At 69.3% G+C, this 56,743-nt stretch carries 51 protein-coding genes, 2 pseudogenes and 1 riboswitch (2 of these 54 cut by a window edge); of the genes and pseudogenes, 29 read left to right on the top strand and 24 right to left on the bottom strand.

Features of this window, described 5'->3' with window-relative positions; genetic code table 11:
- Both BLV31_RS07880 and BLV31_RS07875 read right to left on the bottom strand, forming a co-directional pair.
- Positions 1–715 carry the 5' portion of an SDR family oxidoreductase gene (locus BLV31_RS07880; RefSeq protein ID WP_064061822.1) on the bottom strand. It extends 131 nt beyond the left edge of the window, so the window shows 715 of its 846 coding nt (coding positions 1–715); its start codon is at positions 713–715; the stop codon falls past the left edge of the window.
- Between the two features lie 30 nt (positions 716–745).
- The gene (locus tag BLV31_RS07875) at positions 746–2,080 is read right to left on the bottom strand and encodes a wax ester/triacylglycerol synthase domain-containing protein (RefSeq protein ID WP_081263517.1); all 1,335 of its coding nucleotides are present in this window, start codon (positions 2,078–2,080) and stop codon (positions 746–748) included.
- Here BLV31_RS07875 and BLV31_RS07870 point away from each other — a divergent pair.
- On the top strand, positions 2,079–4,097 hold the full coding sequence (locus BLV31_RS07870) for a prolyl oligopeptidase family serine peptidase (protein ID WP_072740478.1): 2,019 nt from the start codon (positions 2,079–2,081) through the stop codon (positions 4,095–4,097). The two genes, BLV31_RS07875 and BLV31_RS07870, sit on opposite strands and share 2 nt — an antisense overlap.
- A gap of 52 nt (positions 4,098–4,149) precedes the next feature.
- On the opposite strand, the gene BLV31_RS07865 is transcribed toward BLV31_RS07870, so the two are convergent.
- Positions 4,150–5,154 (bottom strand): LacI family DNA-binding transcriptional regulator, encoded by a 1,005-nt coding sequence (locus BLV31_RS07865; protein WP_064061550.1) that lies wholly within the window; start codon positions 5,152–5,154, stop codon positions 4,150–4,152.
- A gap of 103 nt (positions 5,155–5,257) precedes the next feature.
- Here BLV31_RS07865 and BLV31_RS07860 point away from each other — a divergent pair, with 103 nt between their 5' ends.
- Genes BLV31_RS07860 through BLV31_RS07845 form a run of 4 tightly spaced genes read left to right on the top strand, consistent with a single transcriptional unit; the run spans position 5,258 to position 9,775 of the window.
- The gene (locus BLV31_RS07860) at positions 5,258–6,616 is read left to right on the top strand and encodes an MFS transporter (protein WP_033096161.1); all 1,359 of its coding nucleotides are present in this window, start codon (positions 5,258–5,260) and stop codon (positions 6,614–6,616) included.
- On the top strand, positions 6,613–7,083 hold the full coding sequence (aroQ, locus tag BLV31_RS07855) for a type II 3-dehydroquinate dehydratase (RefSeq protein WP_064061551.1): 471 nt from the start codon (positions 6,613–6,615) through the stop codon (positions 7,081–7,083). The genes BLV31_RS07860 and aroQ overlap by 4 nt, the downstream gene beginning before the upstream one ends.
- A complete protein-coding gene (locus BLV31_RS07850) occupies positions 7,080–7,946 on the top strand; it encodes a shikimate dehydrogenase (protein WP_064061552.1) in 867 nt (288 codons plus the stop codon). Before aroQ ends, BLV31_RS07850 begins: the two co-directional genes overlap by 4 nt.
- Positions 7,946–9,775 (top strand): sugar phosphate isomerase/epimerase and 4-hydroxyphenylpyruvate domain-containing protein, encoded by a 1,830-nt coding sequence (locus BLV31_RS07845; RefSeq protein ID WP_064061553.1) that lies wholly within the window; start codon positions 7,946–7,948, stop codon positions 9,773–9,775. Before BLV31_RS07850 ends, BLV31_RS07845 begins: the two co-directional genes overlap by 1 nt.
- On the opposite strand, the gene BLV31_RS07840 is transcribed toward BLV31_RS07845, so the two are convergent.
- Positions 9,761–10,618: an alpha/beta hydrolase family protein gene (locus BLV31_RS07840; RefSeq protein WP_006553617.1), complete on the bottom strand. Its 858-nt coding sequence runs from the start codon at positions 10,616–10,618 to the stop codon at positions 9,761–9,763. The genes BLV31_RS07845 and BLV31_RS07840 overlap by 15 nt on opposite strands.
- Before the next feature lie 168 nt (positions 10,619–10,786).
- Here BLV31_RS07840 and BLV31_RS07835 point away from each other — a divergent pair, with 168 nt between their 5' ends.
- Complete coding sequence (locus tag BLV31_RS07835) at positions 10,787–11,128, top strand: hypothetical protein (RefSeq protein ID WP_064061554.1); 342 nt, start codon at positions 10,787–10,789, stop codon at positions 11,126–11,128.
- Between the two features lie 13 nt (positions 11,129–11,141).
- On the opposite strand, the gene BLV31_RS07830 is transcribed toward BLV31_RS07835, so the two are convergent.
- The gene (locus BLV31_RS07830) at positions 11,142–11,990 is read right to left on the bottom strand and encodes an NADPH-dependent oxidoreductase (RefSeq protein WP_064061555.1); all 849 of its coding nucleotides are present in this window, start codon (positions 11,988–11,990) and stop codon (positions 11,142–11,144) included.
- Positions 11,991–12,187: 197 nt separating this feature from the next.
- Between BLV31_RS07830 and BLV31_RS07825 the strand changes: the two genes are divergently transcribed.
- Entirely contained in the window at positions 12,188–12,391 is a 204-nt protein-coding gene (locus tag BLV31_RS07825; protein WP_064061556.1) for a PspC domain-containing protein, read from the top strand.
- A 614-nt stretch (positions 12,392–13,005) separates the two neighbouring features.
- Here the strand turns inward: BLV31_RS07825 and BLV31_RS07820 are convergent.
- The 5 genes from BLV31_RS07820 to htpG form a co-directional block, all read right to left on the bottom strand.
- Positions 13,006–14,025 (bottom strand): alpha/beta hydrolase, encoded by a 1,020-nt coding sequence (locus BLV31_RS07820; protein WP_064061557.1) that lies wholly within the window; start codon positions 14,023–14,025, stop codon positions 13,006–13,008.
- A gap of 289 nt (positions 14,026–14,314) precedes the next feature.
- A complete protein-coding gene (gene groL, locus BLV31_RS07815; RefSeq protein WP_024101799.1) occupies positions 14,315–15,940 on the bottom strand; it encodes a chaperonin GroEL in 1,626 nt (541 codons plus the stop codon).
- A gap of 280 nt (positions 15,941–16,220) precedes the next feature.
- Entirely contained in the window at positions 16,221–16,745 is a 525-nt protein-coding gene (locus BLV31_RS07810; protein ID WP_064061558.1) for a DUF6764 family protein, read from the bottom strand.
- Between the two features lie 141 nt (positions 16,746–16,886).
- Positions 16,887–17,663, bottom strand: coding sequence for an HAD-IIA family hydrolase (locus tag BLV31_RS07805; protein ID WP_024101800.1), 777 nt, complete (start codon positions 17,661–17,663; stop codon positions 16,887–16,889).
- A 44-nt stretch (positions 17,664–17,707) separates the two neighbouring features.
- The gene (htpG, locus tag BLV31_RS07800; protein ID WP_033096166.1) at positions 17,708–19,633 is read right to left on the bottom strand and encodes a molecular chaperone HtpG; all 1,926 of its coding nucleotides are present in this window, start codon (positions 19,631–19,633) and stop codon (positions 17,708–17,710) included.
- A gap of 122 nt (positions 19,634–19,755) precedes the next feature.
- Here htpG and BLV31_RS07795 point away from each other — a divergent pair, with 122 nt between their 5' ends.
- On the top strand, positions 19,756–21,006 hold the full coding sequence (locus BLV31_RS07795) for an NAD(P)/FAD-dependent oxidoreductase (protein ID WP_033096167.1): 1,251 nt from the start codon (positions 19,756–19,758) through the stop codon (positions 21,004–21,006).
- On the opposite strand, the pseudogene BLV31_RS07790 reads toward BLV31_RS07795, so the two are convergent.
- A pseudogene (locus BLV31_RS07790) lies at positions 20,981–21,451 on the bottom strand (PadR family transcriptional regulator); the annotation flags it as partial. The gene BLV31_RS07795 and the pseudogene BLV31_RS07790 sit on opposite strands and share 26 nt — an antisense overlap.
- On the opposite strand from BLV31_RS07790, the gene BLV31_RS07785 reads away from it, so the two are divergent.
- The 13 genes and pseudogenes from BLV31_RS07785 (at position 21,441) to mnhG (ending at position 37,792) form a co-directional block, all read left to right on the top strand.
- On the top strand, positions 21,441–21,941 hold the full coding sequence (locus tag BLV31_RS07785; protein ID WP_235367122.1) for a DUF1707 SHOCT-like domain-containing protein: 501 nt from the start codon (positions 21,441–21,443) through the stop codon (positions 21,939–21,941). The pseudogene BLV31_RS07790 and the gene BLV31_RS07785 sit on opposite strands and share 11 nt — an antisense overlap.
- Before the next feature lie 55 nt (positions 21,942–21,996).
- Positions 21,997–25,491: a TM0106 family RecB-like putative nuclease gene (locus BLV31_RS07780; RefSeq protein ID WP_064061559.1), complete on the top strand. Its 3,495-nt coding sequence runs from the start codon at positions 21,997–21,999 to the stop codon at positions 25,489–25,491.
- A 110-nt stretch (positions 25,492–25,601) separates the two neighbouring features.
- Entirely contained in the window at positions 25,602–26,066 is a 465-nt protein-coding gene (locus BLV31_RS07775; protein WP_064061560.1) for an SRPBCC family protein, read from the top strand.
- Positions 26,067–26,182: 116 nt separating this feature from the next.
- Positions 26,183–26,905, top strand: coding sequence for a phosphatidylserine decarboxylase (locus BLV31_RS07770; protein ID WP_064061561.1), 723 nt, complete (start codon positions 26,183–26,185; stop codon positions 26,903–26,905).
- Entirely contained in the window at positions 26,902–27,819 is a 918-nt protein-coding gene (locus BLV31_RS07765; RefSeq protein WP_006553633.1) for a CDP-alcohol phosphatidyltransferase family protein, read from the top strand. Before BLV31_RS07770 ends, BLV31_RS07765 begins: the two co-directional genes overlap by 4 nt.
- Positions 27,820–27,890: 71 nt before the next feature.
- On the top strand, positions 27,891–30,107 hold the full coding sequence (locus tag BLV31_RS07760) for an AAA family ATPase (protein WP_033096170.1): 2,217 nt from the start codon (positions 27,891–27,893) through the stop codon (positions 30,105–30,107).
- A gap of 1 nt (position 30,108) precedes the next feature.
- Entirely contained in the window at positions 30,109–31,302 is a 1,194-nt protein-coding gene (locus BLV31_RS07755; protein ID WP_064061562.1) for a hypothetical protein, read from the top strand.
- A gap of 201 nt (positions 31,303–31,503) precedes the next feature.
- Positions 31,504–34,341 (top strand): Na+/H+ antiporter subunit A, encoded by a 2,838-nt coding sequence (locus BLV31_RS07750; RefSeq protein WP_033096172.1) that lies wholly within the window; start codon positions 31,504–31,506, stop codon positions 34,339–34,341.
- Positions 34,338–34,880, top strand: a pseudogene (locus BLV31_RS07745) (Na(+)/H(+) antiporter subunit C); the annotation flags it as partial. The gene BLV31_RS07750 and the pseudogene BLV31_RS07745, both read left to right, overlap by 4 nt.
- A gap of 191 nt (positions 34,881–35,071) precedes the next feature.
- Positions 35,072–36,661: a Na+/H+ antiporter subunit D gene (locus tag BLV31_RS07740; RefSeq protein ID WP_006553638.1), complete on the top strand. Its 1,590-nt coding sequence runs from the start codon at positions 35,072–35,074 to the stop codon at positions 36,659–36,661.
- Positions 36,661–37,209: a Na+/H+ antiporter subunit E gene (locus BLV31_RS07735; RefSeq protein ID WP_033096175.1), complete on the top strand. Its 549-nt coding sequence runs from the start codon at positions 36,661–36,663 to the stop codon at positions 37,207–37,209. Before BLV31_RS07740 ends, BLV31_RS07735 begins: the two co-directional genes overlap by 1 nt.
- The gene (locus tag BLV31_RS07730) at positions 37,206–37,466 is read left to right on the top strand and encodes a monovalent cation/H+ antiporter complex subunit F (protein WP_006553640.1); all 261 of its coding nucleotides are present in this window, start codon (positions 37,206–37,208) and stop codon (positions 37,464–37,466) included. Before BLV31_RS07735 ends, BLV31_RS07730 begins: the two co-directional genes overlap by 4 nt.
- Entirely contained in the window at positions 37,463–37,792 is a 330-nt protein-coding gene (mnhG, locus tag BLV31_RS07725; protein WP_006553641.1) for a monovalent cation/H(+) antiporter subunit G, read from the top strand. Before BLV31_RS07730 ends, mnhG begins: the two co-directional genes overlap by 4 nt.
- Before the next feature lie 40 nt (positions 37,793–37,832).
- On the opposite strand, the gene BLV31_RS07720 is transcribed toward mnhG, so the two are convergent.
- From BLV31_RS07720 to napA, 4 genes are all read right to left on the bottom strand, one after another.
- Positions 37,833–38,954 (bottom strand): glutamate--cysteine ligase, encoded by a 1,122-nt coding sequence (locus BLV31_RS07720; RefSeq protein ID WP_024101811.1) that lies wholly within the window; start codon positions 38,952–38,954, stop codon positions 37,833–37,835.
- A 99-nt stretch (positions 38,955–39,053) separates the two neighbouring features.
- Positions 39,054–39,695: a superoxide dismutase family protein gene (locus BLV31_RS07715; protein ID WP_019291110.1), complete on the bottom strand. Its 642-nt coding sequence runs from the start codon at positions 39,693–39,695 to the stop codon at positions 39,054–39,056.
- Between the two features lie 91 nt (positions 39,696–39,786).
- Complete coding sequence (locus BLV31_RS07710) at positions 39,787–40,431, bottom strand: LytR C-terminal domain-containing protein (protein ID WP_059384343.1); 645 nt, start codon at positions 40,429–40,431, stop codon at positions 39,787–39,789.
- Between the two features lie 77 nt (positions 40,432–40,508).
- A complete protein-coding gene (gene napA / locus BLV31_RS07705) occupies positions 40,509–40,859 on the bottom strand; it encodes a nucleoid-associated protein NapA (RefSeq protein ID WP_006553645.1) in 351 nt (116 codons plus the stop codon).
- Between the two features lie 132 nt (positions 40,860–40,991).
- Between napA and BLV31_RS07700 the strand changes: the two genes are divergently transcribed.
- From BLV31_RS07700 to BLV31_RS07690, 3 genes are read left to right on the top strand one after another with little or no spacing between them, the layout of a single operon-like run.
- Positions 40,992–41,588 carry a peptide deformylase gene (locus BLV31_RS07700; RefSeq protein ID WP_064061565.1) on the top strand — a complete coding sequence of 199 codons (597 nt, stop codon included), beginning with the start codon at positions 40,992–40,994 and terminating at the stop codon, positions 41,586–41,588.
- A gap of 22 nt (positions 41,589–41,610) precedes the next feature.
- Complete coding sequence (locus tag BLV31_RS07695) at positions 41,611–42,576, top strand: N-acetylglutamate synthase, CG3035 family (RefSeq protein WP_064061566.1); 966 nt, start codon at positions 41,611–41,613, stop codon at positions 42,574–42,576.
- Between the two features lie 18 nt (positions 42,577–42,594).
- Entirely contained in the window at positions 42,595–43,398 is an 804-nt protein-coding gene (locus BLV31_RS07690) for an exodeoxyribonuclease III (protein ID WP_039585481.1), read from the top strand.
- 36 nt (positions 43,399–43,434) lie between these two features.
- Here the strand turns inward: BLV31_RS07690 and BLV31_RS07685 are convergent, their stop codons facing one another.
- On the bottom strand, positions 43,435–43,833 hold the full coding sequence (locus BLV31_RS07685) for a GNAT family N-acetyltransferase (RefSeq protein WP_019291107.1): 399 nt from the start codon (positions 43,831–43,833) through the stop codon (positions 43,435–43,437).
- A 158-nt stretch (positions 43,834–43,991) separates the two neighbouring features.
- On the opposite strand from BLV31_RS07685, the gene thiD reads away from it, so the two are divergent.
- Entirely contained in the window at positions 43,992–44,837 is an 846-nt protein-coding gene (gene thiD, locus BLV31_RS07680; RefSeq protein WP_006553650.1) for a bifunctional hydroxymethylpyrimidine kinase/phosphomethylpyrimidine kinase, read from the top strand.
- A gap of 12 nt (positions 44,838–44,849) precedes the next feature.
- On the opposite strand, the gene BLV31_RS07675 is transcribed toward thiD, so the two are convergent.
- The 7 genes from BLV31_RS07675 to thiO form a co-directional block, all read right to left on the bottom strand.
- Complete coding sequence (locus BLV31_RS07675; RefSeq protein ID WP_232333372.1) at positions 44,850–46,316, bottom strand: M20/M25/M40 family metallo-hydrolase; 1,467 nt, start codon at positions 46,314–46,316, stop codon at positions 44,850–44,852.
- 92 nt (positions 46,317–46,408) lie between these two features.
- Positions 46,409–47,188, bottom strand: coding sequence for an ABC transporter permease (locus BLV31_RS07670; protein WP_033096179.1), 780 nt, complete (start codon positions 47,186–47,188; stop codon positions 46,409–46,411).
- Positions 47,188–48,117 carry an ATP-binding cassette domain-containing protein gene (locus BLV31_RS07665; RefSeq protein ID WP_064061569.1) on the bottom strand — a complete coding sequence of 310 codons (930 nt, stop codon included), beginning with the start codon at positions 48,115–48,117 and terminating at the stop codon, positions 47,188–47,190. The genes BLV31_RS07670 and BLV31_RS07665 overlap by 1 nt, the downstream gene beginning before the upstream one ends.
- Positions 48,118–48,185: 68 nt before the next feature.
- Positions 48,186–48,719: a hypothetical protein gene (locus tag BLV31_RS07660; protein WP_231413283.1), complete on the bottom strand. Its 534-nt coding sequence runs from the start codon at positions 48,717–48,719 to the stop codon at positions 48,186–48,188.
- 90 nt (positions 48,720–48,809) lie between these two features.
- Complete coding sequence (locus BLV31_RS07655) at positions 48,810–49,595, bottom strand: thiazole synthase (protein ID WP_064061567.1); 786 nt, start codon at positions 49,593–49,595, stop codon at positions 48,810–48,812.
- Complete coding sequence (gene thiS / locus BLV31_RS07650) at positions 49,588–49,800, bottom strand: sulfur carrier protein ThiS (RefSeq protein ID WP_006553656.1); 213 nt, start codon at positions 49,798–49,800, stop codon at positions 49,588–49,590. Before thiS ends, BLV31_RS07655 begins: the two co-directional genes overlap by 8 nt.
- Positions 49,797–50,861 (bottom strand): glycine oxidase ThiO, encoded by a 1,065-nt coding sequence (gene thiO, locus BLV31_RS07645; RefSeq protein WP_064061568.1) that lies wholly within the window; start codon positions 50,859–50,861, stop codon positions 49,797–49,799. Before thiO ends, thiS begins: the two co-directional genes overlap by 4 nt.
- A riboswitch (TPP riboswitch) is annotated at positions 50,858–50,970 on the bottom strand. It overlaps the preceding gene by 4 nt.
- A gap of 26 nt (positions 50,971–50,996) precedes the next feature.
- On the opposite strand from thiO, the gene thiE reads away from it, so the two are divergent.
- On the top strand, positions 50,997–51,686 hold the full coding sequence (thiE, locus tag BLV31_RS07640; protein ID WP_033096181.1) for a thiamine phosphate synthase: 690 nt from the start codon (positions 50,997–50,999) through the stop codon (positions 51,684–51,686).
- A 4-nt stretch (positions 51,687–51,690) separates the two neighbouring features.
- Here thiE and BLV31_RS07635 read toward each other — a convergent pair whose 3' ends face one another.
- The gene (locus BLV31_RS07635; protein WP_072740479.1) at positions 51,691–52,545 is read right to left on the bottom strand and encodes an NUDIX hydrolase; all 855 of its coding nucleotides are present in this window, start codon (positions 52,543–52,545) and stop codon (positions 51,691–51,693) included.
- Between the two features lie 137 nt (positions 52,546–52,682).
- Between BLV31_RS07635 and BLV31_RS07630 the strand changes: the two genes are divergently transcribed.
- The 3 genes in view from BLV31_RS07630 to BLV31_RS07620 are tightly spaced (at most 5 nt apart) and all read left to right on the top strand, a layout consistent with a single transcriptional unit that may run on beyond the window.
- Positions 52,683–54,035 (top strand): GlnX family signal transduction membrane protein, encoded by a 1,353-nt coding sequence (locus BLV31_RS07630; RefSeq protein WP_024101821.1) that lies wholly within the window; start codon positions 52,683–52,685, stop codon positions 54,033–54,035.
- Positions 54,032–54,994 (top strand): glutamate ABC transporter substrate-binding protein, encoded by a 963-nt coding sequence (locus BLV31_RS07625; RefSeq protein ID WP_019291099.1) that lies wholly within the window; start codon positions 54,032–54,034, stop codon positions 54,992–54,994. The genes BLV31_RS07630 and BLV31_RS07625 overlap by 4 nt, the downstream gene beginning before the upstream one ends.
- 5 nt (positions 54,995–54,999) lie before the next feature.
- Positions 55,000–56,743, top strand: the 5' portion of a protein-coding gene (locus BLV31_RS07620; protein ID WP_248846323.1) for a serine/threonine-protein kinase. Its footprint extends 737 nt past the window's final position; only the first 1,744 of its 2,481 coding nucleotides appear in the window; the start codon lies at positions 55,000–55,002; the stop codon falls past the right edge of the window.

The following is a 56,743-nucleotide window of genomic DNA, read 5'->3' as shown; positions in this document are numbered from 1 at the left end:
TCATGAAGTCCGCCGCCGGGGACAGCATGAATTCGACCCACCGCGCGATCTCGTCGGGCTTCCCGAAGCCCCCGAGCGGAACGGGGAAGCTCTCCACCACCTTCCCGAGGGGGCTCTCGAGTTGCGCGTCGAGCAGCGGGGTGGAGATCGCTCCGGGCGCGAGGATGTTGAGGCGGATGCCGGCACCCGCCCACTCGGGGGTGACCGCGGCGCGTCGCGCCCATCGGGTCACGGCGATCTTCGACGCCGCATAGGTGAACGGCGGGCCCGCCTGCGAGATGCGGGTGGTGCGCACGACGCCCTTGTCCATGTCGCCGGCGAGGAAGGCCTTCACCGCCGAGTTCGGCACGCCGGGAGTCGTGGTCGTCGAATTGGATCCGAACACCACGACCTTGCTGTTCGCGGAGGCGGCCAGAGCTGCTCGCCATCCGACAAGCAGGTCGATCACGCCGCGCACGTTGACCTGCGCGATGATCTCCTCCTTGCCGGGGGTGGGGCCCAGGCCCGCGGCGAGCACGGCACCGTCGAGACGGCTGCCCGCCAGCTCGAGCGTGGCCCGGACGGCGTGGGAACGACCCTCCGGAGTGGATAGGTCCGCCGTGACCTCGGTGTCCTTCAGGTCGATGCCGATCACCGTGTGCCCGGCGGCCCGCAGCCGCTCCGCGCTCGCCCGGCCCATTCCCGAGGCGGCACCCGTCACCGCATAAGCCGCCATGTGCCCCTCCATCGTTGGATTCGGGGCACGTTACAGCGAGGCGACCGCCTCGTGCAGCAGGGCGACGTACCGAGCGAGACCTGCCGCGTCGAGGACATCCGGGGAGGTCGTCACCGACAGGGTCACGGTGTCGCCGATCCCGTGCACGCCGTGGGTGAGCGCCTGCACGGGCGACAGGCCCGGGAAGCCCGAGGTGAACCGCACCCGCCCGCCACCGAGTTCCAGGTCGGCCGGACCTCGGTAGACGCTCGACACGACGGTGTTGCCCGTGACGGTGGGTGGGACGACGGACAGGTCGAGTCGGTCGGTACCGAACCGCAGCAACGGTGCGGGGACGTGGTCGTCGGTGCGGACCCGGATCGCCATGGCGGGGTGCCGCGCACGGATCCGTTGCAACGCCAGGTCGGCGGCGATCGCCGCGGCACGTTCGTGCGGTTCGCGGAGCGCGCAGTGCAGGTCGACGCCGACGTTGCGGTAGCTGTTGCGGGCCGTGCCCGGCGCCACCGCGACCGGCACCTCGGCGGACAGTTCGTCGACGCCGAGGAGCTGCGACAGGGCGGCGCCGATGGCCGTGAGCGCGCCGATGGTGACCGTGCCGACGCCGCGCAGGGCGGCGGAGTCGAACACGAGTGTGCGGACCGTCCGCCGCGGCCCGGGTGCGGTGTTCACAGCGACCAGCGGCCTCCCCGGGGTGGGTGGCGGCACCGAGGGGTCGGCGAGCTGTCGCGCCGCATCCACCGACCGCCGCCCGTCGGCGATCACCCGTGGAATCGAGAACGGCAGCCGCAGGACGGCACGCGTAAGCATCCCGGCGGGCGAGAGGGCGCGCGGCGGTGTCGTGGGTGTCGCGGTGCCCGCCAGCAGATCGCGGGCGAGCGCGGAGGTGCGCACCCCGTCGGCGAAGGCGTGCGACATCTGCAGGACGACCACGAGGGCGGGACCGTTCCCGCGCGGAGCACCCGTGACATGTGGGAAGACGTGCAGTCGCCACGGCGAGACGGTGACGTCGACGCGGGTCGCGACGAGCCCGGACAGCGCGACGAGCATCTGTTCGTAGCTGCCGGATTCGTGGACGACGAACCGGTCTTCTGCTGGGGTGTGCGCTGCCCAGTAGGGATAGTCGAGACCCGCGGGTACCTCGACCATCCGTACCTGCAGTTCCCCCATCACCGCCGCCCGCGACCGCAGTTCGTCGAGCACGTCGGCGACCGGAGTCGCGGGGGCGTCGAAACAGTAGAGGGCGAACAGGTCGCCCGGGATGCGGTCGCCGAGCCATTCCCGGCGCGCGTCCGACGGATGCATCTGCACAAGGTCACAGTCTGCCTGCCGCCGGAGGCACGTGCGGGGCGGGTATGAATGGATCATGAGCGACGACACGACCGATCCGTACCTATGGCTCGAGGACGTCACCGGCGAGGAACAACTCGACTGGGTGCGTGCCCGGAACGACCGAACGGTCGAGGAGTACACCCGCACCGAGAGCTTCACCGACCTCGAATCCCGCATCCGCGAGATCCTCGACACCGACGCCCGCATCCCCTATGCGCGTCGGCGGGGCGAGTACCTCTACAACTACTGGCGGGACGCCGAGCACGTACGCGGCCTGTGGCGTCGCACGACGATGGAGCAGTACCTGCGCGACGAACCCGAATGGGACGTCCTCGTCGACCTCGACGCCGTCGCCGAGGAAGAGGGCGAGAACTGGGTGTGGTCGGGTGCCCAGGTGCTGCGGCCCGATCAGACCCGCGCGCTCATCAGCTTGTCGCGCGGTGGTGCCGACGCGAGTGTGATCCGCGAGTTCGATCTCGTCGAGCGACGATTCGTCTCGGGCCCGGACAGTTTCGAACTACCCGAGGCGAAGACGGACATCGGGTGGATCGACTCCGACACCGTCTATGTGGGAAGCGATTTCGGCGACGGGTCGCTCACCGACTCGGGTTATCCGCGACTCGCGAAGCGTTGGCGGCGCGGCACTCCGATCGATGAGGCCGAGACGGTCTTCGAAGGTGAGCGCACCGATGTCGCTGTCTCCGCCTGGTACGACAACACTCCCGGATACGAGCGCAGCTTCGTCGACCGCGCGATCGACTTCTACCGGGCGCAGCGTTTCGAACTCACCGCGGACGGCGAGCTCGTCGAACTGGATGTTCCCGACGACGCGCGGGTGAGCGTGTACCGCGACCACCTGCTCGTGCGCACCCGCTCCGAATGGCTCGGCCATCCCGCCGGCACGCTGCTCGCCGCGAACTATCCGGCCTTCCTCGCCGGCTCGCGTGAGGTGACGGTGCTGTTCGCCCCGGACGAGCACACCTCGCTCGAGCAGTACGCGTGGACGCAGAATCACCTGCTCGTCGTCACACTGCGCGACGTGCAGACCCGCGTGCGGGTGCTCACACCGGGTGAGGACGGTTGGTCGGACGAGGAACTGCCCGACGTCCCCGATGCCACGTCGACTTCGATCATCGACGTCGATCCGCTCAACAGCGACGACTTCTTCCTCAACTCCAGCGGTTTCACGATCCCTGCGACCCTGCTGTCGGGGACGGTCGGCGGCCCGGTGGAGGCGATCAAGCAGGCCCCGTCGTTCTTCGACGCCGAGGGCATCACCGTCGAGCAGTTCTTCGCGACGTCCGACGACGGCACGCAGGTGCCCTACTTCGTGGTCGGCAGCAACACCGGAACCCCTTCGCCCACACTGTTGTACGGGTACGGCGGGTTCGAGAACTCGATGGTGCCGGCCTACAGCGGCGGCGTCGGGCGGGCGTGGCTCGAGAAGGGCTACACCTACGTCATCGCGAACATCCGCGGTGGCGGCGAGTACGGACCCAGCTGGCACACGCAGGCCCTGAAGGAAAACCGGCACAAGGTCTTCGAGGACTTCGCCGCGGTCGCGAAGGATCTCGTCGCGCGCGGGATCACGACGGCCGAGCAGCTCGGCACCCAGGGCGGCAGCAACGGCGGTCTGCTCATGGGCGTGATGCTCACCCGCTATCCCGAACTGTTCGGGGCGATCGTGTGCCAGGTGCCGCTGCTCGACATGAAGCGCTACCACCTGCTGCTCGCCGGTGCGTCGTGGATGGCCGAGTACGGCGACCCCGACAACCCCGCGGAGTGGGAGTTCCTGTCGAAGTACTCGCCGTACCAGAACACCGACCCGGATGCCGACTACCCGCCGATCCTCATCACCACGTCGACGCGCGACGACCGGGTGCATCCCGGCCATGCGCGGAAGATGGTGGCGCGGCTCGAAGAGCAGGGTCACGAGGTCCGGTACTACGAGAACATCGAGGGCGGCCACGGCGGCGCTGCCGACAACGCCCAGGCGGCGTTCAAGTCGGCGCTGACGTTCACCTTCCTGGCGGACAAGCTCGCGAACCGGTGAACTTCGGGGAGGCTGTGTGCGTTCTCGTCGAGAAAGACGCACACAACCTCCCTCATCTCGCCGGTCCGGTGGACTCGCGGACGACGAGCTGCGTCGGGAGCACGAGTTCGTCGGCCACCGCGACCCGCTCGTAGGCCTGCCGGGCGAGCATCTCGATGGCGCGCGCCCCGGCGTCCTCGGTGCGTTCGGCGAGCGTGGTGAGCGACGGCCGGCACAGGTCGGAGCCGAAGATGTTGTCGAATCCGACCACGCTCACGTGCTCCGGGACGGACACCCCGCGTTCCCGCATCCGGCGCAGCACCCCGATGGCGAGCATGTCGTTGTGGCACACCACCGCGGTGGCACCGGCCGCCACGGCGGCGTCGGCCGCGGCGGCACCGCCACCGAGCGTCGGCGAGTAGGGGCCGAAGCGACGCATCGCGATGCCGTGAGCCTGCGCCGCGGCCTGCAGACCGGCCCAGCGCCGCGCTCCCGACCACGACTCGGGCGGACCGCCGAGGAACAGCAACGAGCGGTGCCCGAGCGACGCGAGGTGGTCGACGATCTGCCGCGTGCCCGTCTCGTAATCGGCGACAACGCAGGAGATTCCGCGGATCGCCCGGTTCACCAGGGTCACGGCGTCGAATTCGGCGACGCGCCGCAGCTCGTCGTCCGGCATACGGGCGGCCGCCAGGACGAAACCGTCGACGGCCGGCCCCAGCCGCCGGATGATGTGCGCTTCGGTGGTCGCGCTCTCCTGGGTGTCGGCGAGGACGAGGGTCCGGCCGGAGGCGACGGCGGCGCGTTCGGCCCCCTTGATCACGCCCGAGAAGAAGGGGTTCGTGATGTCGGGGACCAGCAGCGCCAGGGTGTTGGTGCGTCCCGATTCGAGGGCGCGGGCCGCGGGGTTGGGTGCGTAGCCGAGCCGGTCGGCGACCTCGAGGATGTGGTCGCGAGTGGCGGCGTTGACGCGACCGGGCTTGGTGAACGTGCGCGAGACCGTCGACGCCGCGACCCCTGCCTCGCGGGCCACATCGGTGATGGTGGCGCGTTTCCGTGAACGTGGAGAGGCCGACATACGGACAGTATGGCAAAAAAAATGGCAAACGATTGTCGTGGGCTGCGCCACACCCATAACGTCCGTGTATCCGATACTGAAGACCCACCCCCCGAGGCATCCGATGACTGAAAACACCACGGTGCAGCGCACGCCCCGCAAGGCGGCCCTCGCCGCGTGGAGCGGCAGCGCACTGGAGTACTACGACCTGGCGATCTACGGCACCGCCGCTGCGCTCGTCTTCCCCAAGATCTTCTTCCCCGAAGGGAACCAGGCGGTCGCGACCGTCGCGTCGCTCGCCACCTTCGGCGTCGCCTACGTCGCGCGCCCGTTCGGGTCCATCCTGATGGGCCACATCGGCGACCGCTTCGGCCGCAAGCTGATCCTCGTCGGCACGCTGCTGCTGATGGGTGTCTCGACATTCCTCATCGGTTGCCTGCCGACCTACGGACAGATCGGCATGCTCGCACCGATCCTGCTGGTCGTGCTGCGACTGCTCCAGGGACTGTCCGCCGCGGGTGAGCAGGCCGGCGCGAACTCCATGTCGTTCGAACATGCCCCCGACGACAGGCGTGGTTTCTTCACCAGCTGGACGCTGAGCGGCACGCAGGGCGGCCAGGTGCTCGCACCGCTGATGTTCCTGCCGGTGATCGCCCTGCTGTCCGAGGAGCAGTTGCAGTCGTGGGGCTGGCGAGTGCCCTTCTGGATCAGCGCCGTGATCGTGCTGATCGGTTTCCTCATCCGCCGCAGCCTCGACGAGACCCCCGAGTTCCACGCCGAGAAGGCGCACGCCGAGGCACCCAAGGCGCCGCTGGCCGTGCTCTTCCGCCACCACTGGACCGGCGTCCTGCGGGTCTTCTTCGCGGCTTTCATCGCCATGGTCAACACGGCCTTCCAGGTGTTCGCCCTCAACTTCGCCACAGCCGACGAGTACGGCATCGGCATCAGCGACACCACGATGCTGTGGCTGGCAATCGTCGCCAACATCATCGCCGTCGGCACCATCCCACTGTGGGCCATGCTGTCCGACCGCATCGGCCGCAAACCGGTCTTCGTCTCCGGCCTGATCGGCAGCGCCGTGATGGTGACGGCCTTCCTGTGGTCGATCTCGCGGGGCGACGTGCCGCTCGTCCTCGTCACCGGCATCCTTCTCGCCGGCGTGATCTACAGCATGCCGAACGCGGTGTGGCCCGCGACCTATGCCGAGTACTTCCCCACCAGCGTCCGACTGTCGGGCATGGCGATCGGCACCCAGTTCGGCTTCGCGCTCGCCGGCTTCACCCCGGCCATCGCAGGGTCGCTCATGGACGGCAACGCCGACAACTGGTACCGCGTGGCCCTGTTCTGTGTCGGCGCCGTCGTCATCTCGTTGATCGCGGTGGCCACCGGACCGTCCGGAACCCACAAGGTCCCCACCCGTGAGATCGGCCTGCTCCCCCACGACCGCAACACCACGCCGGTCCCCGCCGGAGCCGCATCGTGAGTGCGCGTCCCATCATCGCCGTGCTCAACGGGCCCAATCTGAACCTGCTCGGCACGCGCGAACCCCGTCTCTACGGCACCGCAACACTGGCGGACATCGAGAAGTCGTGCCGCCGCACCGCCGACGACCTGGGCTTCGACATCGACTTCCGGCAGAGCAACCACGAGGGCGCACTCATCGACGCCGTCCACGAACTCCGCGAATCGGCAGCCGGTTTCGTCGTCAACGCCGCAGCCTACACGCACACCTCGGTCGCACTGCACGACGCGCTCGTGACCGTCGCGGCACCGATCGTGGAAGTGCACCTGACCAACGTCCACGCCCGCGAGGAGTTCCGGCACCGTTCGTTCGTCGCTCCCGTCGCGAAGGCCGTGATCGCCGGATGCGGCCCCGACGGATACGAGTTCGCCGTCCGTCACCTGGCCGCACTCGCACTCGATACCGAGAAGAAGGAAAGCTCCCGATGACCACCGCAGCGCCCGCACGTACGTCCTTCCTGCTGGGCCTGTTCGGCGCCGGGATCAACGGTTCGCTCACCCCGGCCATGCAGGAACGGGAGGGCTTCGCCTCGGGACTGAACCTGACCTACCGCCTCGTCGACGCCGAGCGCCTCGGCTACGGCGCCGAGAACCTGGCCGAGATGCTCGACTGGGCACAGCGTTTCGGCTTCGACGGGCTCAACATCACGCACCCCTTCAAGCAGGTCGTCATCCCCCTGCTCGATGAGTTGTCCGACGACGCCCACGATCTCGGCGCGGTCAACACGGTGGTGTTCCGGGACGGTCGCGCACTCGGCCGCAATACCGACTGGTCCGGCTGGGGGCGCGCGTTCCGCCGCCGGCTGCCCGAGGCCGTCTCCGACCGCGCCGTGCTGGTCGGGGCCGGCGGTGCCGGTTCGGCCGTCGGGTACGCGCTGCTCGAACAGGGCTCCGCGCACGTGTCCATCGTCGACGTCGACGTCGAGAAGGCGCAGGCCTGCGCGACCCGCCTGGCCAAACGCTTCGGCGACGACCGGGTCCGCGCGACCACCGATCTCGCCGGCGCTCTGGCCTCGGCGCAGGGTCTGGTCAACGCGACCCCCACAGGCATGACCGGCCACCCCGGCCTGCCCGTCCCCGCCGAGCTCGTCCGCGAGGACCTGTGGGTCTCCGACGTCGTGTACTTCCCGCTCGAGACCGAACTGATCCACCTCGCCCGCTCCCGCGGATGCCGCGTGGTGCCCGGTGGCGGCATGGCCGTCTTCCAGGCCGTGGGTGCCTTCGAGTACTTCACGGGCGTCGAACCCGACGCCGAACGAATGGTCCGACACTTCGAGGAGCTGACCAGCTGATGCGCCGCGGAATCGCCACCGTCTCGCTCTCCGGTGTTCTCGCCGACAAACTCGACGCGATCGCCGCTGCAGGATTCGACGGGATCGAAATCTTCGACAACGACCTCATCGCGTCGCCGCTGTCACCCGCCGAGGTAGCGCGGCGCTGCGCCGATCTCGGTCTGTCGATCGACCTGTTCCAGCCGATCCGCGACATCGAGGGCGTCGACCCGCGGCGATTCCCCCACGTCCTGCACCGCGTCCGCCGCAAGCTCGAGGTGATGAACGAGCTCGGCGCAACGACCTTCCTGGCGTGCTCGAACGCGCTGCCGACCGCGATCGACGATCCAGAACTGTCCGCCGAACAGCTGCGCGCCGTCGGCGATCTCGCCGCCTCGCACGGGGTCACCTTCGCCTACGAGGCCCTCGCCTGGGGACGCCACGTCAACCGGGTCGGGCAGGCGTGGAATCTCGTCGAACGCGCCGACCACCCGGCCGTGACGCTGGCCGTGGACACCTTCCACATGCTCGCACGCGGCGACGACGGACGCGCCCTGGCCGGCATCCCCGGCGAACGCATCGGCTTCCTGCAGGTCGCCGACGCCCCGGTGCTCGACATGAACGTCCTCGAATGGAGCCGCCACTTCCGGTGCTTCCCGGGGCAGGGCATGCTCGACGTCTCCGGGGTGGTCGCGGCCGTGCTCGACGCCGGTTACGACGGTCCGCTCTCGCTCGAGGTCTTCAGCGACGTGGTGCGCGAAGCGGATCCGCATGTGACCGCGCGCGACGCGATGCGGTCGCTGCTGTTCCTCGAGGACCGGCTCGGTGCGCGGGTCACCGGGCCCGCACGCGAGAAGGTGACGGTCGCACCGCCGCTTCCGGCGCACACCGACGCGGCGTTCGTCGAACTCGCCGACCCCGACCGCACCGACTACCCGGCGCTGCTCACCGGACTCGGATTCCATGTCGCCGGCCGGCACCGCAGCAAGCCCGTCGTGTGGTGGCGCAACGGCGGCGCGAACGTCGTCCTGAACGAGGAGCCCGCGCCGGGCCCCGCCGCGACCGCGCTGGGTCTCGTCGCCCCCGACGTCGCCGCGGTGGCCGAACGCGCCGCGAACCTGCTGTGGCCCGCGGTCGACCGCACCCGAGGGGAGGGTGAAGCAGGCCTGCCGGGCATCACCTCGCCCTCCGGTCTGCACATCTTCGTCAGTGCCGAGCCGGGGCAGACCGACGACTGGCACAACGACTTCGTGTCCGACGACGCGGCAGCCACTCCCCCGGCCGACGAGGGATGGCTCGGTCTCGACCATGTCGACGTGACGGTCGCGGCGGACGACCTGAACCAGGAGCTGTCGTTCTTCCGCACCCTGTTCGGACTGCGGCCGGAAGACCCCGAGGAGTACATCCAGCCGCAGGGCCGCCTGCGCATCCGTGCACTGCGCGCGGAGAAGGGTGACCTGCGGGTCGCGCTGAACGTCTCCGAGACCGGTGCTGCGCCCCAGCTGCACGGTGTGACCCAGCTGGCCTTCGCCACGGCCGACGTCGTCGACTCGGTACGCCACGCACGTGCGCGCGGCGTGGAGTTCCTCCGGCCGCCCGCGAACTACTACGCGGATCTCGACGCGCGGTTCGTGCTCGACCCCGCCCTGCTCGCCGTCCTGCAGGACAACGGCCTGCTCTACGATCGCAACGACGACGGTGGCGAATTCCTGCACGCCTACACGCTCCCGGTGCAGGGCAATTTCCAGGTCGAACTCCTCGAACGGCGCGGCGGCTACACCGGATACGGCTCCCCCAACGCGCACGTCCGGCTCGCCGCTGCTGCCCGCGCGGGATCAGCGGTCGCGTAGCCAGGCCACGATCTTCGCTACGGTGTCGTTGTTGTCGCGGATCCATCCGTTGTGGCCCAGTGCCCGCGGGTTGTGCCACCGGGCGACGTCGGCGGAGGGCAGCTTCTCGAGCAGGTGCTGCGCCGACGCGACCGGGGTGAGGTCGTCGTCTTCGATCGTGATCGACAGGACGGGCAGCGTGAGACGCCCGACCCGTTCCTCGTAGTCGATGTCCGCACCGGCCGGTTCGAACCGGCCGGTGCGGGCCAGTCGCGCCCAGTCGGAGATCAGCACGCGCGACTGCCGGCCGAAACCGGCGACGTCGATGCGATCACCGGGCCAGAAACCGGCCACCGCGGCGGTCAGCGACATCGCCGTCGACCCGAGCCACAGTCCCGGCCCGCGGATGCCCACGTGCTGGCGGTAGTAGGGCGTGCCCGAGGTGACGAGGATCAGTCCGCCGAGCCGGCCGCGGATGCGCGCGGCGTAGAGCACCCCGAGTTGGCCGCCCATGGAGTGGCCGAGAAGGTACGGCGTCGAGTCGGGGAAGCGCTCCCGCACCACCTCGAAGACAGCGGGGAAGTGCGTCGCGACGATCTCGTGGTAGCCGTAGGTGCTGTCGGGTCCGGGCCTCGGACGGCTGTCGCCCTGGCCGGCCAGTTCACAGATCGCCGCGTCGAATCCGTGCTCGGTGATCGCCTGCCCGAACGGCTCGTAGTAACCGGCAGGGATGCCGAGCCCCGGCACGATCACCACGACGGCGCGGGAGGCGTCGCGGCGTGTCTCGTGCTCGTGGTCGGGTCCCGCGAAGAGGCGCACCGGGGCCGTGGTGCCCCCGGGAAGCTGGATCGGTACGGTCTCCACCGGCCCAGACTAGGCCGATCCGGACGCGGCGGGTGCCGGTTTCCCCAGTGTCCCTGCCACCCCGAGTCCGGAATTCAGGGTCGGGATGGGGGTCGTGCCCGGATGTGCTCGGGCCGGGTCGCGGCGGACGATCGAAATGTCCGGTCCAGCACCCTTTCGGAGGAACCCATGCGTACTCTTGTCACCCGCTCCCGTCTCGCGACCGCCGCCGTCCTGTCGCTCGGCACCGCCGCAGTACTGCTCGGAACAGGAGCTGCCACAGCACAACCCGCGCCCGGTGTGGTCGGCTTGAGCGAGCAGGCCGCGGTCGCCGTGCTCGCCGCGGAGGGTGTGCCGTACTCGATCGTCAACCGGTCCGGTTCCGCCGGCGGCGACTGCACCGTGACCGCTCAGCGCGACCGGGGATACCGGACCGAGGTCGAGTACGAATACGACAGTGACGACAACGAGTTCGATCGTGTCGAACGTCAGGTGTGGCGCGGGGTCGGCCTGACGGTCGTGTGCCGCTGACGCCTCCCTGCGGTCAGTCCAGACCGAAACCGCGCTCCCGCAGAGCTTCCCGCATCTGTTCCCTGCTCCCGAGCGCGCCGGGCGACGCGAAGCGCCCGAGTACACGTTCGACCCAGCTCTCCGCCAGACCCTGATCGCGGTAGAAGCCGGAGATCTCCTCCTCATAGGCGGCGAGGCCGGCATCCCGTTCCTCGGTCGAGTACTGCTCGCGATGCAGCACCACGTCCTGACCCAACCGCGGCTTGACCTCCGACTCCACCTCGGGATCGGGACGGCCCACCACCAGCCCGACCACAGCGAAACTGTGGTCGGGCAGAGCCAGTTCTGCGGCCACGTCACGCGGATGGTTGCGGATGGCCCCGATGTAGACGGTGCCGAGGCCGAGCGATTCCGCGGCGAGCACCGCATTCTGTGCGGCGAGCGCGGCATCGACCACCCCGAGCAGCGCGGACTCCACGTAGTCGACGTTGACGAGATCCTTGCCGTGCTGCTCGGCGACCCGCGCCGCCCGGGCGAGGTCGGCCACCCACACGAGCAGCAGTGGAGCGTCACGCACCGCCGGCTGGTTGCCGGCGAAAGTCGCGATCCGGGCGAGCCGGTCGCGGTCGGTGACGGCCACGACGCTCCACAACTGCAGGTTGCTCGAGCTCGCGGCGGACGAAGCCGCGGCCACGATCGCGCACAGATCATCCTCGGAGACCGCTTCGGGAAGGAACTTTCGCACGGAGCGATGCGCCAGTTGGAGAGCGATGACGTCGTTCCACGCGCCGGAACCACCGTGTCCGGCCACCTGCTCGGCGGCCCGGGTGCCGTACCTGCGGCGCAATGCGGCGAGCTGTTCGTCGAGGACGACGTCGGTCATGACGGGAGATCTCCTTTTGATCGGCAGTACCGACGGTCGAGTCTGCCTCCTCGCGCCCCGGTCGCCGAGCATTGCCCTCAGCGTGATTTCTGCGTTGTTCGGGCCGGCTCGTCCGACCGACCCCGAGACGAAGATCAGGGTGAAGATCCGGGCCGTTCCCGGATGTGCCGAGACCGTTACGGCGACAGGATGAATACATGAACTTCGAGAACCAGGCTCCCCGTCCCTTCACCCGCTCCTCGTCCCAGCGCATGCTCGGTGGTGTGTGCGCCGGACTGGCCGAGTACTTCAACGTCGACCTCAACCTCGTGCGTGCAGGCGCAATCCTCGCAGCCTTCGTCACGGGCGGCACCGCCGTGTTGCTCTACCTCGCCCTGTGGATGCTGATCCCCGAGAACTGATCCGGGTCACGGGGTCGGCCGAGACGACGACACCCCCGGCGGAGATCCGCCGGGGGTGTCGTATTCCGCTGCGAGGCAGCGGCACAGCTGTTCAGCTCAGCAGGAACTACTGGCCGAGGCCGAGAACGGCACTGCCGGTCTCGAGCAGGGTGCCGAGCAGTTCGGTGCCGCCGAGCAGTTCGAGGGCAGAGCCGATGAGTTCGATGACGTCCATGTGAATCTCCTTCGTCCGATCACATACCGGACGGGTCTCGTCCGATTGCTTTTCGCCTACCCGGAATTCCGATCGGAATTCCGTCGGGCTCGCATCAATTCTCAACACATTCGACGCGCCCGCGCGAGCCGAGAATACGCAAATCGGATGTGATGACATTCACACTCGCGGCGAAGGCTGTACGGGCTCACAAATGCCCAGTTCACGGCGTCAAGGAAAGAAAACGGAACGTCCGTACCCATTTATTTTCGTTTGAATTCGATATTTCCGTTCGACCCGATTCATCCTGTTCGGTGACCGTTTACGGCGAATCGACCGATCCGGCGAAGAAATATCGACCGAAAGAAGATGCCCGATTCGACCGCAATCGAATCGGGCATTTCCGGTGGATCCGGGACCGCTACAGTCCGACCGCCTGCGACAGAAGCGGCCACGAGTTGCGCAGATCGTCCTCCCAATAGTCCCAGGAGTGCGTACCCGCCGGCCGCAGGTCGATCTGGGCGGGGATGTCCAGTTCCTCGAGCCGCTGGGCCATCCGCTGCGTGCAGTGGTGGACCGCCGCCTCGATGCTGCCGCCGACGACCACCTGACCGACGAGCCCGATCGGGTCGTTGTTCACCGACCGCGACCCGAGCCGCTCGTACTGCCCGGGCAGACCCGAACCCGACGAGATGTACAGGTCGATACCGCGGAGCTTCTCGGCCTGGAGATAGGGATCGTTCTCGATCCAGGCCGGATCACCGACCGGGCCCCACATGTTCTCGGGGTCGCCACCCTTGACGCGTACGACGGCCTGCACGTAGGACTGCCCCAGCGGCGTGCTCGTCTCGGCGCATCCGCTGTACGCCCCGACCGCCTCGTACAGCTCGGGGGCCGTCGTGGCGAGGCCGAGCACCGACGTCCCCGACATCGACACTCCCGCAATGGCGTTGCGTCCCGATGTCCCGAACTCCGTGTCGATGACCGGCGGGAGTTCGTGCGTCAGGAAGGTCGTCCACATGTTGCGGCCGAGTGCGGGATCGTCGTTGCGCCAATCGGTGTAGTAGCTGTAGCCGCCGAGGAGCGGCGTGACGACGTTGATGTTCTTGTCCGAGAAGAAGTCCTCGACGTCGGTCTGCTTCTCCCAGGTGGCGATCCCCTGCCCGCCTCCCGAGCCGTTGATCAGGTAGAGGGTGGGACGCGGTTCGCTCGAGTCGGCGGGCGTCCGGATCCGGAGGGGGATCACCTTGTCCATCGACGGTGAGTAGACGTTCGCGATGACGGTGCGGTCGCTCTCGTGCTCGACAGAGGTCAGCTCTCCCACCGGTCGCTGATCGTCGGCTTCTACCGACTGCGCGAGAGCGCCTCCGGGAGCCGCGAGGACCATCGACGTTCCCATCGCCACCGTGAGCAGTACCCGCCGTAACCAGGACGACCGCATATTCTCTTCCCCTCGTCGATCCGTCTGGCTGCGCACCTCGGACCGGTTGCGGATCGGCACGAACCTCCGGAACCGGATGAAGTGACACTTTCGTGACATTCATCGTCCGCGGAGCCCCTTTCGTAACGAATATGTGATCGTTCCGTACCGGAGGCCGGAATCGTCGGGGAACAGCACGAGGCCCGACCCCACCGGAGTGGGATCGGGCCTCGTGTGGCTCAGGGGCGGATCAGAAGTCCTCTCCGCCTGCAGGGGCGGATCAGAAGTCCTCTCCGCCTGCAGGGGCGGATCAGAAGTCCATGCCGCCCATGCCGCCGGTCGGGTCGCCCACGGGAGCGGCGGCCTTCTCCGGCTTGTCGGCGACGACGGCCTCGGTCGTCAGGAACAGAGCCGCGATCGACGCAGCGTTCTGCAGCGCCGAGCGGGTGACCTTGACCGGGTCGTTGATGCCCGCTTCGAGCAGGTCCTCGTAGTCGCCGGTCGCAGCGTTGAGGCCGTGGCCGGCCTCGAGGTTGCGGACCTTCTCGGCGACGACGCCGGGCTCGAGGCCGGCGTTGAAGGCGATCTGCTTCAGCGGCGCCTCGAGAGCGACCTTGACGATGTTGGCACCCGTAGCCTCGTCGCCCTCGAGCTTGAGGTCGTCGAGAACCGGAGCGGCCTGCAGCAGGGCCACGCCACCACCGGCGACGATGCCCTCTTCGACGGCAGCCTTCGCGTTGCGGACGGCGTCCTCGATGCGGTGCTTGCGCTCCTTGAGCTCGACCTCGGTCGCGGCACCGGCCTTGATGACGGCGACGCCGCCGGCCAGCTTCGCGAGGCGCTCCTGCAGCTTCTCACGGTCGTAGTCCGAATCCGACGCCTCGATCTCGGCGCGGATCTGGTTGACGCGACCGGCGATGGCGTCGGGATCGCCCGCGCCCTCGACGATGGTGGTCTCGTCCTTGGTGACGACGACCTTGCGGGCCTGGCCGAGCAGCTCGATGCCGGCGGTCTCGAGGGAGAGGCCGACCTCTTCGCTGACGACCTCGCCACCGGTGAGGATGGCGATGTCGGCGAGCTGGGCCTTGCGACGGTCACCGAAGCCCGGAGCCTTGACGGCGACCGACTTGAAGGTGCCGCGGATCTTGTTGAGGACCAGAGTGGACAGAGCCTCGCCCTCGACGTCCTCGGCGATGATCAGCAGCGGCTTGCCCGACTGGATGACCTTCTCGAGCAGCGGCAGCAGGTCCTTGACCGTGGAGATCTTGGAGCTGACGAGCAGGATGTAGGGATCCTCGAGCACGGCCTCCTGACGCTCTGCGTCGGTGGCGAAGTAGAGGGAGATGTAGCCCTTGTCGAAGCGCATGCCCTCGGTCAGCTCGAGCTGGAGGCCGAAGGTGTTGGACTCCTCGACGGTGATGACGCCTTCCTTGCCCACCTTGTCGATGGCCTCGGCGATGAGCTCACCGATCGCGGGGTCGCCGGCGGAGATGCCTGCGGTGGCGGCGATCTGCTCCTTGGTCTCGACCTCCTTGGCGGTGTCGAGCAGCTTGGCGGTGACGGCCTCGACGGCCTTCTCGATGCCGCGCTTCAGGCCGAGGGGGTTGGCGCCCGCAGCAACGTTGCGCAGACCCTCGCGGACGAGCGCCTGGGCGAGCACGGTAGCGGTGGTGGTGCCGTCACCCGCGACGTCGTCGGTCTTCTTGGCAACTTCCTTGACCAGCTCGGCGCCGATCTTCTCGTACGGATCCTCGAGCTCGATCTCCTTGGCGATGGACACACCATCGTTGGTGATCGTGGGGGCGCCCCACTTCTTCTCGAGAACGACGTTGCGACCCTTGGGGCCCAACGTCACCTTGACTGCGTCGGCGAGGCTGTTGAGGCCCCGCTCGAGGCCGCGACGGGCCTCTTCGTCGAACGCGATGATCTTGGCCATTGCGAAGTGATCCTCCGGGTATGGGGGTGACACCGGAGCGATCGCTCGTCGGATCGCTCCATGTACGCCTTCGGCCGGAAGCAGTGCCCGCGACGGACGACCAGGGGTGTCGAAAACCCGGTCTCACCCTACCGACCTGGCACTCACGTGTTGCGAGTGCTAAGTGCATTTTTAGCACTCGGGGGTGGCGAGTGCAAGACTACCGGCACCTGCCACCCCCGTCACGAAATCCGCGAAAGACCGACTACACGGTCGTCCGGATCATCGGTGCCGCGCTCGCTCAACGCGGCGTCGAGCCGACCCCCACGGCGCACCACTGTCCCGTCGCGGTGTTGACCGCGAACGACTGGGCTCCGACGCACGTGACGCCGGTGGTGTCGGCCGTGGCGCCCGACCCGTAGCCGGCCACCGACAGGGTCGTCGCCGGACCCTGAGCCCACGAGTGGCTCAGTCCGCCGCCGAGCGCGTAGGCGAACGACCGGCCGCCGTCACGGGCTGCACTGAGCGCCGTGCCGAAGCCCGTCGCGTGGGCTTCGGCGGCACCGGTCGACTCGGCGACCGACACCGCGGTGCCGCTGTCGGCGGCATACGCGCGAGCGAAGGCGTCCTCGGCGGTGGCGCCGCAGCTGGCGGTATCGGACACCAGGATGTCGTTGGCAGAAGGAGGCGACACACAGGTCACCGGCGCCGCTGCGGCGGTACCCCCACCGAACAGCGCGGCCGAGGCCACACCGACGGCGACGAGTACACCGGCCCGGAACGAACGGCGCGCGGTGAGAACGGATCGGAAGGAACGAATGGACAAGAACGGGCTCCTCTGCACTGGAGTGCCTCTTCGCGAAAGGCTGCGTCTGCGCGGACTGGGGAACGAGCGCCCCGCGCGAACGGGGGGCCGGCGCCCCGGCGGTAGGGTACCGATCACATGCGTCTCACGCGAGACCGCCTGTCACAGACTGTCGAGGAGCCCCGGGAGAGCGGCGACGGAGTCGATGACGTGGTCGGGACGATCGACCGCCAGGTCCAGGACGGATTGCCGAAACTTTCCGGTACGCACCAGGATTCCCGTCATACCGAGGCGTTGCCCCGGGACGACCTCGCCCGCGATGTCGTCGCCGACGACCACCATCCGATCCGGTTCGACACCCATCCGCTCCGACGCGACGAGGAAGCCGCGCAGCGACGGCTTGCCCACCGCCACCACCGACCGGCCGGTGAGCTCCTCGAGTCCGGCCAGGTAGACCCCGGTGTCGATGCGCAACTCGTCGGCGGCCTGCCACGCGAGCGCCCGGTGCATCGCGACCACCGGAACGTCCTCGAGCATCAGTTCGGCGACGCGACTCATCGCCCGGTGCGTGAAGGCATCCCCCGCGCCACCGAGGATCACCACTTCCGGATCGTCCTCGTCCAGCACGAGACCGTCGAGATCCGCGGCGATGTCGCCCTCGTTGAGGACCCAGCAGCGCAGACCCGGATAGGTCTGCCGGACGTGGTCGACGGTGAGGGACACCGCGGTGACGATCTCGTCCGGCGACACCTCCATCCCGAGATCGGTGAGCCGCTGCGCGATCTCGGCGCACGTCCGGGAGGTGGTGTTGGTGAGGAAGGCGCGGCGGACGCCGTCGGCACGCAGTCGTGCCAGGACATCCGCCGCGCCCGGGACGGGCTGCCACTCGGTGACGAGCACGCCCTCGATATCGAACAACACCCCGTCTACACGCGTCATGCATCGAGCCTATCCGCGTGCGTGCCTACGGCGACAGGCTCGGCTCACACGCTTCCGGCGAGACGCTCGGCGAGCAGGCGGGTGAACCGCGCCGGATCCTCCACCTCGCCACCCTCGGCGATCAGCGCCATGCCGTGGAGCAGCTCGGCGACGTCGGCGAGCGAGGCGTCGTCCGGACGCTGTTCCCGGGCCGTGCGCAGACCCGACACGAGCGGGTGATCGGGGTTGAGTTCCAGGATCCGCTTGACCCGCGGCACCGGCTGACCGGACGCCTTGTACATCCGCTCGAGGGCGGGCGACATGCTGAAGGTGTCGCCGACGATGCACGCCGGGGAGGACGTCAGGCGCGACGAGAGCCGCACGTCCTTGACCTGCTCGTCGAGGGTCTCCTTCATCCACGACAGCAGGTCGCCGAACTCCTTCTCCTTCTCCTCGCGTTCGGCTTCGGCGGCCTTCTTCTCGTCCTCGGTACCGAGGTCGACGTCGCCCTTGGCGATCGACTGGAAGCGCTTGCCCTCGAATTCCGGAACGGAGGTCACCCACATCTCGTCGACGGGGTCGGTCAGGAGCAGCACCTCGATGCCCTTGTCGCGGAACGCCTCCATGTGCGGGGAGCTCTCGAGCAGCTGCCGCGACTCGCCGGTGAGGTAGTAGATCGCGTCCTGGCCGTCCTTCATGCGCTCGACGTAGCCGGCGAGCGTGGTCTGCTCCTCCTCGCTCGCCGTCGAGTCGAACGACGAGATCGCCAGCAGCGTGTCGCGGTTGTCGGTGTCGGAGATCAAACCTTCCTTGACGACCCGGCCGAACTCGCGCCAGAATTTCGTGTACTTCTCGGGTTCCTTCGCGGCCATGTCCTTGACGGTCGCCAGGACCTTCTTCGTCAGGCGGCGGCGGATGGCCCGGATCTGCCGGTCCTGCTGCAGGATCTCACGAGAGACGTTGAGCGACAGGTCCTGCGCGTCGACCACACCCTTGACGAAACGCAGGTACTCGGGGACGAGATCCTCGCAGTCGTCCATGATGAACACGCGCTTGACGTACAGCTGCACGCCGGTGCGCCGTTCGCGGGCGAACAGGTCGAAGGGCGCGTGCTCCGGGATGAACAGCAGCGCCTGGTACTCGAAGGTGCCCTCGGCCTTGAGCGGGATGACCTCGAGCGGCTCGTCCCAGGCATGGGCGATGTGCTTGTAGAAGTCCGTGTACTCCTCCTCGGAGACCTCGTCCTTCGAGCGCGCCCACAACGCCTTCTGCGAGTTGAGGGTCTTGGTCTCGAAGGTCACCTCGTCGGTGCCGTCCTCCGACTTCGTGGTGCGCGAGACCTCCATGCGGATCGGCCACGCGATGAAATCCGAGTACTTCTTGACGATCTCCTCGAGCTTCCACTGCGAGGTGTAGTCGAACAGGTGGTCCTCGGCATCCTCGGGCTTGAGATGCAGGACCACCGAGGTGCCCTGGGGCGCGTCGTCGACCTCGGCGATCGTGTAGGTGGATTCGCCGCTGGACTCCCAGCGCGTACCGGTCTTCTCCCCGGCCTTGCGGGTGACGAGCGTGACCTTGTCGGCGACCATGAACGACGAGTAGAAGCCGATACCGAACTGGCCGATCAACTCCTCGGAAGCGGCGGCGTCCTTGGCCTCGCGCAGCTTCTGCCGGAGTTCGCCCGTGCCGGACTTCGCGAGGGTGCCGATGAGATCGACGACCTCGTCGCGGTTCATGCCGATGCCGTTGTCGCGCACGGTCAGGGTGCGCGCATCCTTGTCCACCTCGAGCTCGACGTGCAGGTCGGAGGTGTCGACGTCGAGATCCTTGTTTCGGAAAGACTCCAGCCGGAGCTTGTCCAGGGCGTCCGACGCGTTGGAGATCAACTCGCGCAGGAAGGTGTCCTTGTTCGAGTAGATCGAGTGGATCATCAGATCCAGCAACTGCCGCGTCTCGGCCTGGAATTCACGCTGTTCGACGTTCGTACTCATTCCGGGTTCCCTTTCCACAAGCAGAACTTCCCCGGAAATAGTAAGCCGTCCGCGAGTCCGGCCCGTTCGCGCTTCCGGGTCCATGATGGAGGTGCAGACTTCGTCGTTCACAGGAGGTTGCGATGACGGTTCGTCGGACAGTGGTCGTCGGTGCGGGCATCGTGGGTCTGTCCACCGCGTGGTTTCTGCAGGATCGAGGCATCGAGGTCACGGTGCTCGATCGGGTCGGCGTGGCGGGTGACGCCTCGTGGGGCAACGCCGGGTGGCTCGCGCCGGCACTGACCCTGCCGCTACCCGAGCCGGGGGTGCTGCGTTACGGCTTGCGCTCGATGTTCCGGCCGTCGTCGCCCGTCTACGTGCCGCCCACGACGGATGTGCGGTTGCTGCGCTTCCTCGCCGACTTCGCCCGGCACTGCACGAGACGGCAGTGGACGTCGTCGATGAAGGTCTTCGCGCGCGCCAACCGCCTCGCCCTCGATGCCTACGACGATCTCGCCCGCGGGTCGGGCGACACGATCGTCACCGAACCGACGCGGGTCGCCGATCCGTTCCTCGCGGCGTTCACCTCGGACGACGACCGTCGGCTGCTGGTCGAGGAGTTCGAGCACGCGCGTGCCGCCGGCAGCGAGATCGACTTCGACCTGCTCGACACCGACACGCTGCATTCGCTCGAACCGCTGCTCGGGGACTCGGTGCGGGTGGGTCTCCGGATCCGGGGGCAGCGGTTCATCGATCCGCCGCGGTTCGTCGCCTCGCTGGCGCACGCGGTCCGCGCCCGGGGTGCGGAGATCGTCACCGACGTCGACGTCGAGGAGGTGCGCGACACCGGTCGCGGGGTGGATGTCGTCGTGGCCGGTGGGCACTCGCGGTCGGCGGATGCGGTGGTACTCGCGAACGGAGCGTGGCTCGGGTCGCTCGCCCGGCCGTTCGGCGTGCGCACGCAGGTCCAGGCCGGTCGTGGCTACAGCTTCAGCGTGCGGCCGCCGAGCCTGCCGAAGAACCCGGTCTACTTCCCGGCCCAGCGGGTGGCGTGCACACCCCTCCAGGACCGTTTCCGGGTCGCGGGAATGATGGAGTTCCGCAGTCCCGACGCCCCGCTCGACCCGCGACGCATCCGGGCGATCGTCGACGCGACCCGTCCGCTGTTGCGTGAGGTCGACTGGGACGGGCGCAGCGAGGAGTGGGTGGGCTCACGGCCGTGCACGGCGGACGGGCTCCCGTTGATCGGCCGCACCCGTTCGGATCGGGTGTACGTCGCCGGCGGGCACGGGATGTGGGGCGTGGCGCTCGGTCCCCTCACCGGACGGCTGCTCGCCGGGTCGATGACCGGCGAGCCGGATCCGTTGCTCAGGTCGTTCGATCCGCTGCGCTGACCGGTCCGGGTTCGAGACGGTCGCGCACGCGGTCGAACCATTCGAGGACGGCCCGTTCGTAGAGGATGCCGAAGTCGAGGGTCGCCGCGGCGTGCGGCGGGAGGATGTCGGCCGCCGCCTGCTGTTCGTAGGCGGCGAGCTGCTCCTCGTGTCTGCGGCGATGCTCGGCGAGCATCGAGGCGAGGCGCTCGGGCGAGAGGTGATCGCCGAAGGCGACGGTCAGCAGCAGCGGATGGCGGATGTTCTCATCGCCCGGTTCGCGGTCGATCCATTCGGCGAAGGCCGTGCGTCCGGCCTCGGTCAGCAGGTAGGGCTTGCGGTCGCGCGGGCCCTTCTCCCCTGCCTCGATCAGTCCCTGCCGTTCCATCGCGGCCAGTTCCCGGTAGACCTGGCTCGTCGTCAGCGACCAGAACTTGCCGATGCGCGCCTGTGCGGTGGACACCACCGGCCCCGGTATCGCGACATCGCCGCTGCGCGTCTCCGATGCCGAGCGCGAAACGATCGTGGAGGAGCTCGGGCGCCATCTCACCGCCGGACGGTTGACGATCGGCGAGTTCGACGAGCGTGTGGCCCGGGTCTACCGCGCCGTGACGCAGGACGACGCCGGCGCCGTTCTCGCCGACCTGCCGTCGACACTCGTTCCCACCCCGTCCCCGCCGGCCGGCAAACCGTTCCCACGTCTGCGCCTGCCGCTCCACCAGCGCATCGAATGGGGAGCATGGGCCACCGTGGGATCGATCAATCTCGTGGTGTGGGCACTGGTCTCGCTCGGAACGGCCTCGTCGATCTACTTCTGGCCGATCTGGGTCGTCGTTCCGTGGGGCATCGTGCTGGCGGTGCGCACCGCGCTCGGGGTCGAGGGCGGGCCCGGCCGCCGCAGTGTGCCCGGTGGGCGCGAGAACAATGGTCCGGCGGGTCCGACCTGTCTGCAATAGTCGGGACCAGCCGTGCCCATCCCGGGCATCCCGCACGCCGGAGACGGAGCTGCCGATGTTTCTTCTCGACGACAGGCTGGTCTTCGGCGCCGGAGATCTCACCCGCGCCGCCTCGTGCGAGTTCGCAGTGCTCCGCAACCTCGACTCGACGCTCGGTCGGCTCCCGCGCCCCGACACCGAACCCGACGCAATGCTCGACCGTGTCGCCGCACTCGGCGGCCGCCACGAGCAGCGCGTCCTCGACCGCTTCCGCGCGCAGGTGGGTGCGGAGAAGGTCGTCGAGATCGCCCGGCCCGAGTACACCGCGCAGGCGCTCACCGAGGCGGCGCAGGCCACCCTCGACGCCGTCCGGGCCGGCGCGCCCGTCGTCTATCAGGGCGCTTTCTTCGACACCGGCTCCTCCGACACTGCCCCCGATCCGCTCGGCATGATCGGCTTCTCCGACTTCCTCGTCCTCGAGGACGACGGCTACGCCGTCTACGACAGCAAACTCTCCCGGCACGCGAAGGTCGAGGCCCTGCTCCAGCTCGCCGCTTACGCGGACGCACTCGCGCGCACCGGGACGACGGTGTCCTCGCACGCGCATCTCGTCCTCGGCGACGGCTCGATCGCCTCCTACCCGCTCGCGGAGATCATGCCGGTCTATCGGCACCGACGCGCCTGCCTCGAAACCCTTCTCACGTCGCACCGCGCTGCCCCCGGGCCGGTGCGGTGGGGAGCGGGTGGGCACACCGCCTGCGGTCGCTGCGACGACTGCACCCCGGAACTCGAACGTCACCGCGACCTGCTGCTGGTCGCGGGGATGCGCAGTACCCAGCGGCTGCGGCTGATCGAGGCGGGCGTGTCGACCATCGACGACCTCGCCGCATGCGCGGCACCCGTCGACGGGATGGCGCGCCGCACCTTCGACGCCCTGCGCGCCCAGGCACGGGCGCAGCTCGAGGAGGAGAGGCGGGACAGTCCCTATGCGGAGGTCTACGACGCCACCCCGCTCGGCATCCTGCCCGCGCCCGACGAGGGCGACATCTTCTTCGACTTCGAAGGCGACCCACTGTGGTCCGAGGGCGGCAGTTCCGAGTGGGGACTCGAGTACCTGTTCGGCGTCGTGGAGGGACCGGCCGACGCACCGATCTTCCGGCCCTTCTGGGCACACGACCGCGAGCAGGAGCGGCAGGCACTGCTGGACTTCCTCGACTACGTCACCGACCGCCGGCGTCGCCACCCGAGGATGCACGTCTACCACTACGCCCCGTACGAGAAGACGGCGTTGCTGCGGCTGGCCGGGCGCTACGGCGTCGGCGAGGAGATCGTCGACGACCTGCTGCGCGAAGGTGTGCTCGTCGACCTGTACCCCGTGGTGCGCAACTCGATCCGGGTGGGTGCCCGGACGTACGGACTGAAGAAACTCGAACCGCTCTACACCGAGGAGAGCGAGGCACGCGACGGCGATGTCACCGACGCGGGCGCCTCGATCGTCGCGTACGCCGACTACTGCGCACTGCGCGATGCCGGGCACCTCGAGGAGGCGGAACGCGAACTCGCGTCGATCGCCTCCTACAACGAGGCCGACTGCATCTCCACCCTGCGTCTGCGCGACTGGCTGCTCACCCACGCCCGCGACCACGGCATCTCCCCCACCGAGACGACCCACGACGAGGCCGCTCCCGACGCGCAGGCACACCCCGTCGAGACGAAACTCCTCGAATACGTCGGCGGTGCACTGGCGGGCGACCGTACCCCGGAACAGCAGGCGGCCGCACTCGTCGCCGCGGCCATGGGCTACCACCGGCGCGAGCGGAAACCTCTCTGGTGGGGACACTTCGATCGTCTGGCGACGGCTCCCGACGAGTGGGCGGACGCCCGCGACACGCTGGTCGCGGCGACGTGCACACTCGAGACCGACTGGCACAAGGCCACGCCCCGCCGGCGACTGCTCCGGCGTCGGCTGCGCCTCGCGGGCGAGTTCGAGCCGGGCAGCACATTGCGCGCCGGGCAGGACGTCTTCCTGTTGTACGACGCTCCGGGACCGGACGGACTGCCCGACGGCGGCACCGGGACGCGCGCGTGGTCGCGCGGCGTGGTCGTCGAACGCACCACGGGGACGGACCATCCCGACGTGCTCGTCGTGGACGAGTCGCTACGGACGGACGAGGAGTACTCCGTGCTACCGGTGGCCGTCACTCCCGGCGCGCCGATCTCGTCGAAGAACATCGAAGCGGCGATCGCCTCCGCCGCCGAGGCGATGTGCAGCGAGTTGCCGGCTCTGCCGTCGACCGCGGCGGTGGACGTACTGCGCCGCATCCCTCCCCGCCTGCGCTCCGGTGCCGCGCTGCCGCCGCTCGGCGACGACGCGGCCGCCACGATCGTCACGACCGTTCTCAACCTGGAGAATTCGTACCTGGCGGTGCAGGGCCCACCCGGCACCGGCAAGACGTACACCGGGGCCCGGGTGGTGGCGGCGCTCGTGAACGAGCACGGCCGGCGCGTCGGCGTGGTCGCGCAGTCGCATTCGGTGGTCGAGAACATGCTGACCGGCATCGTCGCCGCGGGAGTGTCGCCGGAACGGGTCGCCAAGGCGAAATGCCAGAGCCCCGATCCGACGTGGACCGCCTTCCCTGACGCGAAGTCCCTTGCGGCGCATATCGGTACATCCGCCACCGGCTATGTGGTGGGCGGAACGGCCTGGGACTTCACGAATCCGAACTGCATCGAGCCCGGCAGCCTCGACCTGCTGGTGGTCGACGAGGCCGGTCAGTTCTGTCTCGCCAACACCATCGCCGTGGCCACGGCGGCGTCGAATCTGCTGCTGCTCGGCGATCCCCGCCAACTGCCGCAGGTCTCGCAGGGCACCCACCCCGAGCCGGTCGATGAGTCCGCCCTCGGATGGCTCGCCGAAGGGCACGGTGCGTTGCCCACCGATCGCGGCTACTTCCTTCCGGTGACCTGGCGGATGCACCCGGATCTGTGCGCGCGGGTGTCCGAGTTGTCCTACGAAGGACGACTGCAGTCGAAGTCCGAGATCACCACGCGCCGCGCGCTCGACGGCGTCCCGCCCGGCGTCCGGCTCGTGGAGGTCGCGCACGAGGGCAATGCGACCTGCTCGCCCGAGGAGAGCGCCGAGATCGTGCGCGCCATCGCAGCCGTGCTCGGCTCGGCGTGGACGGACGACGCCGGCTCCCCGCCGCGACCTCTCGGCGAGGAGGACGTCCTGGTGGTCGCACCGTACAACGCTCAGGTCACCCGCCTACGGCAGGATCTCGCCGCCGCGGGTCTGCACCGGGTCCAGGTGGGCACCGTCGACAAGTTCCAGGGCCGCCAGGCGGCGATGGTGTTCGTGTCGATGACGGCCTCCGCCGTCGAGGACGTGCCGCGGGGCATGTCGTTCCTGTTGTCCCGCAACCGGTCGAACGTGGCTCTCTCACGCGGCAAGTGGTCGGCGGTGATCGTCCGGTCCGGCGCCCTGACCGATCACCTCCCGTCGACACCGGACGGCCTGATCGAACTCGGGGCGTTCATGCGGCTGACCGGAGCCGACCCGACCGGGGCGTGACCGCACTCACATCGTCCGTTAGGATCGACGACGATCCTGTTACCTCCGGTAGCAGATACACGGGACCCGGCTCCCCGAGAAGACCCGGTCCCCCGAGCACAGGAGTACACGTGTCGAAGACCCTCGAGGCCACGATCGAGATCACCGCCTCCCCCGAGCAGGTGTGGCGCGTGGTGTCCGATCTGAAGCGGATGGGCGAGTGGAGCCCGCAGTGCCGTCGGATGATCGTGCGCGGTGGGCCGGTGTCGGCCGGCACCACCACGATCAACATCAACAAGAAGGGGCTGCTGGTGTGGCCCACGACGTCGAAGGTGATCGACTTCGAACCCGGCCGTCGCCTGAGCTTCCGGATCAACGAGAACCGCTCCATCTGGTCGTTCACCCTCGAACCCACCGCCACCGGCACGCGGGTCACCCAGCGGCGCGAGGCGCCCACCGGGACCAGCAAGGTCTCGCAGACCCTGGTCAAGTATGTTCTCGGCGGCACCGAGGCGTTCGACGACGAACTGACGGTGGGGATGAACGCGACTCTCGCCCGTCTCAAGAACGAGATCGAGGCGGCCGCGCGGGTCTGACCTTCCCTCCTCGGCTCACGTACGCTGGAGTGCCTGTGGACCGACAGGACCCGCCCGCGAGACGGGCGGGTCCCCTGCGGTCCCGGACCACCGATCGCCAGCGATAAGAGGAGCCCGTGGCACGTAAGCCGACGCCCGCCGGAACACCCCCCACCAGCGGGGTAGCCCACATGGTCGACCTGGTCAGGCATGTCGTACCGCCCATGCATCCGGGCGGTATCCCCTTCGTCGCAGCTCCGCTGGCCGTGGCGATCCTCGGCCGCCGCAAGCCCTGGCTGCGCCGCGCCGGTCTCGCATCGGCACTGGCGTGCGCCACCTTCTTCCGGCACCCGCACCGCGTGCCGCCGAACCGCGCCGGAGTGGTCGTCGCTCCCGCCGACGGTGAGATCGCTCTCGTCGACCATGCCGTGCCGCCCGCCGAACTCGGGCTCGGCAGCGAGGAGCGCCCCCGGGTCAGCATCTTCCTGTCCGTCCTCGACGTGCACGTGCAACGCAGCCCCGTCGGCGGCACCGTCCGCTCGGTGGTCCACACCCCGGGCAAGTTCCTCTCCGCCGATCTCGCCGACGCGAGCGAGGTCAACGAGCGCACCAGCATGCTGATCGAGACGCGCGACGGCGCCGAGGTCGCCGTCGTCCAGATCGCCGGGCTGCTGGCACGGCGCATCGTCAACGACGCGCAGATCGGCGACACCCTGCCGATCGGCGACACCTACGGCCTGATCCGCTTCGGATCCCGGGTCGACACCTACCTGCCGGTCGGGAGCACCCTGCTGGTCGAACGCGGTCAGCGCACCATCGGTGCCGAGACCGTCCTCGCTCAGCTGCCCACGGTGTCGTGAGTCCGCACACGCAGGGTTCGCGTGCGGTCGCGACCGGGCGGTCCCGCAATCGGCCCAACGTCGTCCGCCTGCTGCCGAGCGTCATCACGGTCCTGGCGTTCTCCGCCGGACTGTCGGCGGTGAAGTTCGCGCTCGACGGACAACTCGGCACCGCGCTCGGCATGATCGGCGCCGCGGCCGTCCTCGACTCGCTCGACGGTCGCATCGCCCGCATGCTCGACGCGACCAGCAAGATCGGCGCCGAACTCGACTCGCTGTCGGACGCCGTCGCGTTCGGTGTCGCCCCGGCGCTCGTGCTCTACGTGACGTTGCTCGACGGCAGCCCCTTCGGCTGGATCGTCGCCCTGCTCTACGCAGTGAGCCTCGTGCTGCGACTCGCGCGCTTCAACACCCTGCTCGAGGACGACAGCGTCCCCGCCTACGCACGCGAGTACTTCGTCGGCGTGCCCGCACCGGCGGCCGCCCTCATCGCGCTCGCACCCGTCGCCGCCCACATCCAGTGGGGCGACGGCTGGTGGACCGCCTACGGGCTGGTCGCGGTGTGGATCCTCGGGACGGCCGGGCTCGCGATCAGCCGCATCCCGACCTTCGCGATGAAGTCGGCGTCCGTGCCCGCGCGACTCGCCGTGGTGCTGCTCGTGCTGGTCGCGATGGCGGCGGCCGCGCTGGTCACCTATCCGTTCATCCTCATGCTCGTGCTGGTCGCGGTCTACCTCGCGCACATCCCCTTCGCGGTGCGATCGCGGCGCTGGGTCGCGGCCCGGCCCGAGACCTGGGACATCAAGCCCTCGGAGCGACGCGCACTGCGTGCCCGCAACCGCGCGCAGCGTCCGCGTCGTGTCGCCGCCCGGCGTGTCGCCACGTCGGCGAGATCTCAGGCGCGACTCGGGCTGCGCCGTCCGCGAGGACGATGACATGCACGACCCGCGAGGACGATGACATGCACGACCCGCGAGGACGCTAGTCACGTTCTAGGCTCGGCGGGGTGACGACCCCACAACTCTCACTCACCGTCCGGCTCAACACCTCCGCCGCCGACTCGCGGCGCGGTGTCGTGCGTCTGCACCCCGAGGCGCTGGCCGCGCTGGGCCTGCGGGAATGGGACGCGATCGCGCTGGTGGGAGCGCGTCGCACGGCGGTCGTGGCGGGTCTCGCCCCGGCCGGCACCCCGACCGGCACGATCTTGCTCGATGACGTGGTGCTGTCGAACACAGGCCTGAAGGAGGACGCGACGGTCGTCGTCGCGCCCGTGACGGTCTACGGCGCGCGCACGGTGACGGTCACCGGGTCCACCCTCGCGCGGCAGTCGATCCCGGAGACCACCCTGCGTCAGGCGCTGCTCGGGAAGGTCCTCACCGTCGGCGACGCGGTGTCGCTGCTCCCCCGCGATCTCGGACCGGGCACGAGCAACGCCGAGACGACGCGGGCACTGTCGCGGACGTTCGCGATCGCGTGGACCACCGAACTGCTCACCGTCTCCTCGGTCGATCCGGCCGGACCGGTGAGCGTGCAGCCGAACACCGCCGTCGTGTGGGGCGGTGGCCCGGGTGCCCTGCCGTCCTCCGTGCCGTCCGCTTCCGGATTCGTCTCGTCGGGGTTCGTCGCCTCCTCCCCCGCGACCGACCGTCCCGAATCGGCCCCCGCCACGCCTCCGCCACCGCCGGTCGAGGATCTCGTGGGTGTGCAGGCCCAGGTCGCGAAGCTCTCCGAGTGGCTCACCCTCTCGCTCGACGAACCCGAACTGCTGCGCACCCTCGGCGCGTCGCCGCATCTCGGGGTGCTCGTCACCGGTCCCGCCGGGGTCGGTAAGGCGACCTTCGTGCGCTCGGTGGTCGCCGACCGGCGTCTGGTCGAGGTCGACGGGCCGGGTGTGGGTGCACTCGCCGCCGACGAGCGGCTGCGCCGGATCTCCGCGGCGGCCGAAGCGGTGCGCGGTGGGGGCGTCCTGCTGCTCACCGACGTCGATGCCGTGCTCCCCGCCGACACCGAACCCGTCGCGACGTTGATCCTCGACGAGCTGCGGCGGGTGGTCGACACCGAGGGCGCGGTGCTGATCGCGACCACCGCGCATCCCGACGACGTCGACTCCCGGCTGCGTGCCCCGGAGATCTGCGACCGCGAACTGTCCCTGCCGCTGCCCGACGGCGCGACCCGCCGCGCCCTGCTCGACGTGCTGCTGCGCTCGGTGCCGTCCACCGGTCTCGACCTCGCCGCCGTCGCGGGTCGCACCCCCGGTTTCGTCGTCGCCGACCTCGCGGCGCTGTGTCGCGAGGCGGCACTGCGCGCGGCGTCGCGGGCGAACCGCGACGACGACGAACCCTCGCTCGTCCAGGACGACCTGCTCGGCGCGCTCGAGGTGATCCGTCCGCTGTCGCGATCGGGTTCCGAGGAGCTGGCGATCGGCAGCGTGAGCCTCGACGACGTCGGCGACATGGTCGAGACGAAGCAGGCCCTGACCGAAGCCGTCCTGTGGCCGCTGCAGCATCCCGATTCGTTCGAGCGTCTCGGTGTCGATCCGCCGCGCGGTGTGCTGCTGTACGGCCCGCCCGGTTGCGGCAAGACCTATCTCGTCCGCGCTCTCGCCGGCACGGGACGTCTGAGCGTCCACGCCGTCAAGGGCGCCGAACTGATGGACAAGTGGGTCGGTGCGTCGGAGAAGGCGGTGCGCGAGTTGTTCGAGCGTGCCCGCAACTCGGCACCGGCGTTGGTGTTCCTCGACGAGATCGATGCTCTCGCACCGCGCCGCGGGCAGAGCTCCGATTCCGGGGTGTCCGACCGGGTCGTCGCGTCGCTGCTCACCGAACTCGACGGTGTCGAGCCGCTGCGCGACGTCGTGGTGGTGGGAGCGACCAACCGGCCCGACCTCATCGACCCGGCTCTGCTGCGTCCCGGCCGGCTCGAACGTCTCGTGTTCGTGCCGCCGCCGGACGCCGAGGCCCGGGCCGCGATCCTGAAGACCGCGGGCCGATCGGTACCGCTCGACGACGACGTCGACCTCGACGACCTGGCCGCCGGACTCGACGGCTACTCGGCCGCGGACTGCTCGGCTCTGCTGCGCGAGGCCGCGCTCGCGGCGATGCGGCGCAACGTCGACGCCGCCGTGGTCACCGCCGAGGACGTCGCGGTGGCCCGGGAGAAGGTGCGCCCCTCGCTCGATCCCGTGCAGGTCGCTCATCTGCAGGCCTACGCGGAGGGCCGTTGAGATGGCCGTGACCACCGCGGTCCGCGTCGCCGGACCGGCAGCCGTCCTCGCGGCCTTCCTCGCCGCCGGGGTCGCGATCCTCGTCCCGGCCGCGGGCGAATCGGTCCTCCCTGAGGGTGCGCGCAGCGAATGGGCACCCGTGGTCACCGCCGCGCTCGCCGTTCTCTCGGCGGCCGGGCTGCAGCGGACCGGCTCCCGACGTACCGCCTGGATGCTGGCCGCCGCCTCGATCGTGGTCCTCGGGTCGATCCGCTATCTCGTTCCCGCCGGCATCTCGGCCGACAGCCTGACGGTCGTCGGATGGGTGATCGCCGCGATCACCGGTGTGCTGCTCGGGGCGGCGACCGCGGGCTCGTGGGGTTCGGCGACCGGTCAGTGGGCCCTGATCGCCGGTGGGTGGGCGGCCTTCCTCACCGCCGCGGCCGTCGGTTCCGAGGTCCCCGTGGAGGCCATGCGCTGGACGGTTCCCCAGTGGGCGCTGGCCTTCGCACTCGTGGCAACGGTCGCCGCCGCGCTGACGATGCCTGCCGGGATGCGCGTGCAGCGGGCCGATCCGCGGTTGCTCGCGATCATGGTGACCGCCGCGGTGGTGCTCTCGGTGGGCTACCGACTGCTGGGTGAATTCGTGGGTTCCCGCGCGAGCGACACGGGTGTGCTCCTGTGGCTGGTCGCCGGTGGGGCGCTCGCGGTGGCGGTCGTCGGTGCCGAGATCGTCGCGCGCCTCGTCCCGCCCGGAGACGACCGGTTCGTCCTCGCGGTCACCGGGGCCGTGGCCGCGGCGTACCCCGTCCTCGTCGAGTTGTGGTCGGGTATGCAGTCGGCGACCGTGCCGTGGTGGGTGCTGCTCGTCGCGGTGGCCGCCGTGGTCGCCGGGGTGCGGCTCTCCCCCTCCATGCCGTACGCGCTTCCCGGGCTGATTCTCGCCGCGTCGATCTCGGCGGCGACGGTGTGGTGGCCGGCGGAGATCGGCGAGGGAATCCCTCTTGCGGTGCGGGTGGCGCTCGTCGCGCTGGGCACCGGTCTCGCACTCGGGGCATCGTTGCCGGGCTCGGCGTCCGTCGCGGCTCTCGGCCTGGCGCTGCCGGTGCCGGCGACGGCCGTCGTCGGGGCGGTGTGGATGCTTCCGGCGGATGCGCAGTGGTCGGCGCTCGCACTGTTTACCGCGGCCGTGATCTGTGCGTGGCAGGTGCGCTAGCGCTCTCACCTCCCCGATTCGCAAGCGTGCGAAGACAACCGTTAGGATGTGCACAATCCGTTTTGCCCGATGACGGCGAGCGGCGTGCATGTCGGGGCGATCCCCGTTTCGGCGGTGTGCCGTCCGCTGTGACGACAGCGAGTCCCACAGCCCGCAGTCAGTTTCACCCCGCCGACAGGCCCGACCCCGACGGAGTGCCTTTTGATCGCCATACTCGTTGCCCATGCGGTCGCTGCCCTTCTGGCGCCGCTTCTGGTCCGAGTCATGGGGAGAAATGCATTCCTGCCGCTCGCGGTGGTGCCCCTCGCGAGTCTCGGCTGGGTCGTCACCAACTGGGGAACCGATCAGAAACTGCAGATCGCGTGGGCCTCGACGCTGTCGATGAATTTCGATCTGCGCTTCGACACGCTCGCGGCGATCATGTGCGTGCTCGTTTTGGGCATCGGCTCGTTGATCCTGCTCTACTGCTCGCGCTATTTCGAGGACGACGAGCCCCGCCTGGGCTTGTTCGCCGCCGAGATGGTCGCCTTCGCCGGCGCCATGTTCGGTCTGGTGGTCAGCGACAACATGTTGCTGCTCTACACCTTCTGGGAACTGACGACCGTCCTGTCGTTCCTGCTCGTCGGGCATTACGCCGAACGCGCTTCGAGTCGCCGTGCCGCCACCCAGGCCCTGCTCGTCACCACGGCCGGTGGTCTGGCGATGCTGGTCGGCATCATCATCCTCGGCGAGATGGTCGGCAGCTACAACCTGTCCGACGTCGTCGCGGCGGCACCTCACGGATGGCTCGCCGGCGTCGCCGTGGTGCTCGTGCTCGTCGGCGCACTGTCGAAGTCCGCCGTGGTCCCGCTGCACTTCTGGCTGCCCGGCGCGATGGCCGCCCCCACCCCGGTGTCCGGATATCTTCACGCCGCGGCGATGGTCAAAGCCGGCATCTACCTCGTGGCCCGGCTCGCACCCGGCTTCGCGGACAGCGCCGCGTGGCGGCCGATCGTCATCGGTCTCGGTCTCGCGTCGATGATCCTCGCCGGCTGGCGAGCGTTCCGCGCCTTCGACCTCAAGCTCATCCTGGCCTTCGGCACCGTCAGCCAGCTCGGCTTTCTCACTGCGCTGGTGGGTACGGGCAGCCGGGAAGCGGCCCTGGCGGGCCTGGCGATGGTGATCGCCCACGCCCTGTTCAAGGCATGCCTGTTCATGGTGGTCGGCATCATCGACCACTCCACCGGCACCCGCGACATCCGCAAACTCGCGCATCTCGGCTCTGCCGCCCCCTACCTGATGGTGATCGCGATACTTGCGGCGGCGAGCATGGCCGGTCTGCCGCCGTTCATCGGTTTCGTCGCGAAGGAAGCCGCGCTCGAGTCGTCGCTGGTGGCCGAGGTGCTCCCCGAATGGGCGCGGATCGCCATGACTGCGGGCATCGTGGTGGGCTCGATCCTCACCCTCGCCTACAGCATCCGGTTCATCTGGGGCGCCTTCGGTCGTAAGCAGCTCAAACGTCCGAGCCCCGCGGTGCAGAACCTGCACGCGCCCGGCCCGCTGCTGCTCACCGCCCCGAGCGTCCTCGCGTTCGCCGGTCTCGCTGCGGGCTTCGCGAGCTCGTGGATCGACCATCTGATCACCCCCTACGCCGACGAGCTGCCCACCGAACTCGACAAGCCCTACCACCTGGCGTTGTGGCACGGATTCTCCTTGCCGCTGGGTCTGACCGGCGTGGTGATCGTGGGCGGCACGGTCCTGTTCCTCGCGCACCGCACCATCGCGCGTCTGCGCTTCGAGCACCCGCCGCTCGGAAATGCCGACCGGATGTACGACGCGACCCTCCAGGGCATGGACACCCTGTCCCTGCGCCTGACCGCCTTCCTGCAGCGCGGTTCGCTCCCCCTGACCCAGGCGACCATCCTCATCACCCTGGTGGCGCTCCCGACGGTGCTGATGTTCTTCTTCGGGCTGAGCACGATGCCGTCGACGCGCGCGTGGGACTCGATCTGGCAGCTCGGGGTGGGGTTGATCATGATGGCCGCCGCGATCACCGCGACGGCCCTGCGCAACCGTCTCGGCGCAGTGTTGGTCGTGGGCGTGACCGGCTACGGGCTCGGGGTGCTGTTCGCCCTCCAGGGAGCTCCCGACCTCGCGCTCACCCAGTTCCTCGTCGAGACCGTCACCCTCGTGATGTTCGTGCTGGTCCTGCGCAAGCTGCCCGCCGAGACCGACCCGGCCGCGGTGATGGGCAGCAAGTTCGCCCGCGCGATGCTCGGCATCGCCGTGGGCGCGGTGGTCGCCGGGATCGGCGCCTACGCCGTCGCGGCACGCACTACCGATCCGATCTCGCTGCTGCTGCCCGACGCCGCCTACTACGGCGGTGACGGCAAGAACATCGTCAACGTCCTGCTCGTCGACATCCGCGCCTGGGACACGCTGGGCGAGATCTCGGTGCTGCTGGTCGCCGCGACCGGCGTGGCCAGCCTGGTCTTCCGCACCCGCCGCTTCGGCACCGCCCCGCGTGTGGCGGACGCACCCGCGGCGCAGCTCGACGCGGTCTCCGCCAGCAACGAGACGACCTGGCTGCTCGGCGGCGATCTCATCGATCCGCGCTACCGATCGCTGGTCCTCGAGGTCACCACGCGACTGGTCTTCCCCACCATGATGATCCTGTCGGTGTACTTCTTCTTCTCCGGGCACAACGCGCCCGGTGGCGGTTTCGCGGGCGGTCTCGTCGCCGGTCTCGCGCTGGTGTTGAGGTACCTGGCCGGCGGACGCTACGAGCTCGGAGAGGCGGTTCCCATCGACGCCGGCAAGATCCTCGGCATCGGACTCACCTTCGCCGCGGGCACCGCACTGGTGTCGATGTTTCTCGGCGCCCCGGCGCTGTCGTCGGCGACCCTCGAGCTCACGCTGCCTCTGCTCGGCGACATCAAGCTCGTGACCGCACTGTTCTTCGACCTCGGTGTGTACCTCATCGTCGTCGGACTGGTCCTGGACGTGCTGCGCAGCCTAGGTGCTCGCCTCGACGCCGAGACCGTGGGTGAGCGCCGATGACCGCGAACATCACGCTCCTCGCCGTCGTCGGTGTGCTCGTCGCGGCCGGTGTGTACCTGCTGCTCGAACGCAGCATCATCAAGATGCTGCTGGGCCTGCTGCTGGCCGGCAACGGAATCAACCTGCTGCTGCTCACCCTCGGCGGCCCCGCAGGTCATGCACCCATCGTCGGTGTGGAGAGCGACGTCGAGCCGGACATGGCCGATCCCCTCGCGCAGGCGATGATCCTCACCGCGATCGTCATCACGATGGGTGTGGCGGCGTTCGTGCTGGCACTGACCTACCGCTCCTACACCTACCGCGCACGGGACGAGATCGAGAACGACCCCGAGGACACCCTCGTGTCGCAGCGGCGCAGTCTCGCCGATCTACCGTCGCGAGACCGCTCCGACGACCCGCTCACCGGTATCCCGAGCAAGAGCGGCGACGCCTTCGACGCCGCGGGCAACCCGATCCCGCTCGATCAGCTCAAGAACATCGAGGACATCGAGGCCTACGAGGATCTGCACGACGGCGACTTCGACGACCCCACCGACTCGGCCTACACGCAGAACCAGGGGGGGACGGACGAGTCCGGCTCTGCCGAAGATTCGGGCGGGGCCGGCTCTATCGAGGATGCCGAGGACGCCGACGAGGACGTCCGCGCGGACGATCCCGACCCCGAGGCCCCCGACCCTGCCGAGGACGAGCGGACCGGAGACGACGAGAAGAACGGGAAGGAGGATCGCCGATGAACCCGAGCGTCGCGAACCTCGTTCCCCTCCCCGTCCTCATCCCCTTGCTCGCCGCAGCCGCAACCCTGATCGTCGGCCGCCGTCCGCGCGTCCAACGGTGGATCACCGTCTTCGCGCTGGTCGCCTCGCTCGTCGTGTGCGTGGCGCTGCTGTACTACGCCGACGCCGACGGCATCGCGGTACTGCAGATCGGTGGGTGGGAGGCGCCGATCGGCATCTCGCTGGTCGTCGACCGATTGTCGGCGTTGATGCTGGTCGTCTCGGCGATCGTGCTGCTGTCGGTGATGCTGTACGCAGTCGGCCAGGGTATCCACGACGGCAACGAGCAGCAGCCCGTCTCGATCTTCCTGCCGACCTATCTCGCGCTCACCGCGGGTGTCAACATCGCCTTCCTCGCGGGCGACCTGTTCAACCTCTTCGTCGGCTTCGAGGTGCTCCTCGCCGCCTCGTTCGTCCTGCTGACCCTGGGTGCGAGCGCCGACCGCGTCCGCGCGGGCGTCTCGTACGTCATGGTCTCGATGGTGTCCTCGCTGGTCTTCCTCGTGGGCATCGCCTTCGCCTACGCAGCCACGGGCACTTTGAACCTCGCCCAGATGGCACTGCGGATGGACGAGATCTCACCGGGCACCCGGGCCGCGATCTTCGGTGTATTGCTCGTGGCTTTCGGTATCAAGGCCGCGGTCTTCCCGCTGTCGTCGTGGCTGCCCGACTCCTACCCCACCGCGCCCGCACCGGTCACGGCCGTCTTCGCCGGCCTGCTGACCAAGGTCGGTGTGTACGCGATCATCCGGGCGCACACCCTGCTGTTCCCGGGCGGCGAACTCGACGACGTCCTGCTCGTCGCGGGTCTGCTCACGATGATCGTCGGCATCCTCGGCGCGATCGCGCAGAACGACATCAAGCGTCTGCTGTCGTTCACGCTCGTCAGCCATATCGGCTACATGATTTTCGGTGTCGCTCTGTCGTCGCAGACCGGTCTCGCGGGCGCCGTCTACTACGTCGGCCACCACATCCTCGTGCAGACCACCCTGTTCCTCGTGGTGGGTCTCATCGAACGCCAGGCCGGGTCGGCGTCGCTGCGACGCCTCGGCAGCCTCGCGCTCATGTCTCCGCTGCTGGCGGTCCTGTTCCTCATCCCGGCGCTCAACCTGGGCGGTATCCCGCCGTTCTCCGGGTTCATCGGCAAGGTCGCCCTGCTGCAGGCCGGCGCGGAGGACGGTTCGGTCCTGGCCTGGGTCCTCGTCGGCGGTGGTGTCGTGACCAGCCTCCTGACGCTGTACGTCGTCGCGCGTATCTGGACGAAGGCGTTCTGGCGGGCACGCGCCGACGCTCCCGAGGGCGATCTCGCGGACATCGGCCCCTCGGCGCTGATCGACGAATCCGCCACCGACATCTCCTTCGAGGAACGCCCGGACGTCGGCCGGATGCCGGCCGCGATGCTCGTCCCCACGGTCTGGCTCGTCGCGATCGGTGTGTCGTTGACGGTCTTCGCCGGTCCCCTGCTCGACATCAGCAACCGTGCCGCGGAGAACCTGCGCGACCGCACGGTGTACATCGAGGCCGTGCTGGGGGGTGAGCAGGAATGATGAAACGCGCCAACGTCCTGCGCATGTTCGTCGTGGGATGGACGACGCTGGTCTGGGTCCTGCTGTGGGGCACCTTCAGCATCGCCAACATCCTCGGGGGTGTGGTCGTCTCGCTCGTCGTCATGTTCGTGCTGCCGCTGCCGCGTGTACCCGTCGAGGGTCGCGTGCACGTCTGGTCCGCGATGCGGCTCGGCGTGGTGATCTTCGGCGAGACCATCCGCTCGACGATCAACGTGGCATGGCTCGCGATCCGGCCGTCCCCGCCGCCGGTCACCGGCGTGCTGCGCTGCCGGCTCACCATCAAGTCCGACCTGGTGCTGACACTGTGGACGGACATCATGAACAACATCCCGGGCACCATGGTGCTCGAGATCGACCAGGTGCGGCGGATCATGTACGTGCACGTCCTCGACGTGGGTACCGACAAGGCCGTGGCCGACTTCTACCGTTCCGCCCGCCTCATCGAGCGTCTTCTCATCCGGACGTTCGAACGCGAGTCGGAATGGCAGGCCAGCCCCTGGCGCAGCGGAACGGAGGAACTGACGTGACCGTGACACTGGCGATCGCGGGGGCACTGCTGTTCGTCTCCGCAATCCTGATCACCTACCGCGTGATCGCGGGCCCCAACTCCCTCGACCGGCTCGTCGGCGTCGACGCCCTGCTCGCGCTCGGCATCTGCGGCATCGCGATCTGGGCGGTGTACACACGCGACACGTCGGTGCTGCCCGCCACCGTGGCCCTCGCCCTGGTCGGCTTCATCGGGTCGGTGTCCGTGGCTCGATTCCGGGTGCGTGACGAAGGATGACGACGATCATCGACACCTTCGCCCACCTCCTGATCCTCATCGGGGCGGTCATCTCGTTGACCGCTGCGATCGGCGTGGTGCGTTTCCGCGACACCCTGTCGCGCATGCATCCGGCCACCAAGCCGCAGGTGGTGGGTCTGTTGTTCGTGCTGGGTGGCGCGATGATCATCCTGCGCAGTTCCGTCGACATCTGGATGATGGCGCTGGCGGGCATGTTCATGGTCCTCACGGCACCGGTGATCGCGCACCGCGTCGGTCGCGTCGCCTACCGGGAGCAGCTCGGTCGCGACGGCCTGCTCGACGAGGACGCTCCCGGCGGTGCGTGACAGGTGACGAGGAGCTGACGGCCGGGACGTCCTCGGACGATCACTCCTTCAGTTCCTGCACGAGCGAGTCCACCACCGCGACGAGATCGCCGTCCGTCCGTTCCGCGAGCCGGCGCTGACGCTGATAGGACGCTCCCCGCACCGGGATGTCCGCAACTCGCGCGAGTTCGTCGGCGCATCCGAGCCGTACCGCGGTGGGCATGATCTGCTCGAGCAGATCGTTCAGGTCGTCGGTGACGAGCCGTTCGGTACACACCGGGTCGAGGATGACCTCGGCATCGAGTCCGTACCGCGCCGCACGCCACTTGTTCTCCTTGACGTGCCACGGTTGCAGCACAGGAAGTTCCTCACCGCGCTCGAGACGTTCGTCGAAGTAGACGACGAGTGAATGCACGAACGCGACGAGGGCGGCCAGTTCGGCGCGGTTGGTGATGCCGTCGAAGACCCGGACCTCGAGGGTGCCCCATTTCGGCGCGGGCCTGATGTCCCAGTGCATGCCTCCGGGATGGCTGATGACACCGGACTCGAGCTGGTCGGCGATGAATTTCGCGTACTGCGGCCAGTCGGCGAAGTGATAGGGCAGGCCGGCAGTCGGCAGCTGCTGGAACATCAGCGCACGGTTGCTCGCGTAGCCGGTGTCGTAGCCCGCCCAGATCGGCGACGAGGCCGACAACGCGAGCATGTGGGGATATTTCACGAGCATGGCGTTGAGGATCGGGATGATCTTCTCCGCGGAGGAGACTCCCACGTGGACGTGCACTCCCCAGATGAGCATCTGCCGTCCCCACCAGCGGGTGCGGTTGATCATCTCCTCGTAGTCCGGGGAGGGTGTGACGGTCTGGCCGGTCCACTGCGCGAACGGATGGGTGCCGGCACACATCAGGTCCACTCCGAGCGGATCGGCGGCGCGGCGCAGCAACGACAGCGACTCGGACAGATCGTCGACGGCCTCGGCGACGGTGTCGTGTACACCGGTGACGAGTTCGACGGTGTTGCGCAGGAACTCTTTGGTCAGCCGCGGGGTCTCCCCGGCGATCTCCTCCACCCTGTCGAAGACGACCGCCGCGCTGTTCGAGAGATCGCGGGTGGTCTTGTCCACCAGAGCGATCTCCCATTCCACGCCGATCGTGGGACGAGGTGATCCCGGAAACGCGACTGCCACGTCTCGATCCAACCACAGGGCCCCGCCGACGGATGTCCGTCGCGGGGCCCTGTGTCAGGAATTACCCGGGTACCGAGCTTCAGGGGATTCGAACCCTGCTCACCCGATGACGCCGCAGGCGAGGCGGGCGCCGAGGTTGTCCTGGTGCACGACCACAGAGGCGCCGTCCTCACCTTCGAGGTCCTCGAGGCCGAAGGCCGAGGTGGTGACGGTGGCGGTGGCGGTGCCGTCCTCGTGGACGACGAGCGAGACCAGGTCGCCGCTCTCCGGGACGGAGGTGTTGCCACCGGCCTGCAGGTGGGCACCGGCCGACAGGAAGGCGCCGGGCTCGCCGCCGTTCGGCGCGGTGGACTGGGGCTCGCAACGGCCGAACTCGTGGATGTGGACACCGTGGTAGCCGGGCTCGAGACCCTCGACCTCGATGGTCACCTCGACGTCGCCGCCGTTCTCGGCGAACGACACGGTGCCGGCCGACTCGCCGTCGACCGTGGTGAGCTCCGCGGTGAGCGCAGCAGCGGAGGCGGAGCCACCGGCGTGCGACTCGCTCCCACCCTCGGTGCCGTGGTCGTCGCCGTGGGCCTCGGAAGCGGGCGCGGCGGATCCCGTCCACACCGGCGGAGTCGTCCCCGGCTCGGTGCTCGCCTCCTCGCTGTTCGAGCACGCAGTCAGGCCCACCGCGGCGATCGCGACGATCGGGGCCAGAGCACGCCAGGACATGCGACGGGTGGAACTGGAGACCATCAAACCGCTCCTTCGAAGTGCCGAAAAGTCACCCGATCATAACCGGGCGTCTCCGGCGACCACCCGGTGGCGGACCGACACGGTTCCGGCGCTAACGCGAAGTGACGATGACGATCACTCCGGGGGCGGCGTCGCGGATGCCCTCGAAGCGCGGTTGCGCGGTGACACCGAGCGACTCGGCGACGGCTGTCGCGGTCTGCTGCTCTCCGGGAGACGACCCGTAGAACACCGAGGTCTGCGGGAGCAAGCCCTCGCTGTAGTTGCCCGTTTCACTGATGGTGTATCCCTCGTCCTCGAGGTAGGCCGCGGTCTGCGCGGCGAGGCCCGCGACCTCCGAGTTGTTGAACACGCGCACCGGTGCCGTCGCGGAGGCCGAGGTGTCGGACGCGAACGCGGTTCCGCTCCCCACGGGCATGGAAGGAGCCGAAGACACGGCCGTGGTGGTGGTCGCACCGTCCCCGGCGGCGGACGTGCCACCGTTCGCGGCAGCGGGCGCGGGCGCGGTGGGCACCGCGGCCGAGCGCGTGGACGGTGCGGCCGGCGCGGCAGCGGTCGTCGTCGTGGGTGCCGCCGCGGGAGCGGGTTCGTCGTCGGAATCACCGAGCGAGGCGAAACCGAGACCGGCGAACAGGATGCCCAAGGAGATCAGGACCATCGCGAACGCACGCAGAGGCGGTCCCGAGGGTGCGGGCGCGCGGCTGGGGATCTCGGGGGTTCTGCTCACGACCTCGACCATAGTTGCCCGAGCACACGCAGCGCTGCCGACCGGCCGCGCGTGTCGATATCGCATTATCCGGCCCGACGGCCGCCCGTCTAACGGGTGTCGAAACCGAGCCGGCGGGCCGCGCGGGCCTTCTGACGGCTCGCACGCAACCGCCGCAGCCGCTTGACCAGCATCGGATCGGCGGCGAGCGCCTCGGGACGATCCACCAGAGCATTGAGCACCTGGTAGTAGCGGGTGGCGGAGAGACCGAAGAGTTCCTTGATGGCGTCCTCCTTGGCACCGGCGTACTTCCACCACTGCCGTTCGAACGCCAGGATGTCGAGATCGCGACGGCTCAGGCCGTTCGCCTCGTCGCCAGTGGGTTCCTGCGCGGATGCGCCGTCGCCCTGCTGGGACACGAGATCGGACCGGTCGTTGCCGTGCGCTGCTGCGCCGTCCATTTCCCTCCTCGACTGACTGGATCACACCGTGACGAAGAGTCCTTGCGTCTCGGCGGAGGTCATTCAATCACGGGGTGGGGACACATACCGGTCCGAGAACGCCGCGAGTCGATCCCATTATCCTGTGTCACCATGGCCATTCTTCCCATCGTCATCGTCGGCGACCCCGTCCTGCACAACCCGACCCGGCCGGTGACCGAGTCACCCGCCGAACTCGCTCAGCTGATCGCCGACATGTTCGAGACGATGGACGCGGCCAACGGCGTCGGCCTCGCCGCCAACCAGGTCGGTGTGGACAAGCGACTGTTCGTCTACGACTGCCCCGACCGCGACGAGTCCGGCAAGGTCGCGCGCCGGCGTGGCGTCGTCGTCAACCCGATCCTCGAGACCTCGGAAATCCCCGAGACGATGCCCGACCCCGAGGACGATCTCGAGGGCTGCCTGTCCGTGCCGGGCGAGAACTTCCCCACCGGTCGCGCCGACTGGGCGAAGGTCACCGGTACCGACGAGAACGGTGAGCCCATCGACATCGAGGGCCACGGATTCTTCGCTCGCATGCTGCAGCACGAGGTCGGGCACCTCGACGGCTTCCTGTACGTCGACGTTCTGATCGGGCGCAACGCCCGCGCCGCGAAGAAGACCATCAAGCGCGCCGGATGGGGCGTCCCGGGCCTGACCTGGCTCCCGGGTTCGGTGGAGGACCCGTTCGGCCACGACGAGGACGACTGACGAGGCGACCGGCGAACCGTCGATGACGACCGACCGTCCGGCCCCGTCCGTACCCCTCGGTACCCGGGTGGTGCTGCGGTACCGCCTGCCCGCCGGCTACAGCCACCCGATGACCGATGTCGTCGGTGAACTCGTCTCCGTCGAACCGGTGGTCGCGGTGCGCACCGCCGACGGTCGTGTCGTCCAGGTGTCCCCCACCTCGGTCGTCGCGCTCAAGCCGATCGCGGCGCGGCCGATCCGCGTCTCGGAGATCCGCGCGCTCGAGCACGCCGCCGCCGCGGGGTGGCCCGGTCTCGAATCGGCCTGGGTGGACGGCTGGCTCGTGCGCGCCGGACACGGTTTCACCCGGCGCGCCAATTCGGCAACGCCGCTGGGTGAACGCGGCACCGTGGCGGACCCCGCCGATCCGGCGGTGCGCGCCCGGCTCCGTGAATGGTTCGCGGCACGCGGATTGCCGCTGCGGCTGCTGGTGCCCGATCGACTCGCCCGGATCCCCGAGGGGTGGCCGACCTCGGAGCCGGTGCTCGTGATGGGCGCCGACCTCGCGAACATCCCCTTGCCGCCGGAGCCCACCCCGGTCACGATCACCGACCGGCCGGACGCCGACTGGATGTCGCTCCACCGCGCCGACGCCGACCCGCTGCTCGCGCAGGACGTGCTCGGCTCGGTGGCCGCGGGGATCCTCGGGTTCGGCCGCATCGGTGCACCCGGGCAGCCGCCCCTGGCGATCTGCCGCGCGGCGATCACCGATGCGCCGGACGGACGCCGCTGGGTGGGTCTGTCGACCGTCGAGGTCGCTCCCGAACACCGGCGTCGCGGACTCGGCACACTCGTGTGCGGTGCCGTGCTGCGCTGGGCACGCGAGCACGGCACGACCCACGCATATCTGCAGGTCGAGGAGTCGAACACCGCGGCGCGCGCCCTGTATCGCGAACTCGGCTTCGTCGACCACCACCGCTACCGATACGCCTCCGAACCCGTCGGATAGGTCGCCTACAGTGGGCGTGTGCGCCTTGCTACCTGGAATGTGAACTCCGTCCGTGCCCGTACCGACCGCATCCTCGACTGGTTGCAGCGAACCGACACGGATGTGCTCGCGATGCAGGAAACCAAGTGCAAGGACGAGCAGTTCCCGCACGAACGCTTCGAGGAGCTCGGCTACCGCGTCGCGCACGTCGGACTGAGCCAGTGGAACGGTGTGGCCATCGCGTCGCGCGTGGGCCTCGACGACGTGCAGATCGGCTTCGAGGACCAGCCCGGTTTCTCCAAGGACCCGGAGGTCGATCCGGCGCTCGAGGCGCGGGCGATCGGGGCGACGTGCGCGGGTGTGCGCGTGTGGAGCCTGTACGTCCCCAACGGCCGCGACCTCAACGACCCGCATTACACCTACAAGCTCGACTGGCTCGCCAAGCTGCGCGCCGACGCGCACGCCTGGGCCACCGCAGCGCCCGGGCAGCCCATCGCGCTGGTCGGCGACTGGAACGTCGCCCCCACCGACGACGACGTGTGGGATCCGGCCTTCTTCGAGGGCAAGACGCACACTTCGCAGCCCGAGCGCGACGCCTTCCACGCGTTCGCCGACGTCGGCTACACCGACGTCGTCCGTCCGTACGCGCCCGGCCCCGGGGTCTACACCTACTGGGACTACACCCAGCTGCGCTTCCCCAAGAAGCAGGGGATGCGGATCGACTTCGTCCTCGGATCACCGGCCTTCGCGGCACGGGTGACGGGCGCCGAGATCGACCGCAACGAACGCAAGGGCAAGGGCGCGAGCGACCACGCACCGGTCGTCGTCGACCTCGACCTCTGAGCAGGTCCCGCGTCGGGTGGACCGCCCGCACAGGCATCAGGCCTTGCGGGCAGGCACCTTGCGCTGCGGCTGCTTGCGCCGGGTCTCTTTGCGGTGGGGGTCCGTGCGCGGCAGCTCGAGAGCCACGACGACGTCGCGGTAGTTTTCGTGCGACGACACGAATCGCTGCACATAGGTGCACACCGGCCGCACCCGCCAGCCTCGGCTGCGAGCGAGATCGAGCGAACCACCGACGAGGACGGCCGCGAGACCCCGATGACCGAAATCCTCGACGATCACGGTGTGCATGAAGTCGACGACCGGCGGGTTCGGCGCCGGAACGCGTTCGAAGTCGTAGTACGCCAGGATGCCGACGAGATCGCCGTTGAGGCGCAGTTCGAACCGGTTCTGGTCGGCGTTGTCCGACACGGCGAGGTCCGGCGAACTCGTGTTCATGAGCGCCTCCAATAGGGGTGTTGCGTGATCGAACTGTGACCTATGCCACTATAGAGCAACGAGGCGACCACCGGCAGCAACGCTGTCGTGTTTCGCAAAGTGCACCCGCCTCAGCGCCTCCCGGCCGTGTTCGAACACACCCTCGGTAGGGTGTCCGCGTGGACCTTCTGCCCCTGTCGCCTCGAGGCGAGACCCCGGTTCGAGCCCTCACCATCGCCGGCACCGACTCCGGAGGCGGAGCCGGCATCCAGGCCGATTCCCGCACGATGGCGATGTGCGGTGTGCACGCATGCGTCGCGGTGGCCGCCGTCACCGTCCAGAACTCCGTCGGCGTCCGCGGGTTCCACGAGATCCCCGCCGAGACCGTGGCCGACCAGGTGCGGTGCGTGGTCGAGGACATCGGGGTGTCCGCAGCGAAGACGGGCATGCTCGCCTCCACGCAGATCATCGAGGCCGTCGCACAGGTGTGCTCCGAGGTGGGCATCGGCCGCGACATGGAGGTACCGCTCGTCGTCGACCCGGTCTGCGCATCGATGCACGGCGACCCGCTGCTGCACTCCGACGCGCTCGACGCGATCCGCGGGGTGCTCATCCCCCTCGCCACCGTCGTCACCCCGAATCTCGACGAGGTACGGCTGATCACGAGCATCGAGGTCGTCGACGACGCGTCGGCCCGGCGCGCCGCCGAAGCGCTCCATGCGCTCGGCGCCCAGTGGGTGATCGTCAAGGGCGGTCATCTGCGCAGCTCGGAGAAGAGCACCGACCTGCTGTTCGACGGCGACCGTTTCCTCGAGTTCAGCACGCCGCGCATCGAGACCGGCAACGACCACGGCGGCGGCGACACGCTCGCAGCCGCGATCGCGTCCGCCCTCGCGCATGGCCGGTCAGTGCCCGAGGCAGTCGAGTTCGCGAAGGAATGGATCACGAAGTGCCTCGAGTGGTCCTACGACCTCGGTCACGGCCACGGCCCGGTCAACCCGTTGTGGCGACTGCACGAGCGCTGATCGCGCCCGTCTTCACTCGGTGAACTCGGCGCGCACCTCGGCCCGCTGGTCACCTGCGGGCACCCCGTCGGGTCCGTCGATCGAATTCGCGTAGACAGCCGTGCCGTAGGCGACGGCGGCGGCCGCCGCGGCGAACGCGTCGCGGTCGATGCCGGCCAGGGTGTCCTCGGGGGTGTGGTAGTTCGGGTCGAAGGGCTGGTCGGCGGTGCCACCCCACAGGCCGGCCTGTTCGGGGGTCTTGACGTCGTCGGCGCCGGTGAACACCCCGCCCGCGGGGATGCCGAAGGCGACGAACGGACCGTAATCGGAACGACCGTCGAAATCCGTTCCGCCGACCTCGATTCCGCGTTCGTCGAAGAACTGCGCGAAGGTCCGTTCGATACCCGCCGAGCCCTCCGGTCCGGGTCCTTCACCGACGGCGTCGGAGTCGTCGCCGTCGAACACCAGATATCCGGCGTTGGGCGAGCCGAGCATGTCGAAGTTCAGGTACAGGGCGATGTCGAGTCGTTCCTCGTCGGACAGCGACTCGACGTACCTCGTGGAGCCGACCAGTCCGACCTCCTCGGCGCCCCAGAACGCGAACCGCACGGCGTTGGTCACGCCCGGCTCGCTGCCGAGTTGCAGCGCGGTCTCGAGGACGGCGGCGACGCCGGTTCCGTTGTCGTTGATCCCCGGTCCTTCGGGGACGCTGTCGAGGTGCGCGCCGACGACGACCACGTCGTCGGTCGAGCCGGTGCGCGTCTGCGCGATCACGTTGCGCGACTTCCGGTCCTCGGTGCGGGTCTGGAGTGTCACCGTCACGGTGGTCGCGGCGAACAGGCGCTCGGCGTCGGCCCCGGCCACGCCTCCGACCGGGATGCGGGGGTTCGATTCCGCCCCGAGACCGGCGGCGGCGAGCGGGCCGTCCTCGTTGTTGGCGACGAGCAGCGCGGCCGCTCCCCGTTCGGCGGCGACCTGCTCCTTGACGGCGAAGGTGCACACGCCGCGATCGACGATCACCACCGCGCCGGTCGCGTCGATGCCGTCGTAGTCGGTGGCCTCGCAGCCGGGGGTGTCGTCGGGGGCGATGCGCACGACGCGCGCGGTGAGCCCCTCCGGTCCCGTCGACGGCGACATGCCGAGTGCGCTCACGCCCATCGGCTCCCCGTCGACGGTGAGCTGCTCGTTCTCGACGGCGAACAGGGTCGTGTCGAACTCCGGTGTCTGCACGTCGAATCCGGCGTCGCGCAGGGCTCCGGCGACGTAGTCGACGCTCGCGTCGTAGCCGGGGGTCCCGAGCGAACGGTTTCCGTCGTTCTCGCCGGCGATCCGTTCGAGTTCCGTCAGGTGCGTCATGACGGCATCGAGTTGCACGGCGTCGGCGAGCGCCGTCGGGTCGACGGGCGGCGCCTCCGCCTCCGAGCATCCCGCCGTCAGCAGTACACCGGCGGCGATCAGGGCCGCTCCCCGCATGCCGTATCTCGTCTGCGCCCGCGCCATCGACCGAGCGTACACAAAAGCACTGCGCCGCACGGGGAAACCGTGCGGCGCAGTGTGCGGAGGCAGAACCTGCGGCGTGTCGAGGTAGTACCTCAGGCGTCGCGGCGGTTGACCACCACGAGTGAGGCCGCGAACACCAGGAACGAGAAGGCCGCGAAGTACAGGAGCGATCCCCATGGACCCCAGTGGAATTCGATTCCCTGCCCGATACCCAGGAAGTTGTTCGCGTTCGCGAACGGCAGGAACGGCTGGATCTCGCGGCCCACCGAACCGAACAGCGCGAACAACGACTCGAGCAGCAGCGGCCACAGCATCAGCAGCGCGATCGTGCCGGCCGACTGCCGCAACAGCGTGCCCACACCGACCGCGAGGAAGACGCACAGGAACGCGTAGATCGCGGTGCCGTAGACCGCGCGCCACGCCGTGCCGCCGCTGAGGACGAGTTCGCGACCTGCGTCGGGCCCGGCCAGTGCCTTCGCGAGGTAGAAGGCACCGAACGAGACCGCGAGTGTCAGCACCGCGCCCAGCACACCGATGAGCAGGGCCTTCATCGTCAGGAGCAGGGTGCGGTTCGGGGTGGCCTGGAAGGTCGTGCGGATGACCCCGAAACGGTATTCGCTGGTGACCGACAGTGCCGCGAGGATCATGAGCACCAGCACACCGAAGCCGGTGACGCCGCTGACCGCGACGTCCACGGTCGGATAGAACCGTCCCAGTTCGTCGTCCATCCCGGCCGACGCGCGGGAGACCGACCCGAGGATCGCGGCCAGACCCAGGCCGAGGGCGACGATGACGAGGGTGCACCACAGCGGTGACTGCACCGACGTGAGCTTGATCCGTTCGGCCCGCAGTGTGTCGAGCGCCGTACTCATCACAGTCCACCCTTCATGACGTCGTCGACTCCGGATCCGTGGTATTCGACCTCGCCACCGGTGAGTTTCATGAACGCTTCCTCGAGCGACGCGTTGCGTCCCGCGAGTTCGTGCAGCACGATCGACCGGGTCGCAGCGAGTTCGCCGATCTCCGCCGCCGGAGCGCCCGAGACGTGCAGGGCACCGTCGTCCTCCCGCACGGTGTGCCCGCGTTCGGTGAGCGCGGTGCGCAGCTCGTCGAGTTGCGGGCTGCGCACGACGACGAACGAGTCGGACGCGCGGTCGACGAACGCCTTCACCGAGGTGTCGGCGATGAGCCGTCCACGGCCGATGACGATGAGATGTTCGGCGGTCTGCGCCATCTCCGAGAGCAGGTGGCTGGACACGAGCACCGTGCGGCCTTCCGCGGCGAGCGCCTGCATGAACCTCCGGATCCACACGATGCCCTCGGGGTCGAGGCCGTTGACCGGTTCGTCGAACAGCAGCACGCGCGGGTTGCCGAGCAGTGCGGCGGCGAGACCGAGTCGCTGCGACATGCCGAGCGAGAAGCCGCCGGCGCGCTTGCCCGCGACCTCCGTCAGTCCCACTTGGCGCAGAACCTCGTCGACACGCGAGGCGGGCAGACCGTTCGACGCGGCCAGCCAGGCGAGATGCGACCGCGCCGACCGGTTGGGATGCACCCACTTCGCGTCGAGCAACGCCCCGACGGTGGTGAGCGGCCGTGTCAGCTCGCTGTACGGCTTCCCTTCGATCAGTGCGGTTCCCGAGGTCGGCTGGTCCAGCCCCAGGATCATGCGCATCGTGGTGGACTTCCCCGCGCCGTTGGGGCCGAGGAAGCCGGTGACGATGCCGGGACGGACCGTGAACGTCAGGTCGTCGACCGCGGTCGTGGACCCGAAGGTCTTGGTCAAGCCGGTCACTTCGATCATGCGCACCACCCTACGTGCGGCTCCGGCGAGCGCATCCGATCACACTCCCCGGAGCCGCACGCGGTGCGTCAGGGGACGAAGACCTCGGTGGTGACCGGGATGCTCGGTCGCTCGGTACGCATCGTCAGGGCGACGCGGCCGGGCCCGGGGAACACGTGCATGAACAACGGCCGGGTGCTCGTGTGGAAGGCCGGCACGAAGCGGGTCTCCGTACCGCGGGCACCGGTGTCGAGGTTGTGCCAGTCGAAAGCGACGGTGACGTCGCAGTTCAGGATGCTCGGCGTCCACTCGCCGAGAAGCGAGTAGCCCTGCGTGATCCGCAGTTCGATCCCGTGGGTGGCACCCGGCGCCGAGGAGTACTCGTAGAGCGGGCCGTCGAAGGCGGTTCCACCGGCGCGCACGATGCCGGCGCAGATGCCGTCGCCCAATGTCAGCACGGGTGGCGTGGACAACTCCGTCGTCGCGCACGACCTCGGTCCGGTGTTCGACCAGCCCATCTGACACGGTTCCTGGGCGCCCGCGACACCCGGCGCCGCGACGGCGACGACAGTGCCCATGAGCCCGGCAGCGGCGGCAGCGAAAATTCTGTGTGCAACTGTCATGCCCGGGGATCGTACAGACCGATCGGTAACCCGTCGCGTGACAATCGGAAACCCCTGAACACCAAGGTGCTCAGGGGTTTCCCGTACCGGTCACGGCTCCATCGGCGAAGATGCCTGGGCCCAGAAGCGTTTCGGGATCCGGCCGGCGTGCCGGGCACGGAATCCCGCTTCGACGGCGTGACGCATCGCCGACGCCATCAGCGCCGGATCCTTCGCGCGGGTGACGGCGGTCGCGAGCAGCACGGCGTCGCAACCGAGTTCCATCGCGAGCGCCGCGTCGGAGGCGGTTCCGATTCCCGCGTCGAGGATCACCGGCACACCCGCAGCCTCGACGATCATCTCGATGTGGTGCGGGTTCGAGATACCGAGGCCGGTCCCGATCGGCGAGCCGAGCGGCATCACCGCGGCACAACCGACGTCCTCGAGGCGCCGCGCGAGGACGGGATCGTCGGTCGTGTACGGCAGGACGACGAAGCCGTCGTCGACGAGTTGTTCGGCTGCGGAGACGAGTTCGATGACGTCGGGCAGCAGCGTCCGTTCGTCGGCGATGACCTCGAGTTTCACCCAGTCGGTCTCCAGCGCTTCCCGCCCGAGCTGCGCGGTCAGCACGGCTTCCTTCGCGCCGCGGCACCCGGCAGTGTTCGGCAGCGGTTCGATGCCGAGGCGGCGCAGCAGGTCGAGGACACCGGTTCCGGAGGCCGCGTCGACGCGGCGCATCGCGACGGTGGTCAGTTCGGTGCCCGACGCGACGAGTGCCTCCTCGAGCACGGCCAGGTTCGCCGCGCCACCGGTGCCGGTGATCAGCCGCGACCCGAAGGCGCGGCCGGCGATGGTCAGCTGCGGCAGGTCGGCGCCGCGATCGTGTGTGTCAGCCACCCTGGACCGCCGTGAGGATCTCGATGCTCGCTCCGCGTGTGACCGGCTCCGACCAGCGGCCGCGCGGGCACACGACACCGTCGACGGCGACCGCGATGCCCTTCTCGGGCAGACCGAGCTCGTTCAGCAGTTGTGACACGGTCGGGGCCGCGTCGTAGTACTTGTCCTCACCGTTGACGGTGATGCCCACGGACACGTTCGTCATCCCACACTCGCTTCCGTAATTCGTCCAGGACAGGCGTACTGCGCGTCGGCCAGCGACCGCCCACCGAGTTCGGCGAGCACCGCGTCGACGGTGAGCGGCGTGAGCAGCACACCGTTGCGGCCGTGGCCGGTCGCGGCGACGACACGATCGGAGAGCCGGCCGATCAGCGGCAGGTTGTCGGGGGTCATCGGGCGCAGGCCCGCGCTCGCCTCGAACAGTTCGTACTCGCCGAGCGCAGGAAAGATCTTCTCGGCGTCGGCGATCAGATCGCGCACCCCGGCCACCGTGACCTGTGTGTCGGACGCCTCGTACTGTGTGGCGCCCACGACGAGGCCGTCGTGGCGGGGCACCAGATAGGCGGGGCGTCCGTGGACACTCGCGCGCACGGTGCGCTGCGGCGGCGGAGTCGCGCCCGGCCGCACCCGCAGGCGCAGGATCTCGCCCTTGACCGGACGGACCGGAAGGCCCGGCCACAGTCGCGCCGACGCCGAGCCGGCGGCGAGCACCACCTGATCGTCGGGAAGGTCGGCGAGATCGTGGACGGCGGCGTCGGAGAAACGCACCCCGGCCGCGGTGGCCGCGACGCGCAGGGCGTCGACGAGCGTACGGTTGTCGACCGACGACTCGGTGGGGGCGAGGAGTCCGAGACGGACCTTCGGACCGAGGGACGGCTCGAACTCCCGGATCTCGGCGCGGGAGAGCAGCCGCATCTCGTGCCCCTGCTCCCCCACCCATTCGGCGACGGTCCGCAGGTCGGCCGCATCGGCCGCATCGAGCGCGACGGTCAGGGACGCCTGGGCGGTGAACACATCGACGCCGGTCTCCGTGCGCAGCGCCTCCGCGAAGCCGGGCCAGCGGTCGAGGGAGGCCGCTCCCAGGGACAGGACGTGGTCCTCACCGGGCCAGCCCTCGGACAGCGGTGCCAGCATTCCTCCGGCCACCCACGAGGCTCCGCTACCAGGATTCGGGTCGTGCACGGTCACGACGTGTCCCGCGCGGGCCGCGCGCCATGCGATCGACAGCCCGATCACTCCGCCACCCACGACGGCCACAGTTGCCATTGGTCCACCTCACTCCCTGCGCCGGCATGATCCGGGTCAGGTCATAACGGTCGGGGCCGGCAGGCCCCCTCTCAGCCCCGCGATCCCCGGGACTCCCGTGTCGTCACTTTCGCTCTAGAGGCTACCGTCTTGTCCGTGACCACCTATCGCGGCAACCATCCCGACCCGCGCGGCCGACTCGCCACCGCCCGGCTGTATCTGTGCACCGACGCTCGCCGGGACACCGGCGACCTCGCACGGTTCGTCGAGGAGGCCCTCGCCGGTGGGGTCGACATCGTCCAGTTGCGCGACAAGGACTCGGCCGGCGAGAAGAAGTTCGGACGCCTCGAGGCACGCGAGGAACTCGCCGCCCTCGAGATCATCGGCGAGGCGTGTGCACGCCACGGTGCGCTCCTGGCCGTGAACGACCGCGCCGACATCGCGCTCGCGTCGGGCGCCGACATCCTGCATCTCGGTCAGGGCGACCTGCCGGTGCGGCACGCGCGGCAGATCCTCGGCGACGAGATCGTCATCGGCCGCTCGACGTCGAGCCGCGCGCAGGCTGCGCTCGCCGACATCGAGGAGGGCGTCGACTACTTCGCATCCGGGCCGGTGTGGGACACACCGACCAAGCCGGGACGGACCGCAGCGGGGCTGGAGGTGACGCGCGAGGTCACGCAGTCGCAGCCGGCACGGCCGTGGTTCGCGATCGGCGGCATCGATCTCGAGCGACTCCCCGAGGTGCTCGACGCCGGTGCCACGCGGGTCGCGGTGGTCCGGGCGATCACGAAGGCATCCGATCCGCGGGCAGCCGCGGCGGCGCTGAAGGCCGCACTCCCGACCTGAGGCGTTACAGCCAGCCCAGCACGGCCGAGGGCGACATCGCGATCGTGCCCTCGGGCAACCGTGCGCGCAGACCGCGATCCGCGGTGACCACGACCGTCACACCGGGGTCGACCACGGCCGTCGTGGTGGAGGCCAGCCGGGTCAGTTCGTCGTCGCCGCTGCCGTCCGCGCTGTGCACCGGGATCCGGACGTCGTCGATCGTCGCGTCGCGGGCATGCCCTTCGAGGACCGCTTCGACGCGGGGGACCCAGCCGAACGTCCCGTCGGGAATTTCGACGGTGCGGGGCAGGACCGCGGCGAGGTCGGCGAGCAGTGCGCTCGTCGCGCCGGGGCGGTCGCGCCACCATCCGGTGGGGCCGCTCGCTCCGAGCACGTTCGCGGTGTCGAGCAGCATGCGTACCGGTGAGGTGCGCAGCGACGGCCACGCCTCGGCGAAGCCGCTGTGCAGCGGCATCGCCTCGACCTCCGGTTCGGGCACCCAGCGCAGTTCGGTGCTCTCCTGGTTGAGACTGGTCACGAGAGTTTCGGTGGCGTCGGCGACGACGGTGGTGTAGGTCCATCCGCCCGCGAGACCGGACGTGACGCGTTCGGCGCGTACCGTCACGGCCGCGACATCGATGCCGGCCTCCTCCTGGGCCTCCCGCACGGCGGCGTCGACGGTGCTCTCGTGCGAGTCGCGCGCTCCACCGGGAAGTGCCCACGTCCCGCCCTGGTGCGACCATGCCGCCCGATGCTGCAGGAGAACCGCGGGGCGACCGTCCGCGAGCGGAGCGCGCAGCAGCAGACCTGCGGCGCCGTGCCGTCCCCAGCGCTTCTCGCCGTCCGGTCCGACCGCCCAGCCGTCACCGTCTCCACGCATTGCGTCCGCCTCTCCGACCCGCCCTCGCCCGGACCTGTGCCCGGTACCGGATCCCCGCCGTCCGTGGACGGCAACAATACCGCCGGGCTGCTTATATGCTCCCCTCAGACCGCTCGACACGAGGAAGGGAGTGCCCGGTGGACGTACGGATCACCCCTCCCTTCGCTCCTGTCGAGAGCCACATCCGCGACGACGCCGATACGGACACTCCGGACGCCCGGTTCGACGACGCTCGTGCCCTGCTCCGGTCCACGCCGGTCCGGTTGGTGGTCCTCGGGGTGGTGCTCACCGTGCTGCTCGTCGCCTCGGCAGCGGTCTCCGCAACGATGGTGTCCGGCAGGCAGGCCACCCACGATCGTCTCCTCGCGTCCATCGAGCCGCTCGCCAGCGCGGCCCAGAATCTCTACAGCGCGCTGTCGGTGGCCGACGCCGCCGCCGTGACGGGCTTCATCTCGGGCGGACTCGAACCGGAGGCGGTGCGCAGTCGCTACATCCGGGCGACCAACGAGGCCGCGGAATATCTCGTCATCGCGGCGACCGGCCTGACCGATGCCGACCGCGAGACCGCGCACAACCTGACGGAGATCGGGCGGCTGCTGCCCGTCTACACGGGTCTCATCGAGACGGCTCGCACCAACAACCGCACCGGGCATCCGGTCGGCGCCGCATATCTCGGCGAGGCCTCGCACCTGATGCAGACCGAACTGCTCCCCGCCGCGCAGGAACTGCACACGCGCGGCGTCGCCGCGGTCGAGGACACCCAGCGCGACGCGGTGCGACCGCCCTGGCTCGCGATCGGATTGCTCCTCGTCACGGTCGCTGCCCTGTGCGTGGCGCACGCCGTCGTGAGCCGCCGCAGTCGTCGCACCCTCAATCCCGGAATCCTCGTCGCGATCGGCGCGACCGGCGCGCTGCTGTGCTGGTTGCTCGTCGCGGGCCTGGCCTCGTCGAGTGCCACCGAACGCGCCATCGAGCGCGGTGCGGCACCGCTCGCCGATCTCACCGAGGGCCGGATCCTCGCCCAGCAGTCGCGTACCGCCGAGACCCTGCTGATCGCCCGGCGCGACACAACCGGCGCGTACGACGACACCTTCGAGACCAACATGGCGCGGCTCGGCAACATCCTCGACGAGTACGGTCGCGATTCCGCCCTCGAGGCGGGCGCCGAGGCAGTGGAGACCGCCCGGTCGGCGCACGACGCATGGATCAACTCGCATGCACGCATGGTCGACGCCCTCGTCCGCGGCGACTACGCAGCGGCCTCGGTCCTCGCGGTCGGTGCAGGTCCCGGCGAGTCCACCGCCCGGTTCGTCGCTCTCGATGCGGCCCTGACGGAAGGAATCGACGACACCCGCACCGAACTGCGCGACAACGAGTTCCGCGCCTCCCGCACCCTCGCCGGCCTCGCACCGATGTCGGTGGTGCTGCTGACGGTGGCGCTGGTCGGCGTGTGGGTCGGTCTCCGGCCCCGGTTGAAGGAGTACCAGTGAGAGAGCGCGTTCTCGTCGCGGGCCTGTGCGTCGTCGCCGCACTCGCCGGCGGGTGCGCGACCGACCCCCCACCGCGCGCCCCCGGCCTCCAAGGGACGACGACCTCTCTCCCGCTTCCCGAGAACGCGCGGATGCTCGAGTCGTCGGTGGCCACACCGCCCGCCCCCGACTGCGGCGATCCCACCGCCTCGCTTCCCCCGGATCCGAACGCCACCGGACCTGCGATCGATCGGATCCGCACGCGCGGCCGGCTGATCGTCGGCCTCGACACCGGCAGCAACCTCATGAGCTACCGCGACACCGCGACCGGGCGCATCACCGGTTTCGACGTCGACATCGCACGTGAGCTCGCCCGCGACCTCCTGGGCGATCCCGACCTCGTCGACTACCGCATCCTGTCGTCGGCCGAGCGCGAGAAGGCGCTGCAGGACTCCACCGTCGACATCGTCGCGAAGACCATGAGCATCACGTGCGCCCGACGCGAGAAGGTCGACTTCTCCACCGAGTACTTCCGAGCCCAGCAGCGCGTGCTCGTCGTCCGGGGATCCGGCATCCGCTCCGCCGCCGATCTCGCCGGCCGGCGCGTGTGCATCGTCGAGGGCACCACCTCGCTGCTCCGGATGCGAGAAGTGCAGCCGTCGGCGTCGATCCTCACCGTGCCGTCGTGGGCCGACTGCCTCGTCGTCCTCCAGCAACAGCAGGTCGACGCCGTGAGCACCGACGACACGATCCTCGCCGGACTCGCCTCACAGGACCCCTATCTCGAACTCGTCGGCCCCTCCCTGGGATCAGAGCCGTACGGAATCGGAATCCGGCTGGGCAGCGACGAGCTCGTACGCTTCGTCAACGCCACCCTCGAACGGATCCGCTCCGACGGGACGTGGACGGCGCTGTACGAGAAGTACCTGCGGGTGCTCGGTCCCACTCCGTCACCCCCGACACCGAACTACCGGAAGTGACGGCCATGTCCGACGAACCCGAACCGGCCGATACCCCGTCGGCCGATTCCGGCCCCGCCACCGAACCGGCAGTGAACTCCGGGCCCGCCACCGAGCGGGCAGTGAACTCTGTGCCCGCCACCGAACGGGCAGTGAACTCCGGGCCCGCCACTAGGCGCGCAGCGGATTCCGGGCCCGCGACCGAGCCGTCGACCAGCGACTCGGGACCGGCCACCGCGCGGGCGGCCGGGGATGCCGGACCTGCCACCGAACGCGGCCCCGTCCCCGCCACGCGGCCCGACTCCACCCAGCGCTCGTCGATCTGGTCCGGCTCGTCCTCCCAGCGTTCGTCCTCCCAACGTTCGTCGAACCGCCGCATCCGGCCGCGCGGAACCCAGCGTCGCCGCATCGCCGGCCTCGTCGACGTGCCGGTCCCCACCACGAAGGATCCGGTCGACGCCGTCCTCCGCGATCCTCACGTCTCCGAAGGCAAGAGGTTCTGCGCGAAGTGCGGACAACCGGTGGGACGCAGCACCCCGTCGGGGCCGGGTCCCACAGAAGGTGATTGCCCCCAGTGCGGAACACATTTCCAGTTCACTCCGGCCCTGCACCGCGGGGACCTCGTCGCCGGGCAGTACGAGGTGCAGGGTTGTCTCGCCCACGGCGGACTGGGATGGATCTACCTCGCGATCGACCGCAACGTGAGCGACCGCTGGGTAGTGCTGAAGGGCCTGCTGCAGGGTGGCGACGCCGAGGCCCAGGCGGTCGCGGTGGCCGAACGCCAGTTCCTGGCCGAGGTCAGCCATCCGAGCATCGTGCAGATCTACAACTTCGTCGAGCACCCCTCACCCGACGGCACCCCGATGGGATACATCGTCATGGAGTACCTGGGTGGTCACACCCTGCGTACCGTGCTCGACAACTATCCCCCACCGAACCGCATCCCCGTCGAGCAGGCCATCGCATACATGCTCGAAGTGCTACCGGCACTGCAGTATCTGCACGACATCGGACTGGTCTACAACGACCTCAAGCCCGAGAACATCATGGTCACCGACGAGCAGATCGAACTCATCGACCTCGGCGCCGTCTCCGCGATCGAGGGATACGGCTATCTGTACGGGACGCCGGGATATCAAGCACCCGAGATCGTCCGGACCGGGCCGACGGTCGCGAGCGACATCTACACGGTCGGACGCACACTCGCGGTGCTCACCCTCGACATGCCCTCGGACAAAGGCCGTTACCGCGACGGTCTGCCCACCCCCGAGCAGGCTCCCCTGCTCGACGAGTTCGACTCCTTCCACCGCCTGCTCCTGCGGGCCACGAACCCCGATCCGCAGCAGCGCTTCTCGTCCGCCGACGAATTGCACGGACAGCTCACCGGTGTGCTGCGCGAGATCCTGTCGAAGAAACTCGGCACCGAACACCCCGGACTGTCCCGGCTGTTCAGCCCGCCCCGCACGACCTTCGGCACCGACGAGGCACTCGTCCCCACCGACGTGTACGCCGACGGGATCGAGCGCGACCCCAAACTGCGGGGCCAGGATGTCGCGGCGGCACTGCCCGTCCCCCTGCTCGACCCCAACGATCCGAGTGCCGCGCTCCTCGCCGCCGCGGTGCACAGCGAACCGCAGCAGACCCTCGACTCGCTCCGGCACGCGCGCGAGAACGGGGTCGGGCGGGTCGTCGGAGCATCCGACGTGTCGTTCTCCAAGGAGATCACCCTCGCCGAGGTCCGCGCCCATCTCGATCTCGGGCAGGTCGACA

The organism is Rhodococcus pyridinivorans (genome assembly GCF_900105195.1).
Lineage (GTDB): Bacteria > Actinomycetota > Actinomycetes > Mycobacteriales > Mycobacteriaceae > Rhodococcus > Rhodococcus pyridinivorans.
Note: the sequence above shows the minus strand (reverse complement) of the source record. Positions and strands in the feature narration are given on the sequence as shown.

Bases quoted from the DNA above. Each gene is read 5' to 3' on its own strand.
- BLV31_RS07870 (WP_072740478.1), top strand. From the start codon at position 2,079: ATGAGCGACGACACGACCGATCCGTACCTATGGCTCGAGGACGTCACC.
- BLV31_RS07875 (WP_081263517.1), bottom strand. From the start codon at position 2,080: ATGATCCATTCATACCCGCCCCGCACGTGCCTCCGGCGGCAGGCAGAC.
- BLV31_RS07865 (WP_064061550.1), bottom strand. From the start codon at position 5,154: ATGTCGGCCTCTCCACGTTCACGGAAACGCGCCACCATCACCGATGTG.
- BLV31_RS07860 (WP_033096161.1), top strand. From the start codon at position 5,258: ATGACTGAAAACACCACGGTGCAGCGCACGCCCCGCAAGGCGGCCCTC.
- BLV31_RS07850 (WP_064061552.1), top strand. From the start codon at position 7,080: ATGACCACCGCAGCGCCCGCACGTACGTCCTTCCTGCTGGGCCTGTTC.
- BLV31_RS07845 (WP_064061553.1), top strand. From the start codon at position 7,946: ATGCGCCGCGGAATCGCCACCGTCTCGCTCTCCGGTGTTCTCGCCGAC.
- BLV31_RS07835 (WP_064061554.1), top strand. From the start codon at position 10,787: ATGCGTACTCTTGTCACCCGCTCCCGTCTCGCGACCGCCGCCGTCCTG.
- BLV31_RS07830 (WP_064061555.1), bottom strand. From the start codon at position 11,990: ATGACCGACGTCGTCCTCGACGAACAGCTCGCCGCATTGCGCCGCAGG.
- BLV31_RS07825 (WP_064061556.1), top strand. From the start codon at position 12,188: ATGAACTTCGAGAACCAGGCTCCCCGTCCCTTCACCCGCTCCTCGTCC.
- BLV31_RS07820 (WP_064061557.1), bottom strand. From the start codon at position 14,025: ATGCGGTCGTCCTGGTTACGGCGGGTACTGCTCACGGTGGCGATGGGA.
- groL (WP_024101799.1), bottom strand. From the start codon at position 15,940: ATGGCCAAGATCATCGCGTTCGACGAAGAGGCCCGTCGCGGCCTCGAG.
- BLV31_RS07805 (WP_024101800.1), bottom strand. From the start codon at position 17,663: ATGACGCGTGTAGACGGGGTGTTGTTCGATATCGAGGGCGTGCTCGTC.
- htpG (WP_033096166.1), bottom strand. From the start codon at position 19,633: ATGAGTACGAACGTCGAACAGCGTGAATTCCAGGCCGAGACGCGGCAG.
- BLV31_RS07795 (WP_033096167.1), top strand. From the start codon at position 19,756: ATGACGGTTCGTCGGACAGTGGTCGTCGGTGCGGGCATCGTGGGTCTG.
- BLV31_RS07780 (WP_064061559.1), top strand. From the start codon at position 21,997: ATGTTTCTTCTCGACGACAGGCTGGTCTTCGGCGCCGGAGATCTCACC.
- BLV31_RS07755 (WP_064061562.1), top strand. From the start codon at position 30,109: ATGGCCGTGACCACCGCGGTCCGCGTCGCCGGACCGGCAGCCGTCCTC.
- BLV31_RS07740 (WP_006553638.1), top strand. From the start codon at position 35,072: ATGAACCCGAGCGTCGCGAACCTCGTTCCCCTCCCCGTCCTCATCCCC.
- BLV31_RS07735 (WP_033096175.1), top strand. From the start codon at position 36,661: ATGAAACGCGCCAACGTCCTGCGCATGTTCGTCGTGGGATGGACGACG.
- mnhG (WP_006553641.1), top strand. From the start codon at position 37,463: ATGACGACGATCATCGACACCTTCGCCCACCTCCTGATCCTCATCGGG.
- BLV31_RS07715 (WP_019291110.1), bottom strand. From the start codon at position 39,695: ATGGTCTCCAGTTCCACCCGTCGCATGTCCTGGCGTGCTCTGGCCCCG.
- BLV31_RS07710 (WP_059384343.1), bottom strand. From the start codon at position 40,431: ATGGTCGAGGTCGTGAGCAGAACCCCCGAGATCCCCAGCCGCGCGCCC.
- napA (WP_006553645.1), bottom strand. From the start codon at position 40,859: ATGGACGGCGCAGCAGCGCACGGCAACGACCGGTCCGATCTCGTGTCC.
- BLV31_RS07700 (WP_064061565.1), top strand. From the start codon at position 40,992: ATGGCCATTCTTCCCATCGTCATCGTCGGCGACCCCGTCCTGCACAAC.
- BLV31_RS07695 (WP_064061566.1), top strand. From the start codon at position 41,611: ATGACGACCGACCGTCCGGCCCCGTCCGTACCCCTCGGTACCCGGGTG.
- BLV31_RS07685 (WP_019291107.1), bottom strand. From the start codon at position 43,833: ATGAACACGAGTTCGCCGGACCTCGCCGTGTCGGACAACGCCGACCAG.
- BLV31_RS07675 (WP_232333372.1), bottom strand. From the start codon at position 46,316: ATGGCGCGGGCGCAGACGAGATACGGCATGCGGGGAGCGGCCCTGATC.
- BLV31_RS07670 (WP_033096179.1), bottom strand. From the start codon at position 47,188: ATGAGTACGGCGCTCGACACACTGCGGGCCGAACGGATCAAGCTCACG.
- BLV31_RS07665 (WP_064061569.1), bottom strand. From the start codon at position 48,117: ATGATCGAAGTGACCGGCTTGACCAAGACCTTCGGGTCCACGACCGCG.
- BLV31_RS07660 (WP_231413283.1), bottom strand. From the start codon at position 48,719: ATGACAGTTGCACACAGAATTTTCGCTGCCGCCGCTGCCGGGCTCATG.
- thiS (WP_006553656.1), bottom strand. From the start codon at position 49,800: ATGACGAACGTGTCCGTGGGCATCACCGTCAACGGTGAGGACAAGTAC.
- thiO (WP_064061568.1), bottom strand. From the start codon at position 50,861: ATGGCAACTGTGGCCGTCGTGGGTGGCGGAGTGATCGGGCTGTCGATC.
- BLV31_RS07635 (WP_072740479.1), bottom strand. From the start codon at position 52,545: ATGCGTGGAGACGGTGACGGCTGGGCGGTCGGACCGGACGGCGAGAAG.